The 56,829-nt window shown below is 56.2% G+C and carries 55 protein-coding genes, 1 tRNA gene and 2 pseudogenes (1 of these 58 cut by a window edge); 36 read left to right on the top strand and 22 right to left on the bottom strand.

Translation table 11 applies throughout. The features are described from left to right. From KO492_RS01085 to KO492_RS00995, 19 genes are all read left to right on the top strand, one after another. Nucleotides 1-145: the 3' end of an ETC complex I subunit gene (locus KO492_RS01085; protein ID WP_066602193.1), read on the top strand. Its footprint begins 167 nt before the window's first position; the window shows 145 of its 312 coding nt (coding positions 168-312); its start codon lies off the left edge, out of view; it ends in the stop codon at nucleotides 143-145. A gap of 155 nt (nucleotides 146-300) precedes the next feature. After that, on the top strand, nucleotides 301-777 hold the full coding sequence (gene rplO, locus KO492_RS01080; RefSeq protein ID WP_216043278.1) for a 50S ribosomal protein L15: 477 nt from the start codon (nucleotides 301-303) through the stop codon (nucleotides 775-777). A 103-nt stretch (nucleotides 778-880) separates the two neighbouring features. Continuing rightward, a complete protein-coding gene (gene secY / locus KO492_RS01075) occupies nucleotides 881-2,239 on the top strand; it encodes a preprotein translocase subunit SecY (RefSeq protein ID WP_216043277.1) in 1,359 nt (452 codons plus the stop codon). Next, nucleotides 2,236-2,811 carry an adenylate kinase gene (locus KO492_RS01070; RefSeq protein WP_216043276.1) on the top strand — a complete coding sequence of 192 codons (576 nt, stop codon included), beginning with the start codon at nucleotides 2,236-2,238 and terminating at the stop codon, nucleotides 2,809-2,811. The genes secY and KO492_RS01070 overlap by 4 nt, the downstream gene beginning before the upstream one ends. Then, on the top strand, nucleotides 2,798-3,562 hold the full coding sequence (locus KO492_RS01065) for a sulfotransferase family 2 domain-containing protein (RefSeq protein ID WP_216043275.1): 765 nt from the start codon (nucleotides 2,798-2,800) through the stop codon (nucleotides 3,560-3,562). Before KO492_RS01070 ends, KO492_RS01065 begins: the two co-directional genes overlap by 14 nt. Nucleotides 3,563-3,892: 330 nt before the next feature. Next, nucleotides 3,893-4,261 (top strand): 30S ribosomal protein S13, encoded by a 369-nt coding sequence (gene rpsM / locus KO492_RS01060; RefSeq protein WP_066598954.1) that lies wholly within the window; start codon nucleotides 3,893-3,895, stop codon nucleotides 4,259-4,261. Between the two features lie 15 nt (nucleotides 4,262-4,276). Beyond that, complete coding sequence (rpsK, locus tag KO492_RS01055; RefSeq protein WP_216043274.1) at nucleotides 4,277-4,669, top strand: 30S ribosomal protein S11; 393 nt, start codon at nucleotides 4,277-4,279, stop codon at nucleotides 4,667-4,669. A 122-nt stretch (nucleotides 4,670-4,791) separates the two neighbouring features. After that, entirely contained in the window at nucleotides 4,792-5,808 is a 1,017-nt protein-coding gene (locus tag KO492_RS01050; RefSeq protein WP_066598958.1) for a DNA-directed RNA polymerase subunit alpha, read from the top strand. Between the two features lie 177 nt (nucleotides 5,809-5,985). Further along, on the top strand, nucleotides 5,986-6,414 hold the full coding sequence (gene rplQ, locus KO492_RS01045; RefSeq protein WP_066598961.1) for a 50S ribosomal protein L17: 429 nt from the start codon (nucleotides 5,986-5,988) through the stop codon (nucleotides 6,412-6,414). 274 nt (nucleotides 6,415-6,688) lie between these two features. Continuing rightward, on the top strand, nucleotides 6,689-7,300 hold the full coding sequence (locus KO492_RS01040) for an autoinducer binding domain-containing protein (protein WP_216043273.1): 612 nt from the start codon (nucleotides 6,689-6,691) through the stop codon (nucleotides 7,298-7,300). A gap of 140 nt (nucleotides 7,301-7,440) precedes the next feature. Further along, nucleotides 7,441-8,766 carry a replication-associated recombination protein A gene (locus KO492_RS01035; protein ID WP_216043272.1) on the top strand — a complete coding sequence of 442 codons (1,326 nt, stop codon included), beginning with the start codon at nucleotides 7,441-7,443 and terminating at the stop codon, nucleotides 8,764-8,766. A gap of 49 nt (nucleotides 8,767-8,815) precedes the next feature. Further along, nucleotides 8,816-9,190 (top strand): fluoride efflux transporter CrcB, encoded by a 375-nt coding sequence (gene crcB, locus KO492_RS01030; protein WP_216043271.1) that lies wholly within the window; start codon nucleotides 8,816-8,818, stop codon nucleotides 9,188-9,190. Continuing rightward, nucleotides 9,187-10,233 (top strand): RluA family pseudouridine synthase, encoded by a 1,047-nt coding sequence (locus tag KO492_RS01025; protein ID WP_216043270.1) that lies wholly within the window; start codon nucleotides 9,187-9,189, stop codon nucleotides 10,231-10,233. Before crcB ends, KO492_RS01025 begins: the two co-directional genes overlap by 4 nt. After that, nucleotides 10,230-10,898 (top strand): HAD-IA family hydrolase, encoded by a 669-nt coding sequence (locus KO492_RS01020; protein ID WP_216043269.1) that lies wholly within the window; start codon nucleotides 10,230-10,232, stop codon nucleotides 10,896-10,898. Before KO492_RS01025 ends, KO492_RS01020 begins: the two co-directional genes overlap by 4 nt. Before the next feature lie 3 nt (nucleotides 10,899-10,901). Beyond that, nucleotides 10,902-11,621: an ATP12 family chaperone protein gene (locus KO492_RS01015; protein ID WP_216043268.1), complete on the top strand. Its 720-nt coding sequence runs from the start codon at nucleotides 10,902-10,904 to the stop codon at nucleotides 11,619-11,621. A 229-nt stretch (nucleotides 11,622-11,850) separates the two neighbouring features. Beyond that, complete coding sequence (locus KO492_RS01010) at nucleotides 11,851-12,876, top strand: amino acid ABC transporter substrate-binding protein (RefSeq protein ID WP_216043267.1); 1,026 nt, start codon at nucleotides 11,851-11,853, stop codon at nucleotides 12,874-12,876. Between the two features lie 140 nt (nucleotides 12,877-13,016). Next, nucleotides 13,017-14,237, top strand: coding sequence for an amino acid ABC transporter permease (locus tag KO492_RS01005; protein ID WP_216043266.1), 1,221 nt, complete (start codon nucleotides 13,017-13,019; stop codon nucleotides 14,235-14,237). Nucleotide 14,238: 1 nt separating this feature from the next. Continuing rightward, a complete protein-coding gene (locus KO492_RS01000) occupies nucleotides 14,239-15,549 on the top strand; it encodes an amino acid ABC transporter permease (RefSeq protein ID WP_216043265.1) in 1,311 nt (436 codons plus the stop codon). 15 nt (nucleotides 15,550-15,564) lie between these two features. After that, nucleotides 15,565-16,353 (top strand): amino acid ABC transporter ATP-binding protein, encoded by a 789-nt coding sequence (locus KO492_RS00995; protein ID WP_066598988.1) that lies wholly within the window; start codon nucleotides 15,565-15,567, stop codon nucleotides 16,351-16,353. A 45-nt stretch (nucleotides 16,354-16,398) separates the two neighbouring features. On the opposite strand, the gene KO492_RS00990 is transcribed toward KO492_RS00995, so the two are convergent. From KO492_RS00990 to rpmH, 9 genes and pseudogenes are all read right to left on the bottom strand, one after another. After that, nucleotides 16,399-16,902: a SixA phosphatase family protein gene (locus tag KO492_RS00990; protein ID WP_252735165.1), complete on the bottom strand. Its 504-nt coding sequence runs from the start codon at nucleotides 16,900-16,902 to the stop codon at nucleotides 16,399-16,401. Then, nucleotides 16,902-17,798, bottom strand: a complete 897-nt coding sequence (argB, locus tag KO492_RS00985; protein ID WP_216043264.1) for an acetylglutamate kinase — start codon at nucleotides 17,796-17,798, stop codon at nucleotides 16,902-16,904. Before argB ends, KO492_RS00990 begins: the two co-directional genes overlap by 1 nt. Before the next feature lie 128 nt (nucleotides 17,799-17,926). Next, on the bottom strand, nucleotides 17,927-18,574 hold the full coding sequence (gene yihA, locus KO492_RS00980) for a ribosome biogenesis GTP-binding protein YihA/YsxC (RefSeq protein WP_216043263.1): 648 nt from the start codon (nucleotides 18,572-18,574) through the stop codon (nucleotides 17,927-17,929). Nucleotides 18,575-18,590: 16 nt separating this feature from the next. Continuing rightward, entirely contained in the window at nucleotides 18,591-20,411 is a 1,821-nt protein-coding gene (gene yidC, locus KO492_RS00975; protein WP_216043262.1) for a membrane protein insertase YidC, read from the bottom strand. A 105-nt stretch (nucleotides 20,412-20,516) separates the two neighbouring features. Beyond that, nucleotides 20,517-21,857, bottom strand: a pseudogene (locus KO492_RS00970) (putative bifunctional diguanylate cyclase/phosphodiesterase). A gap of 281 nt (nucleotides 21,858-22,138) precedes the next feature. Continuing rightward, nucleotides 22,139-23,020: a tRNA 2-thiocytidine(32) synthetase TtcA gene (gene ttcA / locus KO492_RS00965; protein WP_216043261.1), complete on the bottom strand. Its 882-nt coding sequence runs from the start codon at nucleotides 23,018-23,020 to the stop codon at nucleotides 22,139-22,141. Then, nucleotides 23,013-23,288 carry a membrane protein insertion efficiency factor YidD gene (gene yidD / locus KO492_RS00960; RefSeq protein ID WP_216043260.1) on the bottom strand — a complete coding sequence of 92 codons (276 nt, stop codon included), beginning with the start codon at nucleotides 23,286-23,288 and terminating at the stop codon, nucleotides 23,013-23,015. Before yidD ends, ttcA begins: the two co-directional genes overlap by 8 nt. After that, nucleotides 23,285-23,734: a ribonuclease P protein component gene (gene rnpA, locus KO492_RS00955; protein ID WP_216043259.1), complete on the bottom strand. Its 450-nt coding sequence runs from the start codon at nucleotides 23,732-23,734 to the stop codon at nucleotides 23,285-23,287. Before rnpA ends, yidD begins: the two co-directional genes overlap by 4 nt. Before the next feature lie 36 nt (nucleotides 23,735-23,770). Next, nucleotides 23,771-23,905, bottom strand: a complete 135-nt coding sequence (gene rpmH / locus KO492_RS00950) for a 50S ribosomal protein L34 (protein WP_043868490.1) — start codon at nucleotides 23,903-23,905, stop codon at nucleotides 23,771-23,773. A 281-nt stretch (nucleotides 23,906-24,186) separates the two neighbouring features. Between rpmH and KO492_RS00945 the strand changes: the two genes are divergently transcribed. From KO492_RS00945 to KO492_RS00930, 4 genes are all read left to right on the top strand, one after another. After that, entirely contained in the window at nucleotides 24,187-24,900 is a 714-nt protein-coding gene (locus KO492_RS00945) for a TVP38/TMEM64 family protein (RefSeq protein WP_066599007.1), read from the top strand. After that, nucleotides 24,897-26,276 (top strand): dihydrolipoyl dehydrogenase family protein, encoded by a 1,380-nt coding sequence (locus KO492_RS00940; RefSeq protein ID WP_216043258.1) that lies wholly within the window; start codon nucleotides 24,897-24,899, stop codon nucleotides 26,274-26,276. Before KO492_RS00945 ends, KO492_RS00940 begins: the two co-directional genes overlap by 4 nt. A 33-nt stretch (nucleotides 26,277-26,309) precedes the next feature. Continuing rightward, nucleotides 26,310-27,758 (top strand): sensor histidine kinase, encoded by a 1,449-nt coding sequence (locus KO492_RS00935; protein WP_216043257.1) that lies wholly within the window; start codon nucleotides 26,310-26,312, stop codon nucleotides 27,756-27,758. A 91-nt stretch (nucleotides 27,759-27,849) separates the two neighbouring features. Further along, nucleotides 27,850-27,926 (top strand) — tRNA-Arg (locus KO492_RS00930). Here KO492_RS00930 and KO492_RS00925 read toward each other — a convergent pair. After that, nucleotides 27,889-29,457, bottom strand: a complete 1,569-nt coding sequence (locus KO492_RS00925) for a recombinase family protein (RefSeq protein WP_216043256.1) — start codon at nucleotides 29,455-29,457, stop codon at nucleotides 27,889-27,891. The genes KO492_RS00930 and KO492_RS00925 overlap by 38 nt on opposite strands. After that, on the bottom strand, nucleotides 29,450-29,758 hold the full coding sequence (locus KO492_RS00920; protein WP_216043255.1) for a hypothetical protein: 309 nt from the start codon (nucleotides 29,756-29,758) through the stop codon (nucleotides 29,450-29,452). Before KO492_RS00920 ends, KO492_RS00925 begins: the two co-directional genes overlap by 8 nt. A 555-nt stretch (nucleotides 29,759-30,313) precedes the next feature. Between KO492_RS00920 and KO492_RS00915 the strand changes: the two genes are divergently transcribed. Then, nucleotides 30,314-33,202, top strand: a complete 2,889-nt coding sequence (locus tag KO492_RS00915; protein WP_216043254.1) for a DEAD/DEAH box helicase — start codon at nucleotides 30,314-30,316, stop codon at nucleotides 33,200-33,202. Between the two features lie 54 nt (nucleotides 33,203-33,256). Here the strand turns inward: KO492_RS00915 and KO492_RS00910 are convergent, their stop codons facing one another. After that, the gene (locus KO492_RS00910) at nucleotides 33,257-33,571 is read right to left on the bottom strand and encodes a hypothetical protein (protein WP_216043253.1); all 315 of its coding nucleotides are present in this window, start codon (nucleotides 33,569-33,571) and stop codon (nucleotides 33,257-33,259) included. A 32-nt stretch (nucleotides 33,572-33,603) separates the two neighbouring features. On the opposite strand from KO492_RS00910, the gene KO492_RS00905 reads away from it, so the two are divergent. From KO492_RS00905 to KO492_RS00885, 5 genes are all read left to right on the top strand, one after another. Further along, a complete protein-coding gene (locus tag KO492_RS00905; protein WP_252735164.1) occupies nucleotides 33,604-35,163 on the top strand; it encodes a TniQ family protein in 1,560 nt (519 codons plus the stop codon). A 318-nt stretch (nucleotides 35,164-35,481) separates the two neighbouring features. Beyond that, nucleotides 35,482-36,720: a nucleotidyltransferase domain-containing protein gene (locus KO492_RS00900; protein ID WP_216043252.1), complete on the top strand. Its 1,239-nt coding sequence runs from the start codon at nucleotides 35,482-35,484 to the stop codon at nucleotides 36,718-36,720. Then, the gene (locus KO492_RS00895) at nucleotides 36,717-38,462 is read left to right on the top strand and encodes a ThiF family adenylyltransferase (RefSeq protein WP_216043251.1); all 1,746 of its coding nucleotides are present in this window, start codon (nucleotides 36,717-36,719) and stop codon (nucleotides 38,460-38,462) included. The genes KO492_RS00900 and KO492_RS00895 overlap by 4 nt, the downstream gene beginning before the upstream one ends. Continuing rightward, nucleotides 38,440-38,901: a Mov34/MPN/PAD-1 family protein gene (locus KO492_RS00890; RefSeq protein WP_216043250.1), complete on the top strand. Its 462-nt coding sequence runs from the start codon at nucleotides 38,440-38,442 to the stop codon at nucleotides 38,899-38,901. Before KO492_RS00895 ends, KO492_RS00890 begins: the two co-directional genes overlap by 23 nt. Before the next feature lie 125 nt (nucleotides 38,902-39,026). Next, nucleotides 39,027-40,190, top strand: a complete 1,164-nt coding sequence (locus KO492_RS00885) for an SAVED domain-containing protein (protein ID WP_216043249.1) — start codon at nucleotides 39,027-39,029, stop codon at nucleotides 40,188-40,190. A 190-nt stretch (nucleotides 40,191-40,380) separates the two neighbouring features. On the opposite strand, the pseudogene KO492_RS00880 reads toward KO492_RS00885, so the two are convergent. From KO492_RS00880 to KO492_RS00845, 8 genes and pseudogenes are all read right to left on the bottom strand, one after another. Continuing rightward, nucleotides 40,381-40,530, bottom strand: a pseudogene (locus tag KO492_RS00880) (type I restriction enzyme endonuclease domain-containing protein); the annotation flags it as partial. Nucleotides 40,531-40,700: 170 nt separating this feature from the next. After that, complete coding sequence (locus KO492_RS00875) at nucleotides 40,701-41,654, bottom strand: ABC transporter substrate-binding protein (protein ID WP_216043247.1); 954 nt, start codon at nucleotides 41,652-41,654, stop codon at nucleotides 40,701-40,703. A 45-nt stretch (nucleotides 41,655-41,699) separates the two neighbouring features. Then, nucleotides 41,700-42,734 (bottom strand): ABC transporter permease, encoded by a 1,035-nt coding sequence (locus KO492_RS00870; protein WP_216043246.1) that lies wholly within the window; start codon nucleotides 42,732-42,734, stop codon nucleotides 41,700-41,702. Further along, entirely contained in the window at nucleotides 42,731-43,495 is a 765-nt protein-coding gene (locus tag KO492_RS00865) for an ATP-binding cassette domain-containing protein (protein ID WP_216043245.1), read from the bottom strand. The genes KO492_RS00870 and KO492_RS00865 overlap by 4 nt, the downstream gene beginning before the upstream one ends. Next, complete coding sequence (locus KO492_RS00860; protein ID WP_216043244.1) at nucleotides 43,488-43,826, bottom strand: hypothetical protein; 339 nt, start codon at nucleotides 43,824-43,826, stop codon at nucleotides 43,488-43,490. The genes KO492_RS00865 and KO492_RS00860 overlap by 8 nt, the downstream gene beginning before the upstream one ends. Beyond that, nucleotides 43,819-44,571, bottom strand: coding sequence for a hypothetical protein (locus tag KO492_RS00855; protein WP_216043243.1), 753 nt, complete (start codon nucleotides 44,569-44,571; stop codon nucleotides 43,819-43,821). The genes KO492_RS00860 and KO492_RS00855 overlap by 8 nt, the downstream gene beginning before the upstream one ends. After that, nucleotides 44,568-45,416 (bottom strand): BtpA/SgcQ family protein, encoded by an 849-nt coding sequence (locus tag KO492_RS00850; RefSeq protein ID WP_216043242.1) that lies wholly within the window; start codon nucleotides 45,414-45,416, stop codon nucleotides 44,568-44,570. Before KO492_RS00850 ends, KO492_RS00855 begins: the two co-directional genes overlap by 4 nt. After that, the gene (locus KO492_RS00845) at nucleotides 45,413-46,306 is read right to left on the bottom strand and encodes a carbohydrate kinase family protein (RefSeq protein WP_216043241.1); all 894 of its coding nucleotides are present in this window, start codon (nucleotides 46,304-46,306) and stop codon (nucleotides 45,413-45,415) included. The genes KO492_RS00850 and KO492_RS00845 overlap by 4 nt, the downstream gene beginning before the upstream one ends. Nucleotides 46,307-46,544: 238 nt before the next feature. Between KO492_RS00845 and KO492_RS00840 the strand changes: the two genes are divergently transcribed. Further along, on the top strand, nucleotides 46,545-47,285 hold the full coding sequence (locus KO492_RS00840; RefSeq protein ID WP_216043240.1) for a GntR family transcriptional regulator: 741 nt from the start codon (nucleotides 46,545-46,547) through the stop codon (nucleotides 47,283-47,285). A 290-nt stretch (nucleotides 47,286-47,575) separates the two neighbouring features. On the opposite strand, the gene KO492_RS00835 is transcribed toward KO492_RS00840, so the two are convergent. Next, nucleotides 47,576-48,181, bottom strand: coding sequence for a helix-turn-helix domain-containing protein (locus tag KO492_RS00835; RefSeq protein ID WP_216043239.1), 606 nt, complete (start codon nucleotides 48,179-48,181; stop codon nucleotides 47,576-47,578). 236 nt (nucleotides 48,182-48,417) lie between these two features. Here KO492_RS00835 and KO492_RS00830 point away from each other — a divergent pair, with 236 nt between their 5' ends. From KO492_RS00830 to KO492_RS00805, 6 genes are all read left to right on the top strand, one after another. Beyond that, on the top strand, nucleotides 48,418-48,660 hold the full coding sequence (locus KO492_RS00830; protein WP_216043238.1) for a helix-turn-helix domain-containing protein: 243 nt from the start codon (nucleotides 48,418-48,420) through the stop codon (nucleotides 48,658-48,660). A gap of 200 nt (nucleotides 48,661-48,860) precedes the next feature. Continuing rightward, nucleotides 48,861-49,553, top strand: coding sequence for a TnsA endonuclease N-terminal domain-containing protein (locus KO492_RS00825; protein ID WP_216043237.1), 693 nt, complete (start codon nucleotides 48,861-48,863; stop codon nucleotides 49,551-49,553). Further along, nucleotides 49,553-51,715 (top strand): DDE-type integrase/transposase/recombinase, encoded by a 2,163-nt coding sequence (locus KO492_RS00820; protein ID WP_216043236.1) that lies wholly within the window; start codon nucleotides 49,553-49,555, stop codon nucleotides 51,713-51,715. The genes KO492_RS00825 and KO492_RS00820 overlap by 1 nt, the downstream gene beginning before the upstream one ends. Continuing rightward, nucleotides 51,696-52,664: an ATP-binding protein gene (locus KO492_RS00815; RefSeq protein WP_216043235.1), complete on the top strand. Its 969-nt coding sequence runs from the start codon at nucleotides 51,696-51,698 to the stop codon at nucleotides 52,662-52,664. The genes KO492_RS00820 and KO492_RS00815 overlap by 20 nt, the downstream gene beginning before the upstream one ends. Beyond that, nucleotides 52,642-54,498 (top strand): TniQ family protein, encoded by a 1,857-nt coding sequence (locus tag KO492_RS00810; protein WP_216043234.1) that lies wholly within the window; start codon nucleotides 52,642-52,644, stop codon nucleotides 54,496-54,498. The genes KO492_RS00815 and KO492_RS00810 overlap by 23 nt, the downstream gene beginning before the upstream one ends. Next, the gene (locus KO492_RS00805; protein WP_216043233.1) at nucleotides 54,491-54,727 is read left to right on the top strand and encodes a hypothetical protein; all 237 of its coding nucleotides are present in this window, start codon (nucleotides 54,491-54,493) and stop codon (nucleotides 54,725-54,727) included. Before KO492_RS00810 ends, KO492_RS00805 begins: the two co-directional genes overlap by 8 nt. 636 nt (nucleotides 54,728-55,363) lie before the next feature. Here KO492_RS00805 and KO492_RS00800 read toward each other — a convergent pair. Beyond that, nucleotides 55,364-56,473: a Hint domain-containing protein gene (locus tag KO492_RS00800; RefSeq protein WP_216043232.1), complete on the bottom strand. Its 1,110-nt coding sequence runs from the start codon at nucleotides 56,471-56,473 to the stop codon at nucleotides 55,364-55,366. Nucleotides 56,474-56,829 lie beyond the last annotated feature (356 nt).

Raw genomic sequence — 56,829 nt, 5'->3', positions numbered from 1 at the left:
CAGCAAGGAACATGCCATCGCCTATGCCGAAGAGCACGGGATCGATTATGTCGTGCAAGAGCCCCACAAACGCAGCCACAACATCCGCCCCGCAGGCTATGGCGAGAATTTCTCCACCAACCGGCGGATGCCCTGGACGCATTGAGGCCACGCCTCTCAATCTGTCGTCTGCCGGCTTGCAATAAAGGCCTGTGAAGTCTATACGCCCTCGGTGGACTCGTCTGTCCATGAGAATCAACATTTATACGCCGCGTTTGCCCGCTCCGTCGCTGGAGGGCATATCCGGCAAGGAGAAGCGACATGAAATTGCATGAACTGCGCGACAACGAAGGCGCAACCAAGAAACGCATGCGCGTTGGCCGTGGCCCGGGTTCGGGTAAAGGTAAAATGGGTGGCCGTGGTATCAAAGGTCAGAAATCCCGTTCCGGTGTAGCGATCAAAGGCTACGAAGGCGGGCAGATGCCCCTCTACCAACGTCTTCCGAAGCGCGGCTTCAACAAGCCGAACGCCAAGAAATACGCGGTTGTGAACCTCGGCCTGATCGAGAAATTCATCGAAGCTGGCAAACTCGACGCGGCCAACGTGACCGAAGACACGCTTGTGGCTTCCGGTCTGGTGCGTCGCAAGCTCGACGGCATCCGTGTTCTGGCGAAAGGCGAGGTCAAATCCAAACTGGCCATCTCCGTCACCGGCGCGTCGAAATCCGCGATTGAAGCTGTTGAAAAAGCCGGCGGCTCGCTCACTGTGGTCGCAAAGGCCGAAGCGGCAGCCGAATAAGACTTGTGACGAGGGGCCCGGCCCCTTACATCAGGTTTGAGTTTTCCAAGCGCCGCCCCCCGGAAAGCCGGACGGGCGGCGCTGACGTGAATAGAGAGACCATATGGCATCCGCAGCAGAACAAATGGCAGCGAACCTCGACTGGGGCACCCTCGGGAAAGCCAAAGAGCTTCGCCAGCGTATCATTTTCACCGTCGGTCTTTTGATCGTATACCGTCTCGGCACCTATATTCCGGTGCCCGGCATTGACGGCAATGCGCTCAAGGACTTCATGGATCAGGCAGCTTCCGGCATCGGGGGCATCTTGTCGATGTTCACCGGCGGCGCATTGGGGCGGATGGGTATCTTTGCCCTCGGCATCATGCCTTACATCTCCGCCTCCATCATCGTGCAGCTTCTGACCTCGATGGTGCCTTCGCTTGAGAATCTCAAGAAAGAGGGTGAAGCGGGGCGTAAGAAGATCAACCAGTATACGCGCTTCGGCACGGTCGCTCTGGCGCTGTTTCAGGCCTATGGTCTCGCGGCTTCTCTGGAGGCGGGCAACCTTGCCCATGATCCGGGCTGGTATTTCCGCGCCGGTGTGGTCATCACGCTGGTGGGCGGCACCATGTTCCTGATGTGGCTCGGTGAGCAGATCACCAACCGCGGCATCGGCAACGGCATCTCGCTGATCATCTTCGTCGGTATCGTCGCCGAGATTCCGGGCGCTCTGGCCCAGTTCTTTGCCTCGGGCCGTTCCGGTGCGATCTCTCCGGCGGTGACGCTGATCGTCCTTGTGATGATCGTGGCGGTGATTGCCTTTGTGGTCTTTATGGAGCGTGCGCTGCGCAAGGTGCATATCCAGTATCCGCGTCGCCAGCAGGGCATGAAGATCTATGATGCGCAATCCTCGCACCTGCCGATCAAGGTGAACCCGGCGGGCGTGATCCCCGCGATCTTCGCCTCGTCGCTTCTGTTGCTGCCGACCACCATCGCGACCTTCTCCGGTCAGGCCGATGTCGGTCCGGTCATGTCCACGATCCTCGCCTATTTCGGGCCGGGTCAACCGCTTTACTTTGTGTTCTTCACGGCGATGATCGTCTTTTTCGCCTATTTTTACACAGCCAACGTCGCCTTCAAAACGGAAGACGTGGCCAAGAACCTGAAGAACCAGAACGGTTTCATTCCCGGCATCCGTCCGGGGAAGAAAACCGAGGAGCACCTCGATTATATCGTGACACGTCTCCTCGTTATCGGGTCCGCCTATCTGGCCGCAGTTTGTCTGTTGCCGGAAATTCTGCGGAGCCAGTTTGCCATTCCCTTCTATTTTGGCGGGACTTCGGTGCTGATTGTGGTATCTGTTACGATGGACACCATTCAGCAAGTTCAGTCTCACCTGCTGGCACACCAGTATGAGGGGCTGATCGAGAAATCTCAGCTGCGTGGGAGGAAGCGCAGCAAAAGAGGGACAGCAAGACGATGAATATTATTCTGCTTGGACCGCCGGGCGCGGGCAAGGGAACTCAAGCGCAACGCCTCGTGGAGGAGCGTGGCATGGTGCAGCTTTCCACCGGTGACATGCTGCGTGCGGCACGGACGTCCGGCACGGACATGGGCAAAAAGGTCGCCGCCGTAATGGACGCGGGCGAACTCGTCACCGACGAGATCGTGATCGGCCTGATTGAAGAGAAACTCAAAGACGGCAATGCCGCCGGTTTCATCTTCGACGGTTTCCCGCGCACTCTGGCGCAGGCTGATGCGCTTAACGAGCTTCTCTCCCGCAACGGGGTGCAGCTCGACGCCGTGATCCAGCTTGAGGTCGATGACGACACTCTGGTCAAACGGATCGTCAACCGCGCTGCCGAGGCTGCTGCCGCCGGCAAACCGGTGCGGGCCGACGACAACGAAGAGAGCGTCAAAATCCGCCTGATGGAATATTACAAAAAGACCTCGCCGCTGATTGGCTATTATTATGCCAAAGGCGACCTGAAGACGGTCGATGGTCTGCAAAGCATGGACGAGGTCGCAGCGGACATCGCCAATGCTCTTTCTTGATAACACAGCTGTCGCCCTGAACCGGCGTAAAAACCGGTATTTCAGGAGGCAGCTGACCAAACTGAAAGAGGGCCAGCTTGATCCGAGGGATTGGCAGGCCCTCTGTCTTGGGCAATCCGACACGCCTAAAGCGGTGTATGTCCCGATCCCTAAAGCCGCCAATACATCTATTCGCACCGCACTCAAGCCGTGTTTCGGTTTGGCCTCTGTTGATGTCGAGAACATTCATCATGATGGGCGAATCGACAAGCGCAGCCTGAAAGAGAGCCTTTCGGTTGCCGCAGATGATGCCTACATTTTCACTGTGGTGCGCCATCCTGCCGAGAGAATTTATTCCACTTACAAGAATAAGTTGGGTTGGTTTGAGCCCAAACACCGCTTCAAGATCAAGAAAAGTTTTAGGCCGTCGCGGAATTTGGGGCTTGCGCGCGGAATTGGTTTTGAGGAGTTTCTCGAAAAGCTGTGTGTCACGCCTGGTTGGGTGAGGGATTGCCATTTTAAACCGCAGGTCTCTTTGCTTGACTACGCGCTTGATGATCCGAGGCTGAAAATCTTCCACATGGAATCTCTTGCAAATGCGTGGCCGCAAATTGTGAATGATGTCGAGGTGCATTGCGGGATCGCACCTGATCGAAATCTGGCGGTTCTCAATCGCTCCGAAAAGCCGACACAACCATTTACTCCCCAAGAGAAGAGACTGATCGAGCTTCTGTTCCGAGAGGACTTTGAAACTTTCGGATACGGTTGGTAATATCCGATACGATCGCGGGATGGGGCAGGGCGCTCTCGCACAAGAGCCCGTCCCTGAAAACGACGGTTCGAGAGGTGTGACGGGTGAAAATCACATCATTTCGACACCGGATATGCCCGCAACGTCCCCTAGGGCTTGACCCTCCGGCGATTCGCCTCTATGGCACACCATCCCTTAGGGACACCAGAATCGCAAACAGGCCGTTCGAAATTATAATGGTCTGATTCGATCATCACCTGAATTCAGCTGCGGCTCGCCGGCTTTGCCATGCGAGCCTCCGTTGTGAAAAAAGGTTCCGGAGTTACGGAACCGCAACGAAAGGAAAATAACGTGGCACGTATCGCCGGCGTAAACATCCCGACTGCGAAGCGCGTTCCCATCGCGCTCACCTACATCACGGGCATTGGCAACACTTCCGCCAAAGCCATCTGCGAAGCTGTTGGCATCGACATGACCCGTCGCGTCAACGAGCTGTCTGACGCCGAAGTTCTCGCCATCCGTGAGCACATCGACGCCAACTACACCGTGGAAGGCGATCTGCGCCGTGAAGTTCAAATGAACATCAAGCGTCTCATGGACCTCGGTTGCTACCGCGGCCTGCGTCACCGTCGTAACCTTCCGGTTCGCGGTCAACGTACCCACACCAACGCTCGCACCCGCAAAGGCCCTGCACGGGCTATTGCTGGCAAGAAGAAGTAAGGGGAGAACCGACCAATGGCACGCGATACCCGTCGTACGACAAAGAAGAAGGTTTCCAAGAACATCGCCGCAGGCGTTGCTCACGTGAACTCCACCTTCAACAACACCAAAATCCTGATCTCCGACGTGCAAGGCAATGCGATCTCCTGGTCGTCTGCTGGCACCATGGGCTTCAAAGGCTCGCGGAAATCCACACCTTACGCGGCCCAGATGGCTGCTGAAGATGCTGGTAAAAAAGCTCAGGACCACGGTGTCAAAACTCTCGAAGTCGAAGTCCAGGGCGCTGGCTCTGGCCGTGAGTCCGCGCTGCGTGCGCTGGCTGCCGTCGGCTTGAATATCACGTCCATCCGTGACGTGACCCCGATTGCCCACAACGGCTGCCGCCCTCCGAAGCGTCGCCGCGTGTAATCGACTGTAAGATTATTGGGTCGCGGGTGTTCTCGCCCGCGATCCGTTTTGCGTTTTAGAGACCCCTCGGGCGTTCTCTCGCTTTAGGACATGGGCGCGAGAACAAGAATGGAGGCACTAGCATGATCCACAAAAATTGGGCCGAGCTCATTAAACCGCAACAGCTGGACGTTAAGCCGGGCAACGAGCCTGCACGTCAAGCAACCATTGTTGCCGAACCGCTCGAGCGCGGCTTCGGTCTGACTTTGGGTAACGCGCTGCGGCGCGTGTTGATGTCGTCGCTTCAGGGCGCGGCCATCACCTCTGTGCAAATCGATAACGTTCTGCACGAGTTCTCTTCTGTTGCTGGTGTCCGCGAAGACGTCACCGACATCATTCTGAACCTCAAAGGCGTGTCCCTGCGCATGGAAGTCGAAGGGCCGAAGCGCCTTTCCATCTCCGCCAAAGGGCCGATGATTGTGACTGCGGGGGATATTTCCGAATCCGCAGGCATCGAGGTTCTGAACAAGGATCACGTGATCTGCCACCTCGACGATGGCGCCGATCTGTTCATGGAACTCACCGTGAACACTGGCAAGGGTTACGTTTCTGCCGACAAGAACAAGCCGGAAGATGCGCCAATTGGCCTGATCCCGGTTGATGCGATCTATTCGCCAGTCAAAAAAGTGTCCTATGACGTGCAGCCGACCCGCGAAGGTCAGGTGCTTGATTATGACAAGCTGACGATGAAAATCGAAACAGACGGTTCCGTGACTCCGGAAGATGCTGTGGCCTTCGCTGCGCGTATTCTTCAGGATCAACTGGGCATCTTCGTCAATTTCGACGAGCCGGAATCGGCTGGTCGTCAGGAAGAAGACGATGGTCTCGAGTTCAACCCGCTGCTTCTCAAGAAAGTGGACGAGCTGGAACTTTCCGTGCGTTCGGCAAACTGCCTCAAGAACGACAACATCGTGTATATCGGCGATCTCATCCAGAAAACCGAAGCCGAGATGCTCCGCACCCCGAACTTCGGTCGCAAGTCGCTCAACGAGATCAAGGAAGTGCTGTCCGGTATGGGCCTGCACCTCGGTATGGATGTCGAAGAGTGGCCGCCTGAGAACATCGAAGATCTGGCGAAGAAATTCGAAGACCAGTTCTGATCTGACTATCTGGGGGTCGGGGAAAAAGTCCGACGGTTGTCCGACAAAAGTCCGACAGGTTTCCGACCCTCAAATCCGGGCCTTGTGCCCGAGACGACCCGGGCATCTTGCCCCAAGGAGAGTGGCTGACACGCATCGGCTGCCAGACAAAGCAAAACACGCTATAGGAGATAGAAAATGCGTCATGCTAAAGGTTACCGCCGCCTGAACCGGACCCACGAACACCGCAAAGCGATGTTCTCCAACATGGCTGGCTCGCTCATTGAGCACGAACAAATCAAAACCACGCTGCCCAAAGCCAAAGAGCTCAAGCGCATCATGGACAAGCTGATCACCCTTGGAAAACGTGGCGATCTTCACGCCCGTCGTCAGGCTGCTGCCCAGCTGAAACAAGACAAAGACGTTGCGAAACTCTTTGAAATCCTTGGCCCGCGTTACGCTGAGCGCAACGGTGGTTACACCCGCGTTCTCAAAGCCGGTTTCCGTTATGGTGACATGGCGCCGATGGCGATCATCGAACTGGTTGACCGCGATCCGGCTGCGAAAGGTGCTGCTGACAAAGCTCGCCTCGAAGCCGAAGACGCTGCAATGGCCGAAGAAGACTAAGAGCTTCCGTCTGATCTATGTGAAAGCCCCGCTCAGCGGGGCTTTTTTCTTTGTAACAGATGGGATTTCCATCTTTTATTTTGAGGTTTTTCCGACGCGACGTGTTGGGGCAACCTTCTGTATTCATTGAGTATAATTCAGATATAGAGATATTTGTGGTATTTTTATCCGGTTGCTCTAATGTGATTTTCCGAAATTGATATTCTGGTGTAATTTTATGGGCTATGATCGCCTGTAGGTTGATGCCTCTTTTGCGGAAGAATGAATTTTCTGGATGTCAGACACTACGGAACTTAATCGTCAGTTTGCTCAGTTGAGAGCGATGTCGCCTGCCGGTTATTCGGTCGGACTGCACATCCGTTTCGCAGGACCACTTGTGGCGGAGTCGACCTATGATCCCAAGTGGCTCGATCATTACGCGACCAATGCCTATGCCTTGCGTGATCCCTTGATTGCTTGGGGCCTGAGTTGCGAAGGGGCTGTGAGGTGGAGCGAGATCGCGTTGCCTGATCCCTTTGATATATGGCGGGAGGCGGCCGATTTCGGCCTGAACTTCGGGGTGGCCGTGTCCTGTGGCGCGATCCAGTCGCGATCTATTGTCGGATGTGCGCGTTCGGATCGTGAGTTTGCCGATCAGGAGATTGATAAAATCGCCACGGTCGTGCGCACGCTGCATCAGATATCGGAGCCGAAAGCCGATTTGACACAGGCGCAAATTCAGGCGCTTCGCTGTATTGCGGGCGGGGACCGCCATGCCGCCGCTGCCGCCAAGCTGGGAATTTCCGAAAGCGCGCTCAAGGCCCGCCTCGTCTCCGCGCGTGAACGTCTCATGGCCCGCACGACTTCGGAGGCCATTCAGAAAGCCATCGAAATCAGGCTGTTATAGGCGCACCTCTCTCCGTGTAGCACCAAATACGTCCGCCTGTCGCCAACGGGTCATACAGAGGCGTGCAGAGGTCTGTAAAACGCGGTTCTTTCGCATCCGACCCCTTCCTTATGGGCGGTGCTCGGCGTAGTCTGCGGCCTATGGCTGACCTGTTTTCAAAAGATGATCCCGTCACGGAACCGAGCATGGCGCACCGTCCTCTGGCGGACCGTTTGCGCCCGAAACATCTTTCCGAGGTGATCGGTCAGACGCAGGTGCTTGGCCCCGATGCGCCTCTGGGTGTGATGCTGGCGTCAGGGTCTTTGTCCTCCATCATTTTCTGGGGGCCGCCCGGTGTGGGAAAGACCACCATTGCGCGGCTTCTGGCGGATGAGACCGATCTGCATTTCGTACAAATCTCCGCAATTTTCTCCGGCGTGCCGGAACTGCGCAAAGTGTTCGAGGCCGCAAAGATACGGCGCGCGAACGGGCAGGGGACGCTCTTGTTTGTGGACGAAATCCATCGTTTCAACAAAGCCCAGCAGGACAGTTTCCTGCCGCATATGGAAGACGGCACCATCCTGTTGGTCGGGGCGACGACGGAGAACCCCTCTTTCGAACTGAACGCCGCTGTCCTGTCGCGCTCGCAGGTCATGGTGCTCACCCGCCTGTCACATGAGGATCTGGACGATCTGGCCCGCCGTGCAGAAGGTGAACTTGGCAAGGACCTGCCACTGACCGAAAGCGCCCGATCCGCGCTGTTCGAGATGGCGGATGGAGACGGGCGCACGCTTTTGAACCTGATCGAACAGATCGCGGCGTGGAAAGTGTCGGCGCCTCTAGAAGCGGAGCAGCTTGGCAAGCGTCTGATGCGACGGGCGGCGAAATACGACAAGTCGGGGGACGAGCATTACAACCTCATATCCGCGCTGCATAAATCCGTGCGCGGATCCGATCCTGATGCGGCACTTTACTGGTTCAACCGGATGCTGGAGGGCGGCGAAGATCCGCGCTATCTGGCCCGCCGCCTGTTGCGCATGGCGGTCGAGGACATCCAGCTTGCGGACCCGCAAGCCCATACAATCGCGCTTCATGCGTGGGAAACCTATGAACGTCTGGGCTCTCCCGAAGGGGAACTGGCCTTGGCGCAGGCGGTGGTCTATCTGGCGCTCGCGCCGAAATCCAACGCGGTCTACACGGCCTTCAAAGCCTCTCGCGAGGCCGCACGCAAAACCGGCTCGGAGCCGCCGCCCAAACACATCCTGAATGCGCCGACCAAGCTCATGTCGGAGCAAGGCTATGGCGCGGGCTATGCCTATGATCATGATGCCGAGGATGCGTTTTCGGGCCAGAACTTCTTCCCAGACACCCTGCCGCGCACGCAGTTTTACAAGCCGGTGGAGCGCGGTTTCGAGCGCGACCTGTCGAAACGTGTCGCCTATTTCGACAAACTGCGTGAAAGCCGCAAGACCTCCGGCAAAACTTGACATTTTGGACCCCGACCCGCATGGCAGGACGCGAAATGGAGAGACGGATATGACCCCCTTGTTACAGGTTGCTCTGGGCGGCGCGCTTGGTGCGACGGCCCGCTATTTGACTGGCAACGCTATGGCGCGGCTGTTGGGCAAGGATTTCCCGTGGGGGACGCTGACGGTGAACTTCCTCGGCTCTTTCCTGATGGGTGTGGTCGTGGTGGTGCTGGCCCATGAGAACGGCAACAAATTCGCGCCTCTTCTGATGACGGGCATGTTGGGCGGGTTCACGACCTATTCGGCGTTTTCCCTCGACGCGATGACAATTTTTGAACGTGGCGAGTATGGTCTCGCGAGCGTCTATGTTATTGGAACACTAATTCTTGCCCTCGGCGGTATCGCCCTCGGCCTTTATTCCGCACGGAGTTTTTACGCATGAGCCGGGTTCAGATGATCACCATTGGCGACGACCAGCCGGAGCAGCGCCTTGATCGCTGGTTCCGCAAAATGTTTCCGCAACTGACGCAGGGCAACATCGAAAAGATGTGCCGCAAGGGCGAGATCCGTGTCGACGGTGCGCGGGCGAAATCCAACACGCGGGTTGGGCCGGGCATGGAAATCCGTGTGCCGCCGCTGCCTGATGAAAACGCGCCCAAGCCCAAGCGGGATATGATTATCACCGCGTCTGATGCGAAGATGATGCGCGATGCGGTGCTGTATCAGGACGACCATATCATCGTGATCAACAAGCCTGCGGGGCTGCCGACCCAAGGCGGCTCGAAACAGACCCGCCATGTGGATGGTCTGTCGGAGGCGCTGCGCGGCGAATATGACGAAAAGCCGCGTCTTGTGCATCGGCTGGACAAGGACACCTCCGGCGTTCTGGCGCTGGCGCGGACCCCTGCGATGGCGTCGAAGCTCACCGAGGCCTTCCGTCACAAGAACACGCGCAAGATCTACTGGGCGCTCGTCGCCGGTGTGCCTGTGCCCTATCTGGGCGAGGTCAAATATGGTCTCGTCAAAGCGCGCGGGCGCGGCAAGAGCGGCGAGGGCGAAAAGATGATTGCCGTCCATCCGCGCGACATCAATGCAACCGAGGGCGCGAAGCGGGCGCATACGCTTTATGCCACGCTCTACCGTGTCGGGTCGCGGGCCTCTTGGGTGGCGATGGAGCCGATCACGGGCCGCACGCACCAGCTGCGCGCGCATATGGCGGAGATCGGGCATCCGATCATCGGTGATGGGAAATACGGCGGCTCGGGGCAGGAAAACCTCGGTGACGGTTGGGGCGCGCAACTGGGGGGCATCATCTCGAAGAAGCTACACCTGCATGCGCGTAGCCTGACCTTTGAGCATCCTGTGACGCGCAAGGTGGTCACGGTGACCGCCCCCCTGCCGGATCACATGGCGCACAGTTGGGACACGTTCGGCTGGACCGAAGACCTTGCGGCGGACGATCCGTTCAAGGAGCTGCGCGGATGAAACTCGTCATTTTTGACGTGGACGGAACGCTGGTGGACAGTCAGGCGCATATCATCGCGTCGATGGCGGCGGCCTTTGCCGAGGCAGATGTGCCGATGCCGGAGCGCGAGACGGTTCTCTCGATTGTTGGCCTGTCCCTGCCGCTGGCGATGCGGGAACTGGCGCCGGAGGTGGATGAGACCACGCTCGGACGCATGATCGACGCTTATAAAGCCACGTTCCAACATCTCCGCATGGCACAGGGGGCGGCGGCCTCGCCGCTTTATGCCGGTGCGGAAGACACCGTGCGCCGGTTGGGCGCGCGTGACGATGTGATGTTGGCGATTGCCACAGGGAAAAGCCGGCGGGGGCTGACCGCTTTGATGGCGGGTTGGGATTTTGCCGACCTCTTCATGTCCACGCAAAGCGCCGATGATCACCCGTCAAAGCCGCACCCGTCGATGGTGATGACCTGTCTGATGGATTGCGGCGTTTCTGCGCAAGATGCAGTGGTGATCGGAGATACGACCTTTGATATGGAAATGGCCCGTGCCGCACAGGTGCCATCGATTGGCGTGCGCTGGGGCTATCACGGGCAGGAGGCGCTGTTGAGTGCCGGAGCGCGGACTGTGCTGGACCGCTTCGACCAACTTGATGCGGCGCTGGACGAGATTTGGAAGGATTGAGACGTGGCGGAGTGGGCAGCAAAGAGATTCTGGAAAGAGACCAAGGTCACTGAGGTGCAGGAGGGGCCGCAGACGGGGTTTGAAGTCCATCTCGACGGTCGGCCCGTGCGGACACCTGCCAAATCGCCGCTGATTCTGCCGACCAAGGCGCTGGCAGAGATGGTTGCCTCGGAATGGGAGGCGCAAGTGGATGTGATCGACCCGAACACCATGCCTGCAACCCGTGGCGCCAATGCCGCGATCGACAAGGTCATGATCCAGCACGGCGAAGTGGCCGATATGCTCGCGGAATACGGCGACAGCGACCTTTTGTGCTACCGCGCCGAGCATCCGCAGGAACTCGTGTTGCGGCAAAACGAGCATTGGGATCCGGTTCTCGACTGGGCGGAAACGGCCTTGGGGGCACGTCTGGAGCCGCGGACGGGTATTCTTCATGCGCCGCAATCCGAGGACGCGCTGTCGGTTCTGCGGCAAAAGACCCATGATTTTACCGCCTTTGAGCTGGCGGCCTTTCACGATCTGGTCACCTTGTCGGGGTCACTGATTCTCGGTTTTGCGGTGACAGAAGAGCATCTGGACCCCGATACGGCATGGATCCTGTCCCGCGTGGATGAAACCTATCAGATCGAGCAATGGGGCGAGGACGAAGAAGCCGCCGAAGCCGCAGAGATCAAGCGTCAGAGCTTTGTTCAGGCAGCCCGATTTTACCGAGTGGTCAATTAAGAGGCGCTGCGCGTTTTCGGCCGAACAAAAGCCGCGCATAAATGCATTCTATTTGATCAAATGATGAGTTCCCATGCGTAATTGTGATCATGGCCTTGACGTTTTGGAATGAATCCTCCCAAACTAAGCTCATTGAAGGGGCAATTGCTCAATTCGATATCGCCCCCGGCTCCTAGGGAAGGGTCGGAAAGAAGCGCCGTCAACGGCGCACTATCAGGAAGAGGTAAATATGAAAAAATCCGTATTTCTTGGCGCGCTGACGCTGGCAGGTCTCGCTGCCGGTACGGCGATGGCTCAGGATTCGTCTACGCTCGCAGCTGTTAAAGAGCGCGGCGTTCTCAAATGTGGCGTCAACCCAGGCACGCCCGGCTTTGCTGCGCCGGATGCAAATGGCAAGTTTGTCGGCTTTGACGTGGATGTCTGCCGCGCTGTTGCCGCTGCTGTGCTCGGGGATTCCGAAGCCGTAGAATACACCCCGCTGACCTCCGCCGTGCGCTTTACCGCGCTTGCTTCCGGCGAAGTGGACATGCTGGCCCGCAACACCACCTGGACGTTCTCGCGTGACGTTGACCTGAAAAACACCTTTGTTGGCGTCAACTACTATGACGGTCAGGGCTTCATGGTGCCGAAAGATCTCGGCGTTTCTTCCGCGAAAGAACTTGGCGGCGCAACCGTGTGTATCGAAACCGGCACCACGACCGAGCTGAACCTTGCCGACTATTTCCGTGTGAACAACATGGATTACGAACCGGTTCCGGTTGAAAGCTTCACCGAAGCACAGACGCAGTTCCTTGCCGGTGCTTGTGACGTTTACACCACCGACGCATCCGCTCTGGCCGCATCGCGTGCCTCTTTCGAGACACCGGACGACTATGTTGTTCTGCCGGAAATCATCTCCAAAGAGCCGCTCGGCCCGCTCGTGCGTCATGGCGACGACAATTGGGGCGACGTTGTGCGCTGGTCTTTGAACGCGATGATCGCGGCTGAAGAATACGGCGTGACCTCTGCCAATGCGGCCGAACTGGCCAGCGGCACAGACAACCCGGAAATCAACCGTCTTCTGGGTGTTGAAGGTGAACTGGGCGCGATGCTCGGCCTCGACAATGACTGGGCTCTGAACATTCTGACCCAAGTCGGCAACTACGGCGAAAGCTTCGAGAAGAACATTGGCGAGAACACTCCGGTGGGTCTGGCTCGTGGTCTGAACGCTCAGTGGACCGAAGGCGGCCTGATCTATTCGCCGCCCTTCCGCTAAGACCAAGTCAAGTGAAGGGCGCGGAACACTCCGCGCCTTTCGCCTTTTAGCCTTATTCACATCAAGACCATCTAACACGCGAACGGGGCCAACCCGGGCGGTGGTAGGGCTTATTCTGGGCAAACAGGGGACCGTCACTCATGACGACAGCGACAGACTCGCCGGAAGACCAAGGTTTTCGGCTTAGCCAGCTGATCTATGATACGCGCTATCGTGCCATTACCATTCAGGTGATCGCCATGATTGCATTCATGTTGATCGCGGCATTTCTCATTCGTAACACGATCATCAACCTCTCGGCGTTGGGCAAGGACATCGATTTCGGTTTCCTGTTCAACCGTGCAGCTTATGACATCAACCAGAAAATCATCCCCTATAGCTCTGACGACCCGCATTGGCGGGCGACTTTGGTGGGGCTGCTCAACACGCTTTTGATCGCGTTTCTCGGCTGTATTCTTGCCACGATCATCGGGGTGATTGCGGGCGTTTTGCGCCTGTCGAAGAACTGGCTGACCGCGAAGATCATGACATTCTATGTCGAGAGCTTCCGCAATATTCCGGTGCTTTTGTGGATTCTCGCCTTCATGGCGGTCTTGTCCGAAGCACTGCCGACCCCGCGTGCATTCCGCGGGGAGACGCCATCGGCGTCCATGTGGCTCTGGGACAGTGTGGCTGTGACCAATCGCGGCACCTATGTGCCCTCTCCGATCTGGGGCGAAGGCTCGGTGTTTGTTGTCATCACCTTCCTGCTGTCGCTGCTCGGCATCTGGGCGTTCGGGAAATATGCCAAGCGCCGTTTTGAAGCGACCGGAGACATCCTTCCGAGTTTCTGGATCAAACTGGCGATTTTCTTTGTGCCGACCGTGTTGGTCTATTTCCTGATGGGCCGGCCTGTGACCCTGTCCTATCCGGAACTCAAGGGGTTCAACTTTTCCGGCGGGCTGCATATGCGCAACTCGATGCTGGCGCTGTGGTTGGCCCTGAGTTTCTATACTGGCTCCTTCATCGCGGAGATCGTGCGGTCCGGTATTCTGGCGATTTCCAAAGGCCAGACCGAAGCCGCCTTCGCGCTCGGGCTGCGTCCGTCACGGACGATGAACCTCGTGATCCTGCCGCAGGCGCTGCGCGTCATCATTCCGCCGCTGATCTCGCAATATCTGAACCTGACCAAGAACTCTTCGCTGGCACTGGCCGTTGGCTATATGGACCTGCGCTCGACCTTGGGGGGGACGACCCTCAACACCACGGGGCGCGAGTTGGAATGTATGCTCCTGATGATGCTGATCTATTTGATCGTAAGCCTTTTCATCTCTTCGGGTATGAACGTGTACAACAAATCCGTGAAGCTGAAGGAGCGCTGAGATGAGCACGACAAAGTCCCTCTCCTATGTGCGCAAAGAGATTCTGGAACAGCAACCTGCGCCGCGCTCTCAAGTCGGGTTTACCCGCTGGGTGCGGGAAAACCTGTTCTCCGGATGGTTCAACTCTATCCTGACACTGGTCTCGATTTTCGTGATCTACAAAGTCGCCGCCGCCACTTTGCCGTGGCTTCTGGGGGGTGTTTGGGACGCAAGCTCTCTGGAAGAATGCCGCGCGGTTCTCAACGAACGCTTTGGCAACACCCATTACGCCTGCTGGGCCGTGATTACGGAGCGCTGGAACCAGTTGCTCTACGGGTTCTACCCCGAAACGGAATATTGGCGCGCGAATCTTGCCTTTTTCCTGATGCTGGCCTCTCTGGCTCCCGTCCTGTTCGACAAAATCCCGCGCAAGATGCTCTACCTGACGATGGCGTTTCCCTTCCTGCTCGTGTGGCTGGTCTGGGGCGGTACGCTCTGGGGTGTGATTTCGGTTGCGGCCGGTTTTGTCCTCGGTGGGATGGCCTTCAAAATTGTGGACCGTTATGGCTCTATGGCGCTCTCTGCCATTGCCGCTGTGGTGGTCGCCGCGATCTGGTGGCTCTTTATCAGCCCCTCTGTGGTTGACGGGCTCAATGCGGTCCTGCCCTTCGGGCATCTCCAAGAGGTCCAGAGCCGCGATCTTGGCGGGTTTATGATCTGTGTGATCATCGGCATCTCCGGCATCGCGCTCTCTCTGCCTATCGGTATCGTTCTGGCTCTGGGGCGTCAGTCGGATCTGTTTGTGGTCAAAACCATTTGCGTCGGGTTCATCGAGTTCATTCGTGGCGTGCCGCTCATTACCCTGCTGTTCACGGCATCGCTTCTGTTGAACTACTTCCTGCCTCCAGGCACGGCGTTTGACCTGACCTTGCGGGTGATCATCATGGTGACGCTCTTCTCCTCCGCCTATATGGCCGAGGTGATCCGTGGCGGCCTCGCGGCGCTCCCGAAAGGGCAATATGAGGCCGCCGACGCCTTGGGCCTCGATTACTGGAAAGCACAACGTCTGGTCATCATGCCGCAGGCGCTCAAGATCTCCATTCCGGGCATCGTGAACACGTTCATCGGCTTGTTCAAAGACACGACACTGGTGATGTTCATCGGCATCTACGACATGCTGGGCCTCTCGAACGCCATCCGGGCCAACTCGGCCTGGAACGGTATCTATTGGGAGCTGTTCATCTTTATCGGCCTCGTCTTCTGGATCTGCTGTTTCGCCATGTCCCGCTATTCTCAGTGGCTGGAGCGCAAGCTCCGCACCGACCATCGTTAAGAAAGGAGACCGGAAATGTCTCTCGCACAAGACCGCGCTATCGACCGTTCGAAACTGACCGTCTCCGACGAGGTGGCGATCCAGATCACGAACATGAACAAATGGTATGGAGAATTCCACGTTCTCCGTGACATCAACCTCACCGTGAACCGGGGCGAGCGGATCGTGATTGCGGGGCCGTCCGGCTCCGGCAAATCCACCATGATCCGCTGTATCAACCGGCTCGAAGAACACCAGAAGGGCAAGATCATTGTCGATGGGACCGAATTGACTTCGGACCTTAAAAACATCGACAAGATCCGCTCGGAAGTGGGCATGTGCTTTCAGCACTTCAACCTGTTCCCGCATTTGACCATTCTGGAGAACTGCACCCTTGCGCCGATGTGGGTGCGCAAGACGCCGAAACGGGAGGCCGAGGAACTGGCGATGCATTTCCTCGAAAAGGTGAAAATCCCCGAGCAGGCGGATAAATACCCCGGCATGCTGTCCGGCGGCCAGCAACAGCGTGTGGCCATCGCGCGTTCGCTCTGTATGCAGCCGCGCATCATGCTCTTCGACGAGCCGACCTCCGCACTTGATCCGGAGATGATCAAGGAGGTGCTCGACACCATGATCGAACTGGCGGAAGAGGGGATGACCATGCTGTGTGTGACCCACGAAATGGGCTTTGCCCGACAGGTCGCCAACCGCGTGATCTTTATGGACCAAGGTCAGATCGTCGAGCAGAACGAGCCGGAAGAGTTCTTCAACAACCCGAAATCCGAGCGGACCAAATTGTTCCTCTCGCAAATTCTCGGGCACTGAACGCCACGCTCTTAAAGACAAAGGCGCCTCTCGGGGCGCCTTTTTTCATGTTTCCGCTTCAAGTTCTCGCGGGGTGGCAAAGTCAATCACCTCGTTTTCCCCGAACCGCGCCTGCGCCCAGTTGTCCGCCTTCAGCTCGAAAACGGCGGTGGCCGCCGTCGGGTAGCGTAGGAAATCAGGATGAGGCGGCGGGTGGGAGGCGAAATCCGCTGCAAATTCCCCAATGCCGGGATTGTGCGCGATCAGCAGCACACAGTCACCTGTGGCCTTTTTCAATGCACTCAGAATGCGATGTTCGGAGGCGAGGTAGAGCGCGTCTAATACGGTCGTGTTCGGACACAGGCCCAGTCCCACGCGTTCCAAAGTCTCTCGGGTGCGCGTTGATGAGGAGAGAAGCACCTGATCGGGGACATACCCCTTGGCTTTCAACCAAGTGCCCATTGTCACCGCATTGCGCAGGCCGGGCGCATTAAGTGGGCGGTCAATATCGTCCAGACGTGGATCGTCCCATCCCGATTTGGCATGGTGCATCAGGATCAGGCGGGGCATCAGACTGCTTTTGCTGCGGGTTTCACACGTGGTTTCGTGTCGCGGATGAGCGAGCCGGCCCCATGTTCGGTGTAAAGTTCCAGAAGGCAGGCATTGGGGGCGCGCCCGTCAAGGATGACCACGGCCCGCACCCCGTCGCGTAGCGCATCCAGCGCGGTCTGGGTTTTGGGGATCATACCGCCCGCGATAACGCCCGCTTCGGTCAAGTCCTTGATCTGCTGCGACGACAGATAGGTGAGCACCTCGCCATTGGCGTCTTTCACGCCGGAGACATCGGTCAAAAGCAAAAGCCGATCCGCGTGGAGCGCTCCTGCAATGGCACCAGCCGCCGTGTCGCCATTCACGTTAAAGGTCTCTCCGTCACGTCCCGCACCCACGGGGGCAATCACCGGAATCAGGTTTTCTTCGCCAAGCTCGTGGACAATCGACGGATCCATCGCCACCGGCGTGCCGACAAAGCCGAGCGCGGGGTCGGCCTGTTCACAGACCATCAGATTGGCATCCTTGCCGGAAATCCCGATGGCGCGGCCACCCTGAGAATTGATGGCCTGCACAATGCGTTTGTTCACAAGACCGGAGAGCACCATCTCGACCACTTCAACGGTGGCCTTGTCGGTCACGCGTTTGCCGTTCACGAAACTGCTCTCGATCCCGAGTTGTTCGAGCATCTTGTTGATCATGGGGCCGCCGCCATGGACGACCACGGGTTTCACGCCGACCTGCTGCATCAGCACCACGTCGCGGGCAAAACTTTCCATGGCTTCATCCGATCCCATGGCGTGCCCGCCGAGCTTGATCACGACGGTCGCCCCCTCATATCGCTGCAAATAGGGCAGCGCTTGGGATAGGGTACGGGCGGTCGCGATCCAGTCTCTGTTCATGTCTTGCTTCTTCATGTTCGGAATTCCAGACGAGGTTTGATCCTCAATACAGGGTTCCGCGCGTGTCGCCAAGCAGACTTGCGACATCATCGCTTTCGCCAGAACCACCCGCAAACGTGAGAGACAGGTTTGCGGGTGCGGTTTCAGACGAGTGTGGCGATCACCGCGCGTAACACATCGACGCCCCAGCCTTTTTCCGATGAGGTGACAATCAGCTCAGGGTAGGCGGCGGGGTGTTTGGAGACCGCTTGGCGAACTTGTGCGATGACTTTTTCGCGTTCCTGTTCCTTGACCTTGTCGGCCTTGGTCAGCACGACCTGAAAAGTCACGGCGGACTTGTCGAGGCGCGTCATGATCTCTTCGTCAACGTCTTTCACGCCGTGCCGGCTGTCGATCAGGACGAAGGCGCGGCGCAAGGTGGCGCGGCCCGACAGGTAGGCTTTGAGCAAGCGCTGCCATTTCTCGACTGTTTTGACAGGGGCTTTGGCAAAGCCGTAGCCGGGAAGGTCGACCAGATAGTGGCTGTCTGCACAGGTGAAAAAGTTGATCTCCTGTGTCCGGCCCGGCGTGTTCGAGGCCCGCGCCAGAGCCTTGCGACCGGTGAGCGCGTTGATCAGGGAGGATTTCCCGACGTTCGAGCGGCCGGCAAAGCAGACTTCCAACCGGTCGGCGGGGGGCATGCCGTCCATAGCGACGACGCCTTTGAGAAATTCGGTTTCGCCAGCAAACAGCAAGCGGCCCTTTTCAAGGGCCGCTTCATCTGGTTCAGCGATGGGGAATGGTAGTTCCATCGGTTACACGCCTTGTTCAGGCGTCCTTTTTCTTGAGCCTGAGCGAGCGCAGGATGTTGCCAAAGACATCGGGTTTGTGTCCGTGGCTGCGCATGATCAGGTACTGTTGTGTGAACGTGATTGTGTTGTTGCAAATCCAGTAAAGCACCAGACCCGAAGCAAAGTTGCCCAGCATGAACATGAACACCCAAGGCATCCATGCCATGATCATGGCTTGCGACGCATCCGTGGGGGCCGGGTTGAGTTTTTGTTGCAACCACATGGAGATACCGAGCAGGATCGGCAGGATGCCAAGGCTCAGGAAGGCGAGCATGGAACCCGGTTCCGGCGGCGCATAGGGCAAGAGGCCGAAGAGGTTCAGGATGGAGCTCGGATCAGGTGCGGAGAGATCGCGAATCCAGCCGATCCAAGGTGCGTGGCGCAGTTCGATGGTGACGAAAATCACCTTGTAGAGCGAGAAGAACACCGGAATTTGCAGCAGGAGCGGCAAACAGCCGGAGGCGGGGTTCACCTTGTTCTTCTTGTAAAGCTCCATCATGCCACGCTGGAGTTTTTCCTTGTCGTCGCCAGCGGCTTCTTTGAGCTTTTCCATTTCCGGCTGAAGCTCTTTCATCCGTGCCATCGAGACATAGGATTTATAGGCCAGCGGGAACATAACGCCTTTGATGATCAGCGTTAGGAGCACGATGGACCAGCCCATGTTGCCGATCAGGCCGTTCAGAGCGTGCAGGATGCGGAAGATTGGTTTGGTGAAGTACCAGAACCAGCCCCAGTCAATCGAATCGACAAAACGGTAGAAGCTCTTGTCGTCTTCGTAGTGCTTGATGGTTTCCCATTCTTTCGCACCGGCGAAGAGGTAGGAGGTGCTTTCGGCGGATGTGCCGGGGGCAACATCAACCGTAGGCATACGCGTTTCGACTTGGTAAATATTCGCGGTTTCCACGAATTTCGCGACGGAGGTGAAGCTCTGACCCGGTGTCGGGATCAGGGTGGTCATCCAGTTCTTGTCGGTAAAGCCGGTCCAGCCGTTGCTTTCCACAGAAATGGTGGAGGTCCGGCCACCTTCGCGCGGGTCGAAGTCGAAATCCGCGATGTTCTTGTATTTTTCTTCGTCGAGTTCTTTGTCCGACAGGCGCACAAGCCCTTCGTGCAGCACGAAATATTTGGAGACTTCGGGCGTGCCGTGACGTGCGACCACGCCGTAGGAGAACAGGCGTGCAGACGTGTCCGTGTTGTTTTCCACCGATTGCGTCACCGTAAACAGATAGTTTTCGTCGATCGCGATTTTGCGGTGGAAGACAAGGCCGTTGCCATTGTCCCAAGTCAGGGTGACCGGCGTGTCGGGGGTCAATGTGGCCCCGTCTTCAACGGACCAGAGCGTATTGGCACCGGGGACATCGTCGATGGTCAGCGAACCGCCCGGAGCCCAGCCATAGGTCGCGTAATAGGGCGCTTCCGCGCCGACGGGTTCAAGCAGGGTGACGATTTCGTCCCCGTCGATTTCAACCTTGTAGTCTTTCAGCGCCAGATCGTCGATTCTCCCGCCGATGAGGGAAATAGACCCTTCTACGCGAGGTGTCTCAATGGACAGGCGCGGGGCATCTGCGGCCTGAGTAGCTGTTTGCAGCTCAGAACCCGTTGCTTCGCTCTGTCCGGTTGCCGCCGGAGGTGCAATGGCTGTTGTTGTGTCCGTATTCTGTGTAGCAGCCGTTTCTGTAGCGACAGAAGCATTCGGATCCGTAACAGGTTCCGGGGCCGGGAAGAATATTGTCCACCCCAGTAATACGATGCCGCTCAGTACAACGGCAAGAATCAAGTTCTTGTTTTGATCGTCCATCTCGGCCGCCCGATTGTTGGAATTCAGTCTCGAAGGGTTCAACCTTCCAGAAGGCCTGAGGTCAAGCGGTTTCGGGGATTTCTTTTGGAAAATGCAGCAAAGTGATCAACCGGCGCGGCGTCCGATCCGCGGTGTTTGGGCCAATTTGCGTTTATGTCGCTCCATCCAGTCCTGTGTTTCCTCCAGAGGCATCGGTGCGGAAACGGAATAGCCCTGCACATGATCACAGCCAAGCTGCGCCAGCATGGCGTGTTCGCCGACTGTTTCCACGCCTTCGGCCAAGGTTTGCAGGTCCAGACGCTCGGCCATACTGAGGATGGCGGCCAACATGCTTTGCTGGCTTTGGTCCAGATCGCAGCGGGATACATAGGAGCGGTCAATTTTGATCCGGTCCACTGCAAATCGCCGGATGTTGGTGATGGAGGCATGGCCTGTCCCGTAGTCGTCCAGATCAATGCCTCACCCCATTTCTTTCAGGGCGCAGATGTTCCGGCTGATCGTATCACAGTCCGAAATCGAAATGACGCATTCCAGAATCTCTACGTTCAGTCGGCAGGGCTCCAACTCGAAACGATCCAGTTCCCAACGGATTTTGTCGGCAAGTTTCGGATTAGCCAAATCGGTCGATGAAAAATTGACAGCAACCGAAGGAACATGAAAGTCTGCGCGATCCCAGATTTTAAGCGCCATGAGCGCATGGTAGAGCATGACTTCGTTCAGGCGCTCTGTCAGGCCGAGGTCCGTAATGTCGGGCATGAATTTGGCGGGTGAGAGAACGCCGTGTTTGGGGTGCGTCCAGCGGGCCAATGCTTCCATGCCGGACACTTCACCCGTGTCTGTCGAGACCTGTGGTTGAAACCACGGAACAATTCCTCCGTTTTCGAGGGCTTGGCCGACGTCTGTGGACGAGGGAGTCTTTTCCGCCGGTTTCTTGCGACGCGCGGGGGAATAGGCGCGAATGGAACCGGGGCCATTGTGTTGCGCGTCACCGAGCGCAGTTTCGGCGGCATCTAGAAAGGCTTGCCCCGAAAGAGACGGGGCGCGGTTCGGTGTGCAAAACCCGATGGAGCAGGTGATGTAAACCTTGGTCGCATTGAGAGGGTAAGGCTCTGACAGGGCCTGTTGAATACGTGACGACAGTTGGATCAGGGTCTCCAGATCGGCGGTGCGCATCGGGGCAAGAGCAATGGCGAAGCGTGGCCCGCGCAGACGCACGATTGTATCGCCTTCGCGCAAGGCGTCTTGCAACCTTTGGGCAACACTGGTCAGAAGGTGATCACCGGCGGCATTGCCGAAGGTCGCCTGAAGGCTGTGAAAATCATCAACTTCAAGGGCCAGACAGGCCGTTGCCTTTCCGGCGGCCTCTTGAGTGTCCAGAACGTGATCGATGGCCGAGACAAGCCTTTCCGGCAGCGGCAGGCCGGTCAGCCCGTCTTTGGCAAGCATCTTGGCGCATTCTGCCTTGGGCGTGGTTGATATGGTCAAATTCAACACAGCGGCCAGTGCCGGAAGCACAAGAGCGCAGAGGATCAGCATGTGTTCTCCGCCGAACCAATAGGCCCCCAGACAAAGGGCGGGCAGAAACGCGATCGTATGTGGACCCGTGAGGATGTCGCGCAGGCGATGAAGCTTGTCTGCGATGAGTTTTTGCATGATCTCTGTCCCGATAGCTTTTGGCCGGATGGCCGTGGTGTCGGGTAGAGTGCAGCAAGAAAGTAGTCTGGCGGTTAACGCAGCTTTGGAATTTCGTTAGAATTGTCCGTATTTTCACTGTTGTCCGCCGGATTGGAGCGGGTGAGACCCAGAAAGTCGAACAGTTTCGGATCCATCATATGCGAGGGCCTGATGTTGGTCAGGGCTTTGAACATCACCTGCCGACGGCCGGGGCTGTTTTTCTCCCATCCGTCAAGGATTTGCTTGACCTGCTGGCGCTGCAATCCGTCCTGAGAGCCACAGAGATCACACGGGATGATCGGGTAGTTCATCGCGCGCGCGAATCTCTCGCAATCCTCTTCGGCGACATGGGCCATAGGACGATAGACAAAGAGGTCTCCTTCTTCGTTCACCAGTTTCGGCGGCATGGTCGCAAGCCGTCCGCCGTGGAAGAGATTCATGAAAAAGGTTTCCAGAATATCATCACGGTGATGCCCGAGCACGACCGCTGTGCAGCCTTCTTCGCGGGCGATTCGGTAGAGATTGCCGCGGCGAAGGCGGGAACAGAGCGCACAGAAGGTCCGTCCCTGCGGCACCTTGTCCATGACGATGGAATAGGTATCTTGGTATTCGATGCGATGGGGAACCTGCATACGCTCCAGAAACTCGGGCAGGACGGTCGCCGGAAAGCCCGGCTGGCCCTGATCGAGATTGCAGGCGACAAGCTCCACCGGCAACAGACCGCGCCACTTGAGTTCGTAGAGCGCGGCAAGCATCGTATAGCTGTCCTTGCCGCCGGACAGGCACACCAGCCATTTCGCGCCGCGTTCGACCATGCCGTATTGCTCGATGGCCTCACGCACGTTGCGGATGATCCGTTTGCGCAGCTTCTTGAACTCCGTCGTGGAGGGTGCGCCGTGAAACAGCGGGTGGATGTCGTCGAGATCATCAAGCATCGGAGTTTTCCTCGCTCGGCTTTTTCGGGGGAAGGGGCGTGGATTTCGGTTCCGGAACAGGATCATATCCCATGCCGCCCAAGGGGTGACAGCGTCCGATCCGGCGCAGCGTCAACCATGTGCCCTTGATCGCGCCATGTTTTTCCAGAGCTTCGAGCGCATAGGCCGAACAGGTCGGTTGATACCGGCAATTATGCCCGACGAAGGGAGAGAAAATCCGGCGATAGGCGCGGACGGGCAGGGATACGACAAAGGCCAGCGGGGTCATGATCGCCCTGCCTTTGCATCTCCGTGAACCTTTTTCAGCGCATATCGGAGGTCTTTGAGGAGCAGGTCGAAGGGGCGCGTGCGGGTGTCGCCCTTCTTGCCGACCAGAACATAGTCCCAGCCGTCTTGTCCCAGTTCGGGAATCAGCAGGCGCGCCGCTTCGCGCAACCGCCGTTTGGCATGGTTGCGGGCGACGGCATTGCCGACTTTTTTGGAGCAGGTGTAGCCGACGCGAATGCCTTTGGCTGGCTCACCGTCCCCGCGTTTGCGGCCCTGTAAAAGAAAGCTCGACGTGCCTTGACGGCGCGCACGGGCAGCCTTGAGGAAATCCGCGCGCTTGGCGAGGGTTTCCATCGAAGGCGCATCATTTGCGCATGACAAAACCGCCGACTGCGACCCGTGGGCTCCGGCCTTGGCCTTTGCTGTGGGTGCGTCCGGCGGTGTCATCGTCTTGAAGCCTATACAGGCGTCCCTAAGCGTGAATTACGCGGAAAGGGACTTACGGCCGCGAGCACGGCGTGCATTCAGAACCTTGCGGCCCGCTTTGGTGGCCATACGGGCACGGAAGCCATGGCGGCGCTTGCGGACGAGGTTGCTCGGTTGATAGGTGCGTTTCATCGCGCTATCTCCATCGGTTGCGTTGGGGCCCAAATCCCCCAAATGCAAACCCTGCGGCATGACAAAGGGATTCGAAGGCGAGTAATCGTTCGAAGCCCTGCCAATAGGAGGCTCTCGGACAGTTGTCAATTCTCATGCGTCGGAAATCTGTAACAAATCTCCCGTTGAGGTCGGTTTCTTATAACAGACCATCACTGAGCCGTGAATATGACCGAAAATGCTGGTTTCGGCAAATGCAACGCACCATGTTGCCGCAAACACCCAGATCAAAGGATAGACGCGTGTCGGAAACTGTAGAAAAACGTCATATATGGCCATTGGTGCTTTTGGCCCTTGTGGCTGCGGGGCTTGCCGTGTTGCTTCGGGAGCATCTCAGTTTTGAGGCGCTCGCGGCCAATCGCGCTATACTTCTCTCTTATACAGAGGCACATACCGGCCTTGCCGTGCTGGTCTTTGTCATCTGTTACGCGGCGATTGTCGGCCTGTCTTTGCCCGGTGCGACCGTGGCCACACTGACGGGCGGCTTTCTGTTTGGCACTTTTCCGGGGGTGCTTTTTAACATCTCGGGTGCGGTTCTGGGCGCGTCCTTGCTGTTTCTCGCGGCGCGCTGGGGATTGGGCGACTGGCTTTCGAGCAAGATTGACGCCACCGAGGGGCGTATCCACAAGATCAAGCGCGGCATTGATGAAAATCAATGGTCCATGCTTTTTCTGATCCGGCTTTTGCCCGTGGTGCCGTTCTTCGTGGCGAATCTGTTGCCTGCACTCTTTGATGTGCGTTTCTCGCGCTTTGTGATTTCGACGGCCTTGGGCATCATTCCCGGAACCCTGGTCTATACATCTGTCGGGGCAGGGCTTGGCGCTGTGTTCGAGGCGGGGGAAGTTCCCGATCTCGGCATTATCTTCGCGCCACAGATCCTTTTGCCGCTTTTAGGGCTTTGCTTGCTCGCACTCTTGCCAGTTCTGTGGAAGACTTGGCGTAAGGAGGTCGTATGACCAATATTAAAACAGACGTTTGCGTGATCGGGGCCGGTTCTGGCGGCTTGTCCGTCGCGGCGGGCGCGGTTCAAATGGGCGCGCGGGTCGTGCTCGTAGAAAAGGGTGAGATGGGTGGCGACTGCCTCAACTCCGGTTGTGTGCCCTCCAAGGCGCTTTTGCACGCGGCGGCCAAAGGCATGAGTTATCCCGATGCCATGGCCCATATGCAGCAGACCATCGCAACCATTGCGCCGCATGACAGTCAGGAACGGTTTGAGGGGCTGGGCTGTAAAGTCATTCGCGCCGAGGGGCGGTTTACATCGCCCACGACCTTGGACGTCGGTGGTGTGACCATCAAGGCACGCCGCTTCGTTATCGCCACAGGGTCCAGCCCGCGCGTGCCGGAGATCGAAGGCCTCGCCTCCGTGCCCTATCTGACGAATGAAACCATCTGGGGGCTGAACAGCTGTCCAGAGCATCTCGTCATTTTGGGCGGCGGAGCCATCGGCATGGAAATGGCGCAGGCGCATCGGCGCTTGGGCGCGCAGGTGACGGTGATCGAGGCCTTCGCGGCACTCGGGCGCGAAGACTCGGAGGCCGCAGCTGTGGTCAAAGCCGCATTGCAAGCCGAAGGTGTGACACTGATCGAAGGCAAGGGCGCGGAACGTGTCTCTGTTGTCGACGGGCAGACCTGCGTGACACTGTCCGACGGGCAGACGGTCACAGGGTCGCATCTATTGGTGGCCACTGGGCGGCGTGCCAATTCCGAAAACCTCGGCCTTGAACATGCGGAGGTGGACCGCACCAAGACTGGCATCAAGGTGGGAGATAATCTGCGCACGTCGAATCGTCGGATCTATGCCATCGGAGATGTGATCGCAGGCGGGCTGCAATTCACCCATGTGGCGGGCTATCAGGCGGGTGTGGTCATTCGTCCGCTTCTGTTCGGCTTGCCAGCCAAGGCCGCGCGTCACCACATTCCTCACGCCACCTACACCAGCCCCGAACTCGCGCAGGTCGGTCTGACCGAGGCGGACGCGCGCGAAACCTATCAGGACAAGCTCGAAGTCGTGCGTGCCGAGATTTCCGGCAATGACAGGGCGATTGCGACCGGACGGGCAGGGGAGGGCAGCGGTTTTATCAAACTGATGGTCGTCAAATCCCGCCCCGTCGGGGTCACGATTGTCGGGCCGGATGCAGGGGAAATGATTGCTTTCTGGTCTCTGGTTCTGTCTTTGAACCTCAAGATGAGCAAAATTGCGGGCATGGTCGCGCCATATCCGACATTGGCCGAGCTTAACAAACGCGCCGTGAGTGCCTATTTTACCCCCAGACTGTTCGAAAGCCGCAAGGTCAAAGCGATCGTCAAAACAATTCAGAGACTTGTGCCCTAGGTCAAAGGTCTTCCCCAGCGGCGAAGAGGAACCATGTCGTTATCGCGTTTCATCAATACCCTGTCTGGGCGTTTCCTGATCCTGACGGTCATCTTCGTGATGGCCGCAGAGATCATGATTTTCATGCCCTCTGTCGCGCGGTTTCGTGAGGATTTTCTGCTGTCGCGGCTGGAGCGTGCGCAGATCGCCTCGCTTGCGCTTCTAGCCAATGACAGTCTCGACATGGACCTTGAAGACGAACTTCTCGAAAACGCGGGCGTCTATAACGTTGTCTTGCGGCGCAACGAGATTCGCCAGCTTGTCTTGTCCTCCCCGATCCCCGACCAGATTCACGCCACCTATGATTTGCGCGAGGCCACGGGGTTCGAATTGATTCGGGACGCGATGGTGACGCTGTTTGATCCTGAAGAGCGGGTGATCCGTGTAATCGGTGATCCGGTCAAACAGGCGGGGCTTTTGATCGAGGTCACGCTGCCAACGGCGCCTTTGCGCGTGGCGATGCTCGATTACGGTTTCCGCATCCTGCTGTTGTCGGCGGTGATCTCTTTTATCACCGCGTTTCTGCTGTTCCTCGCGGTGCGTGCCCTTCTGGTGCGCCCGATCAAGCGGGTGGTCGGCGCGATGACCTCTTATACCCAAGCGCCCGAAGACGCGCGCCGTATTATTGAACCTTCCGCAAAAGTGCCGGAACTGCGCGAGGCCGAGATCGCGCTGAAGGTCATGGAGACCGAACTCACAGCCTCCTTGCGGCAAAAGGAGCGTCTGGCGCAACTGGGCGGTGCGGTGGCCAAGGTCTCGCATGATCTGCGCAACATCCTGACCACGGCGCAACTCTTTACCGACCGTCTGGAAATGTCCGACGACCCCGCCGTGACGCGTTCCGCGCCGAAACTGGTGAACTCGATCCAGCGGGCCGTGAACCTCTGCGAGACGACTTTGGCCTTTGGCAAGGCCGAGGAACCCGCGCCGACACTCACCGGCGTGCGGCTTGCCGAACTGGTGGCTGAGGTGATTGAGGGCGAGCGTCTCTCCATCGGCGATTTCGATCTGTCTTTTTCCGAAGACATCCCCGCCACCATGGTGGTGCGTGCCGATCACGAACAAATGCACCGTGTGCTCTCCAATCTGGTGCGCAATGCCCGTCAGGCGATCATGGCCACGGGCAAGCCCGGCGAGATTTCTGTCGCCGGACGCGAAGATGAGGACGAGTGGGTGATTTCTGTGACCGACACGGGACCGGGCCTGCCACCCAAAGCCCGCGAATACCTGTTCCAGCCGTTTCAGGGCGGCACGCGCAAGGGCGGATTCGGCCTTGGCCTTGCGATTTCTGCCGAGCTGGCGAAGGGACATGGCGGGCGGCTTGTGCTGGAGCGTTCCGACGAACAGGGCACCGCCTTTGCCATCCACCTGCCGAAAGGGTTCTCCCATCAGGGCGCGGGCGAAGCTTCGGAAAAGGAGAGCGACCCGCAGGCCGCAATTTGAGGCATCAGGCAGCCGCGTGACATTTTTTTACTTTTTATGTCAAATGCCTCTTGCGCCCCTCCGAGCTTATATGTATTTCCGCCCACACAGTGCACCCGTAGCTCAGCTGGATAGAGTACCTGACTACGAATCAGGGGGTCAGAGGTTCGAATCCTCTCGGGTGCACCATTTTACTTTCAGATGTAGATAAGAACCGTAACGCCTTGAAGGGTAAGGTAGTTTCTGCAGTTCGAAGTCCCATTTCGCGTGATACACTCAGAGGCGCGGCAAAGGCTAGTCGTAACACCGTTCTCTTGAGTTCGTAGGAACCCTTTTCCCAAATTTTCCAAGGGTTTGATAAAAACGCCATGGAAAGTTCGAACATTTTATCGAAGTTTCCTTCTGGAAGGTCTCGATTGGCTAGCTTTTCTTGCAGTACAGCGGTTTCTGAGCGCAATTCTGCAATTCTAGTTTCGTAGGCACGAGCGGTCTCGTCGTGTTGAGTTCGAGCAGCTCGGTCGATAAGCGAATTGATTTCGGTATCAATCTGCCGTAGTCGGGTTCTGTGCCGTGAAGCTTCTTCTTTTGAGTTGGAACGATAGCGGTCCCACGCTTCTCGGAACATCAGACTGGCAAGTTCGAACGTCTTGGCTGATGGTGTGAGCCCCTTCAAGACGTGGTCGAACTCGGTCTCCAGCTTGTCCCGCGCGATCGACTTGCCACGTTGGCTACAGCCTTGATGGTGACAGAGATAGTAAGGGTATCGCTTTCCTGTTCCGCTTTTTGACCAACAGGAAGTCAGGCTATACCCGCATTCACTGCACGTCAAAAAGCCGCGTAAGACGAAGTCTCGGTCGATATTCTTGCGGGCCGGCGCGACCTTCTTTCCATTCAAGCGATCCTGATTGATCAAATAGGTCTCATAGGAGATCAATGGCTCATGTTGAGCCTTCGTCAGCGGAACACCCCATTCAGGCTTCTCCAAATACCCCGCGTACACTAAACGGGTCAGCAAGCCCGTCACTCGGTCGAACTTGACTTCCTTTGCGCCACGAGGGCGAGGAAACTCGGGATTGTTGTCCAAGAAGCGCTTCACCTCCGCTTGGCTTTGAAACCGTCCGGATGCGAATCCCTCCAACGCTTCCCGAATGATGGAGGCCTCTGGCTCCTTCGGTAGAAGTATCTTTCCTCCTTCTGGAGCCTTGGCATATTGATACCCAACTGGAGCAGAGAACGTCCAATATCCATTTTTTAGTCGCGCAATCGTTCGGGTCTTGGATAGCTCGGCATTCTTCTCGCGGTCTCGAGAAGCTAACAATGCCCAGAGCATCTCTAAGAAACGGCTTTCCGCATCCACTCCGAACTTTGTCTTGGGGCTGTCGATAGCAGCACCGGCAGTCATGATCTTGTTCCGCAACTCTGTATGCGCACCTACATCACGCGCAAATCGAGAAACGTCATCTACGATGACCACATAGTCACGAGCATCAACACGGTTCAGGAAATCCAAGAGCAAGTTCATTCCGGGACGGTCCGAACTCGCGCCAGAGATCACGTCGGTGAAAACGTCTTCGACCCGCATTCCGCATTGCTCAGCATAGTCTCTGCAGCTCCGTTCTTGACTCGACAGTCCTGCGCCATCCATCGTTTGTTTGATAGATGAGACGCGACAGTAGATGACGCACTTGGTCCGCTTCTGCTTCTCTTGCTTATCAAACATGTGCCGTCTCTCCGATTTTTTGGGAGACGTTGCTGCAACGAGACCGAGGCGTAGGAAAATCAATTATATCTGCGCCGCCCGCCTGTACGGGATGAACTCCATAGCCAAGATCTACAAAGGCTACGATCACCGTCCAAAGCGCATTCAAAAATTCTACCTTCTGCTCGTTGGAAAGGTCGCTGCCGTCAAGGTAACTTTGATAGCGTTCAATGTCGATTTTCAACTGTTTCCGGTTCAGATGATGACGGTTTCTAGATTCGACGAAATCGATGACTTCGCTTTCGTTCAATTCGTGGTTCATGTTCGAACTCTCCTTATTTGTTGATGTAAGAACTCTCGTTAAAACTCGAGGGCAACATCAGGATATGTGGAAATCTAAGCAGTTGAAAAGGAAAGAATAAATTACATTGTTCGTTGAAAATAGCACATCTCAAAAAACGGAAATTTGCACATCTTGATCGTGTCGGATCAATGCCCGTTAAACCAGTGCCCGCGCTGTTTGGGAAAAAGCACATAGACGAATTCTGGAAAAAGCACATGTCATCCTGTGTGACATGAAGCTCTACGCGAATCGGCAACAAATATTAGAGAACTTTGCTTAGCTGGCTCAAAGCCACCTAAAATGATTTCAAAAGGGAGGATTTGTTATGTCAGGTGTTCAGTAGCTTTGAAAATCTGGTTGCAAGTGTGTCGATAGGTTTATTTTTGCATCATGACACGCCCATCCTTTGTCGACGTCCAGTTGCAGAGGTTGACCGTTCAATGTGAACCGTCGCCCATTGAATCTCCTCCTAGAATTCACGCTAGCAATGTATAGTATTGTCCTTGTTAAACGAAGATTTTTTGAGGTGCCAAAATGAAGGCGACTTTGCCTACAGGCTGTTCTGTCAGTCAGCATATTTTAGATACTCCCAAATTGATGCCACGCCATGAAGGCACCATTAATATTACTGATGCTCAGTACGCCGCGCTTGATGCAGGACTTATGGAAGGGAAAAGTCTGCTAGTGTCAGCTCCGACCTCCACCGGCAAAACGCTTATAGGTTGGTGGGCGGCAGCATCCGGCCTCGAGCGTGGCAAGCGGTTTGTCTACCTTGTATCCCACCGCGCGCTGGCTTCCCAAAAGTTCGAGGAAATTCAGTCATTGTTTCTGGGGCCATGGCTTGGTGGGGATACATCGACTTTGGTGTGCGCTACCGGGGATGGCGTTATTGATGGAAGTGGTCGGGCGAACAGTGCGCCGCTTGCGGCAACGATTCTGGTCGCGACTTATGAAAAATACCTTGCCCTTATCTCGGCTGGTGGTCCGCCTCAGGACTTGTCTGATGTGGTCTTTGTATGTGACGAAGTTCAGCTTATCGGAGACGGAAATCGCGGAAAACACGTAGAATTATTGCTTTCCGTGCTAAAGCGGACCGGCTGGTATCAGTTCGTCGGATTGTCTGCTGTTATGGACGACGCTGGAGCTCATCAATTCGCTCACTGGCTCAATCTAACTCTTGTTAAGACTGAAACGCGGGAGAAAACTCTGACGATTGAGGGCCGATGGAACAACGGATGTCTTATCGCGACGACTAGTCCTGAGGGCATAGCGCCTCTCCGCCAAGAGCCCAAAGCAAAGGAGATGCGGCTGAACTCGATGATTGATGAACTCGTCGCAGCAGACAAGAAACCCGTCATTGTCTTCTGTATGAAGGTAGACGACACTTACAATCTCGCAGAAAAATGGGCAGCCTCCAAAACTTCTGAGCAATTAGTGGTCCCGCCCCCCGGACTTGATCTGGATGAGACTTTGCTGTCGTTGATTAATAAACGATGTGCGTTTCATAATGCAGAACTCAGCGAAGCTGAGCGCGCTTATATTGAACAGATCATGCAAGACAAGACGATTGACGTTGTATTTGCAACATCCACACTAGCTGCGGGCGTGAACTTTCCTCTTGGAAGTGCTGTCTTTTCAAAATGGAAGAGATGGGACTTTGACAAAAGACAACACGTTCCAATTCGACGAGATGAGTTTCAAAACATGGCTGGGCGCGTCGGACGAATGGGACAAGAGGCTAGCGAAGGAATTGTGTTGGCAACTGCGGGAGGCGCAGTGGAACTCGAAAGCCTCAAATGTTTGATAGATTTCTCTAAAAAGGAAACGCTGGGCAATGGAATTACGCCTGATGACTTCGGATCGTTGGTAATACAGCTTTTCGCTGGAGGTCTATGCTCTACACGACAAGAGGCTTTCGCTCTGATGGCATCGACACTGAGTGCAAGCCGTGAAGCTGAGCGTGGGAATGGTAGTGTGGAGCATTGGAGGCCTCACCTCGATCAACAAATTGATCGACTGATTGAAACACATTGTCTAATCGAGGCCAATCAAAGGCTTGTAGTTACGGAGTACGGCCAAGCTGTAGCCAAGAGCGGCTTAAAGCCAGAAACTGCTGCGCACTTCTTAAATTACCTTAGCCAATTCGGCGAGCGTATTTCCGAACTGCTCCCCACGCCCGAGAGGGAGGGGTGCGATGACGATCTATTATTTATCTTTACCCACGGAAGCTTACTGTCCCCTGAATATAATCTAACTGGCGGCCCTCGTACGAGGCATATCAGTTGGAGATTCGGGAGCGATGGGCCGGTGAGCAATCCGCAAGCGGAAAGCTTAGAGGATATTCTTTTTGAACGTCCATGGGTTGCAAACCCGAGTGCTGCCAATGGCGCGAGAGCGTTGGCTGCGTGGGCATCTGGTGCGGACCGAGAAACGTTGGAACAAATTTTGCCTGGCGTTCGCCTCGGCCTGATAGAGAATACTGCAAGGGACGTGAGTTGGCTTCTGTCCGCTGTCGCTCAAGTTATCGCGACCTCGTCAGCCTCGAGGCTTGCTGACGCAGCTCGGCACCCACTTCTGGCATCCACCAATCCCAACCTTGCACAAATTCGGAAATTTTCACGGGTCTTGCGCAGGTACGCTGTCCGCATCGCCTATGGTTTGCCATCTGAATGCTATTGGCTGAAAGAGTTGGAGCTAAAAGGACCATCGAAAAGGCTCACACGTAAACAAATAATTAAACTCCACGAGCAAGGTCTTTCTAAACCACACCTTCTAATGGATGGGAGCCAAAAGTACGACGAGCTACGTGCTGCTGCGCTTCCCAAAGTTGGTGGCGCTAATTATCCTAACCTTGTTAGAGATGCCGCGAAGAATTGGAAAATCGATCAAAGAAGGCACTTCCGGAATCGACATGAGAAAAAGGCAGTACGTCATGGAAGAGAAGGGCTTGTTTCAAATCTGTATGACGCACGCGGAAAGGACCTTGAAGCGGCAATCATCGCGATCCTTGCAGATATAGGGATAGAATGCACTGTACTCGACGATGGAACTAGGTCGGCTTGGCCGGATTTAAAGATTGAATTCTCCGCGAATGGTATGACCTCAGATGTAGTGGCAGAGGTAAAATCCAAAGAGAAGGAAAGTGCTCTCGTTCCTTTAAATGATGCGATTGAAGTCATCAGTGCCGCTGCAATTGCTGGGCTTGGGGGCTTGCCTGTCTCTACAATTTGTAGCCCGGGAGTAGAACCGAGTGTCCCAACTGCGATTTCTGGATGCAATCAACTCAGTATTGTTGAATTGATTGACTTGGCTGAAGCCTACCTTCGCATTAAGGATGGCAATCTAAGTGTTAGTGATTTGTATAACTGGATGACGACGCCGGGCATCGCGCTTACGGAGGACCTCCCCTTCAACAATGTCTAGCGGGATGAGGGTTGGCGTGAAAACGCCAGCCCTCCTCGTCTATTGATGCATTTCCTAAACTGGGTAAACTCTAATATTACCACAATTGTTTGCTTTCCTTTTCAAGAAAGAGATCACTAGAGGTGACTGCAACGGATACGCAGTTTCAGTTAAACGTCTCCACATATCAAACAGTTCAATCGCATCTCCCACCGAGTTAGCTCCGCAAAAAGTGCGTTCGATGTTTCTCCCTTTAGGTGCACCATTTTTCTTCTTTGTCAGATGCCAAGCAAAACCGACTTTTGTGACAGATAACTGACCCAGTTGGCGGAATTTCCTGAAATCATCGCAGCGTTGCTCAGTTGAGCGGGTGATCGTAAGATCAAGCAAATCTTGCCTTTGTCTGATCTCGGAAGCATCGCTTGGTCAAAAGCCTACCTGCCACTCCCGGAACGAATTTCCCGCAGTTGCCGCTGACGGTGGCACATGCCGCGTGCGAGCCTGCTACTTCCTTACTGTCACGACTTGCAGCCAGGAATGGCGCCATTTCGATGCAGAGGTTCTGCGGCGACATTGCCTTTCCGATCGACCCGCTCTTTCGTGGTGAGAAGGTGGCCATAGAGCAATTGGCGCAGCTTGCAGGGTGTGACGTGGGCGCACTTGTGCGGGTATCTATCCGCCACCTCGGTAAGGGCCACTTCCGTTTGAGAGAAGAATTTGCTTCTCTCCAGAGCTTTCAGCGCACGCGCATCCGCGTCTGCCCGGAGTGTATACGGTCCGAGATGCCGTCAGCCGCGGAGCCGTGGCGTGTGCCGCGCCGCCTTCAGTGGAAATTTTCATCAATCAGGAGCTGCTCGGAACACGGCAGCATGCTCGAATGCCTTCCATCTGAGAGGTTCAATAAGGACGCCAGAGACTTCGCAGCGCAGCTGCAAAAACACTACGGTTGGATCATGGATCAGCCGGAGGTCCAAGCGCCGCCTAGCCCTTTCGAGGCGTACCTCACGAACCGTATCATGAGCGGGCGGGGAGACCGATGGATCGACCGCCTCGAACTCAACGTGGCGTCACGGGCATGTGAAGTGTTGGGGCTGCGTATCGCAAAGGGACCAGATGCCGCGTTAGCGGGGCACAGTGAGCCAGACTGGATGAACTATGGTGCCTTGGGCTATGATATACTGAAAGACGGTCCCGACGCTCTTTCCGACTGCTTATCTGCGATGGCTCGCGTGGACGGAGTGGACGGCAGGTTTTTCGGTCGGCTCTTTGGCCCATGGATGGCTTGGTTGAAGGGCCGGAGTCTCGGCGATGAGTTCGAGCCTCTGCGTGACGTCGTGCGGCGACACGTTTTCGATAATTTTTCCGTCAGGAAAGGAGTCCTGGTGCTTGGCGTGCCTTCGGAGGGAATAGCTTCGTCGAACCCACAGACGTCACTCTCGCTGAAGGGGTTCGCCAAGCGCAATGCGGAGGATCTGCTCTGTCGAGGACTCGCAACGCGTGACGCTGGTGGCGGTATTGTACCGTTGAACTTTGTAACCCAGGAAATGCTTGACGCCTACGAGCGCGAGAAGAAATTTTTTCGGGCCGGGAAGAATTCGCATGAGAAAGCTAAACCTAGCGCGTATGGTGCCGATAACGTCAGGGCGTCGGGACAGAGCGGCCTCTCCGTCGGTGACGCCGCTCGGCAGTTAAAAGTGACAGTCAAAACAGTAGGGTATTTGATCCAGCATGGGATGCTGTGCGGGGTGGATACCTCAGAACTCTACCGCCGAGGGGCGACAGTTGTTACCGCTGATAGTCTGACGCAGTTTCAGAAGAGCTTCATTTCCTTGGGTGAGCTCGCCGAGATCACGCAGCGCCCACAAGGCGCATTTTCGATGAAACTTAGAAATGCCAATGTGACCCTGTTGGCGATGCCCCATGATCTAAGCCGGATCTACTGGCGCGAGGATGTAAATGTCGACCTAACAACCGAAAAATGACCCTTTCGGCCCAAGGCGGCCATTCACTCACCACTTGTATGCTGCGGTGCGGCCCGTAAATTCGGACTTTCGCTGCAGCTGCAAGGTTCAAAATCGACCGAGCCGCGGGATTGCGGGACAGAGCCTTAAGTCGCAGTGACTGCACTAACGTCGGTTTTGGCGAAGTTGGAAGCGTCGTGAATGGTCTTTACTGTTTCGAGTATGGGCAGCTTAGAATTCTTGGCAAACCACAAAAATATTGGTAAATCTTCCATTTTGCGTTGAAATTTTTCGGCCGGGAACCCAACTTCGATAGAGAACGAAACGGAAATAGTGGGCATGACCTTAACAATAACAAAACAGGCTGAAACCTATCTCGAAACACTGGCTAAAGCGCTTGAGATTCCCCCCTCCCGTTACGAGCAGGCGGAAAAAAGCTACAAGTCACTGGGCGATTGGCTTCATCGCGACGGCTCTATTGTGAGCCACCTGGACCCAGACGTATTCGTACAGGGGTCTTTCCGTTTGGGTACAGTCATCAAACCGCTTTCCAACGATGAAGAGTATGACGTCGACTGCGCGTGTTCCCTGAAAGACCTGGGCAAATCTAACGTGTCTCAGGCGCAGCTGAAGGAGCTGCTTGGGGACGAAATCAAACTTTATCGCAAGAGCAAGGGAATTACGAAGAAGGTACACGAAGGGCGGCGCTGCTGGCGCCTCGACTACGCTGACGGCGCACAATTTCATATGGATATCGTGCCTGCTATCCCCAACGGGAATGATCAGCGCCGCCTGCTTGAAGCCAGGAATCTGGACGCAGATTTTGCAGATACGGCGATTGCAATTACAGATAACGAAGTGCTTCCGCAATATTTTGAGATTACAAATGACTGGCCGCGATCCAATCCGCGCGGTTACGCCGAATGGTTCAAGTCTCGGATGGGGGAGGTGTTCGAACGGCGGCGGGCGCAAGTTCTCAACGAGATGCGCGCGAAGGGTGTAACAGCAAGCGTGGAAGATATTCCGACTTATCGTGTCCGCACACCGCTTCAGTCTGCAATCATGATATTGAAGCGTCACCGCGATACGATGTTTGCCGATGATGCGAAAAACAAGCCTATTTCAATCATCATCTCGACCTTGGCGGCTCACGCCTATCAGGGGGAAGAAACAATTGGACATGCTCTGCTCTCGATCTTGAGAAAAATGAGAGATGCGATCGAATATGATGGTCAAAAACACATCATCAGAAATCCGACCGATGCCCTCGAAAACTTTGCTGACAAGTGGGAAACACACCCAGAGCGGGCAGATGCCTTCTTCACATGGCTTGAGCAGGCTCGCGAGGACTTTGCCAGCGCTGGCCGGCTTGTCGAGCACCGGCGTATGTCGAGCGTACTGGCGGACCGTATGGGGCGCGACCTGACGGATCAGGTGAGCGAGGCGGTCCTTAAGCCAACCCGGTCCGGTGGTTCCGGGCTATTGGGAGCAGCCACGGCCGCCTCCGCCACGTCAGCCCCGAATGTGTCCTTTTCGGATGCACCGCGAAATCCGAAAAGGCCGGACGGGTTCGCATGAGCTGGTGGTTCACGCGCAGTACCCGTCTTTCTTCTGAGAAAGCCGCCATTGCTGATCTGGAAGCTGGTGTTGACTGGCTCCAGGTTGGCAGGTGGCAAACCAATTCTGACCTCGCCATGTGTGTTGTTTTTCGGATTGTCACTGGCGATGATGAATTTGCCTTTGAAATGATTTACCCGAGTGTGTTTCCGGACGCCCCCCCGATGATCTACACGCAAGACAGGTCATTGGTCTCTGGACATCAATATGGCGCTGAGGGCGAACTGTGTCTTGAACATCGCCCTGACAACTGGCTCCCCACGATCACGGGCGCTGACATGATTGCCAGTTGCCAACGGCTTCTCTCCGAAGAGCGTCCGGAACAAGGCGCACTCGTTCATGCTCGCTCGGCGCATATCGCGTCATTAGGGCGCGACATGCGTTCGCACTATTGTCGCCTACTTCTGACACCGGGAGATTTGGAAGCTCTGAACACGCTGTCGGAATACACACCGCAGCCCCTGATTCTGAATGATCGCAAAGCGGCCTCAAGCCTGATTTCGTCCATCGTCTCTGTCGGACAGAAGGACACGCCGTTCTGGGTCAGCGACTTGCTCATACCCAAAGGAGGTTTGGAAGAAAACGGGTTTGTCGTACGTGTACCCGGAGCGGGTAAGCAAGGGGACATCAGTGCAGATGACCTGAAAGCGCTTCTGGAGGGCGTGAGACTGGCGGAACTGGGCAATACAGTGCTGGAGAGCGACGGACATGAGCATCTGCTGATCGGCGATGCGGCGGATTGGGAACTCTTTTGGATTTATGGTGAAGCAGGCAAGCGCAAAGTCATCAACTATACGACGCTGCCTATCCCAGAACCTAAACCACGATTGCCGGGCAGCCACGCATCCCTTTTTGGTAAGAAGGTTGGTATCGTCGGTTGTGGTTCAGTTGGGTCGAAAATTGCAACCAGCCTGTGTCGCTCCGGTGTTGGAGAATTCTTCCTCATTGATGAGGACATCTTTTTTCCTGGCAACATTGTCCGCAATGAACTGGATCTCAATGACATAGGATCACACAAGGCTTATGCCCTGCGTGACCGATTGCTGCGGATCAATCCCCGGATTGACGTTAAAGCGTTGCGCATCTCACTGGGCGGCCAGGAAAGCGCCAACTCCATGGCAGGTGCGCTTGAGGCGCTCGGCAAATGTGATCTTCTTGTCGACGCCACAGCAGATCCCTCGGCATTCAATATGATCGCGTCGGTATCCACACGGCAAAGAAAGCCGATGATCTGGACAGAAGTGCTTGCTGGCGGAATTGGCGGCATAGTTGCCAGGTCACGTCCTGACATAGATGCTGTACCGCTGGCGGCTCGTTCACAAATTGAGATTTGGTGCAACGATCAGGGCATGGAATGGGCTCGTACAGCCGGAACTGATCCCTATGGCAATCGCGGCAGCGACGGTACGCCTCTTATTGCCGAAGATGCCGAGGTTGCGATCATGGCAGCCCATGCCGCGCGCTACGCGACCGACATCCTGACGCGACCGGATGCAAGCATCTTTCCCATGTCTGCCTATGTCATAGGGTTTTCTTCGGAATGGCTCTTTAACGAGCCCTTTGACACGCGCCCCATCGATTTACAGCCAATCGGCACATGGGGGGAAACAGCGGACCTGTTGGAACCGGACGCGCTCTTGCAGCTTCTGAAGGACCATCTGCCTGACAAGGAGACTGCGGATGCAACTGTGTCTGCAGGCTGATGTAATCCGCAGGATGCGGCGACATATGCTGCGCGCCGGGAGTCGCGAAATCGGTGGCATGATCATGGGCGAACAGACGGGTGATCAGCAATTCCGTGTCGTTGACTTCACAATTGATGCCACAAGTGGATCGCCCTCAAATTTTACCCGCGACGCCGAACAACACGATCAGGCACTCGCGGAATTCTTCAAAACGACCGGGGCGGATTATCACCGGTTCAACTATCTGGGCGAATGGCACACCCATCCACGTTTCAGTGTGCATCCGAGTTTGCAGGATATGCACGCTATGCAGGATTTGGTTGACGGATCCGGGGGCGTCGACTTTGCGGTGCTTCTGATCGCGCGCCTGAAGTGGTTCGGGCGTTTCGAAAGCAGTGCGCACCTTTTTGTGGATGGGTATGTCCCATCAGCCATAATGCAGATTTATGACAACTGACCGTATGTCCCTGGTGATCACACGTAGTTGGCCCACCCCGGCTCACATTGCGAAGGGGCATGGGCAAGATCTCCTACGATGTTGAATAGAACCGGAGCGATCCCGAATTGAAAGGCCGCCAGAACATGACCGCGAAGCAAGATACCAACAAGAAAGGTCGACATGGCAATGTGACGGGCAAGGCATTGAATCTTGTCTGGGCCCGATCCGCCGGGCGCTGCCAGCTTGATGGCTGTAATGAAGACCTAACCAGGCATCTGGTGATCGGCAGCCGAAGAGCAAACAAAGGCTATGTTGCACATATTATTGGCTCCAGCGCGGATGGCCCTCGGGGAGATCCTGAAAGATCAAAGGAACTCGCCAAGGATCCGGACAATGTGATGCTGTTGTGCGACGGCTGCCATAGGGAAATCGACCGCGAACATCCTGACGATTACCCTGAGGCCCGGCTTCATGACATGAAACGCAGACATGAAGCCTGGGTTTCCAGAGCTGTCGGCCTCAAGCCGGATAGCCAATCCCACATTCTGCGGTTTACCAACCGGATCGAGGCAAACGAAACGGCCATTCCGTTGGACGACTGCGTTCTTGCCATGCAGGCCATCGGGAAAACGCCTGCGAGCATTCATGCGATCGACCTCAAAATCGGAGTGTCAGGGCATAACGAGACTGACGATGTCTACTGGGCCGCTGAGCCGGGCGATCTTCAGACTTTCTTCAACAGGAAGTTCGAGGGCTACTTCAATACGGGAAAAGTCCGCCACTTATCTGTATTTGGCTTTGGACCGATGCCGCTTTTGATGAAGCTGGGACAGTTACTGCCTGACCTTCACGATATTGATGTTTTCACGCGCCACCGGGAGCCCACGCCCTCATGGTGCTGGAAAGATGGTGCGCCGACGTTTCAACCTTACTGCACCGAAGGGGCGGCCAAATCGAACAGAGTGGCAATCAAACTCAGTGTTACAGACAGGATCAGCGACGAGCGCGTGCAATCTGCTATTGGTGAAAACGACCTTTCGATCTGGGAGATCACTTGCGACCGGCCGGGTTATGACGTTCTCTCAACGCGTGAAGACCTGAGCGATTTTCGGACGGTCGTCAGATCTACATTCAACCGGATCAGACAATGTCACGGTGAGGCCGTGGAGATCAGTGTTTTTCCAGCGGCACCAGCTGCCTGCTGCATAGAATTTGCCCGCGTCTGGCAACCCAAAGCACATCTTCCTATGGAAATCTACGATCAGGTTAAAGACCGTGGTTTCATTAAGAGATTAAGGATCGAGTAACAGTAGCTAAAAGATCGACTTCTCTGATGTTAGGGGGAGATCACGCATAAAAGCGCATTCAGGTTCAATGTCTGTTTTTGCAGGATGGCGGTGAGTTATTTGCAGGTGCAGAGAAGGTTGGCTCTCCGCCCTTACTTCGGAAAGCCTCTGGCACTACGGCTGCAGAGGTCATGTCCGCTTCGGGCTGGAATCAGTCATAAGACCACGTCACGAGCCACGCAAATTCCTTGGCCAAAACTTCTGCCTGCTGGAGAACCTTCTTCACAGATTCCGCCTGCAAATCCGGCGGGAACCCGTGTTTCCTCAAAATTCTGCGGATCGTGACCCGCATTTTTGTCCTGACATTCTGTTTGCGTCACCAGTCCACCAATGACGTCGTCTGTACGGCGTTCACTAGTTCCTGGGCAAGCCTTGCGGAGTAGCACTTGTGTGTGGCCACGCGCTGTAAGGTTTTCAGCCCCCCCCGCCGGCTTGGTCGCGCGGCGGGAAGAGGTGATTTTCATCAAAGGATCACATACAGTTAGCTATATATTCGTACTGATCGGCGAGGTCATGTTGGTCTTCGCGAATGACAACGAGCTCAGTCATCGTGGTCTTTTCCAACGTCCCACCATTGATCAACGTTAAGGCGGCGTCCATGGCGACAGCACCTTCCTGTGCGGGGTTCTGGGCAATCAGCGCCTGGATCGCGCCGTTCTTGAGCGCAGCGACTTCAGCCGTGGCCGCATCATAGGCCACCATCTTTACGCGACCGACTGCGCCCGCCTGGCGCAGGCCAGTAATAGCACCGATTGCGCCTTGGTCGTTGGTCGAGAAAATGCCTGCGAGATCTGGGTGTGCGGAGAGTGTGGAGGTCACGATCTCGGCAGCTTTTTGTGGATCGTCGGACTGGTACTGCGCACCAATGTAATCGACGCCTTCATAGGTCGCGATCTGCTCTTCGAAGCCTGTGGTGCGGGCGTCCTGTGCTAGCGAACCCGGCGGTTGGGTGATGACGAGCACCTTGCCTTCGCCGCCAAGGATTTCTGCCATGACGTCCGCCGCCAGCCTGCCGCCAGCTTCGTTGTCGGTCAATACTTCGGTCTCGATGAAGCTGTTGTCGGCGATAGTCTGGTCGATGGTGATGACTTTGGAGCCGCGTTCGGCCAGTTCACGCATTGGCTGGATCAGCGCCTGCATGTCGGTGGGCACAATGGCCGCAACGTCGGGGCCCGCTGCGGTAACGGCATTGACCACGGGAATCTGGCTGTCTGCAGCGAACTGGCTGCCTGCAGAGACGGTCAGTTCGAGGCCAAGCTCTTCGGCGCGGGCCATCGCACCGCATTGCAGCGCCTGATAGAAGGGCGAGCCGGAGACGCCGAGCACGAGGGAGACGCTGCCTGTCTCTTGCGCTTGTGCCGTAAGCGTCATGCCGAAGCTGGCGGCCGTCGCCAGAAGTGAGGCTGTCAGGGACTTGAGTTTCATGGAAGTACCTTTCCTGTTGGGAGGAGTTGGGAGGAAGAGCGCAGTTCAGCCACGCTTTCGAAGCCGTCGTTTGAGTTGATCGATCCAGACGGCAAGGATCAGCACCGCCCCCATGGCAACAGTTTGCCAGAAGGGTGGGATTCCAAGGATGACGAATCCGTTGAGCAAGATGATCGGGATGAAGACCCCCACCACAGTTCCAAAGACGGAACCAAGGCCACCAAAGAGCGAGGTGCCGCCCAAAACGACCGCCGAGATGGTCGTGAGGTTGTCCATGGCGTGCCCGTTGATTGTCGTGGTCGCAAAACGTGCATTGGCCATCACAGCGGCGATGCCTGCCATGGCACCGGAAACGACGAACACCGCGATGGTTTGGCGAACCACGTTGATACCGGAGCGACGCGCGCCTTCCATGTTGGAGCCGGTCGCATAAGTGTGCAGGCCAAAACGCGTCAGGTGCAGGACGAGACCGGCGATTATCACGGTCACTGCGGCAATAAGTACGAGGACGGGGATGCCGAGAATGCGGCCCGAACCGACGTGCGCCACGAGCAGTTCCGGCATGGCGCGCACGTCGGTGCCGCCGGAGAGTATCTGTGCGCCGCCAAGCGCCATGCCCATGGTGCCGAGTGTCACGATCAGTGCCGGGATTTTGGCAACCGCGACAAGGAAGCCGTTCAGCACACCCCAGACGATGCCAGTGAAGATAGCCGCCACCGTTCCAAGTAGGACCACCCCCCACCCGGCAGATGTGGTGCCGAAGGTCGTGCCGGGCTCGCCTGACAATATGAGCATGACCTGTGCAGAGACGACCGAGCAGAACACTAGGACTGAGCCCACAGAGAGGTCGATCCCGTTGGAAATGACCACATATGTCTGCCCGATGGACAGAACAAGAATGATTGCTGCATTGATGGTGAGCTGTTGTAGGTTGTAACTTGAGGCGAATTGCTGCGGGCGCAAGATGGCAAAGATTGCAATCAGGCCGATAAGTAGGAGGAAGATCCAGCCTGAGGCGAGAAAACGCAGCATCTTTTCTTCACGGCTCTCCAGCGGGAGCTTTGCATCTAATGTGCTCATGCGGTGAATCCTTCTTTGGTCCCGCTTGTCATCTCACGGACGAGGTCGTCCACGGAGGATTCTGCGGGGGTGAGGTTGGCCACGGATTCGCCCAGCCGGAGGACATGGACGCGGTCTGCAATTTCGAGGACCTGTGGCATGTTGTGGCTGATGAGGACGACCGAGGTCCCGCTGTCGCGTACTCGCTTAGCCAGCTCCAGAACGCGCTGTGTCTGGACCACGCCGAGCGCCGCTGTAGGTTCGTCGAGGAAGACGATTTTTTCCGCCCACATGGCCGCGCGAGCGATGGCGACCGACTGGCGTTGACCGCCCGAAAGCGTATCAACGGAGACTCGGTGAGACTTGAGGTTTACCCCCAGACTTTCAAAGACCTTGGCGCTTTCATCGCGCATGGCTTGCCGATCCAGAAAGCCGAGTTTGCCTGCCAACCCCAACTTTACGCGCTCCCGACCGAGGAAGAGGTTCTCTGCAGGAGGCAGGTCTGGCGCAAGGGCGAGATCCTGATAGACTGTTGCGATGCCTGCGTCCTGCGCATCCGATGGAGAGCCGAAACTGACAGGCTTGCCGTTCAGAAGGATCTCTCCGCCGTCGGGGCGATCCGCGCCGGAGAGAATTTTTACGAGGGTAGACTTGCCCGCGCCGTTGTCGCCGATCAGGGCGACGATCTCGCTCGGCATGACTTTAAAATCGACGCCACGCAGGGCCTGAACATGGCCAAATGTGCGCGTAATTCCGGAGGCTTCGAGAATGGGCTCAGACATCGTTGCTGCCTTCCAGCTCAAGGCCGATGTTGTTGGTAAATGCGAAGAATTCGGAGTAGCGAGCCTCGACAAGCGCCTGCCAATGCTCATAGGCCGCCAGAGATGTCGGGAAGATCCATACGGATACCGTCTCAAAATCATGCTGACCGCGAATGTGGTAGGTGCCGGTGCAGATGCCACCGTTTACGCGCGCCTTGACTTCGACGGCGGCCCAATCCGCTTTGAGCTTTGCTTGTTCAATGTCGTTGACAAGGTACCAGTGCGGTCGCGGTCGCGCGTAATGGATCCATGCACAGGGCTGGGCGGTGTTTTTTGACATGTTTTCAGACATGGGCGGCCTTTCCGTTGTCATGTTTCGGTGCGATCAGGGTGCTCAGCGGCAGAATGCGCCCGACAATGTGTCGTGATGTGGTGAACTTAAAATCGGCGACCGTCTCATGACCTCGGATCGCGCAGTCGGCAACGTCCGGTCCGGCGATTTCCCAGTAGCCAAGGTGGTGCCAGCCATGCGCTATATCGAGACGCATTCGGCCAGAGATATTTACCTCGTGGTCGAGGTCGCCCTTGAAGGCGATGTCACATTCGAGGTCGTATTCGTCGCGCTCCAAAGGTGTCGCTTCGCACCATTGATCATTCCACTCCCAAAGAGCCATGAACGCCCAACCGTGATCCGAATGCGCCCTCTTGCCAACGACAGGAGCGAATTCACGCAGGCCAATCATCCACTCGGTCTTGAACGCACGCGCCCAACCCGCCTTTTCGAGGCGGACCGTGCCTGCGAGGGCTGCGTCAAGGCTTGGAGCCTCGAAAACGCCCGCGATGTCATGGGCATGGGTGAAACCCGTGTCGAGCCCCATAGCCGTTGTGGGCTCCTTCGGGTCGAATACACGGCGTTGGTTCAGCACCCAGCCCTCGGCCTCCAGATCGACCAGCACCGCGAGAATGGCCACGCGATGCTCCTCGGTATAAATGCCAGGAAGCACGTCCTGACGTGTGCCCGTGAAGACGATGCAGGCCCGTGGCGCGCCCTCTGTTTCAGCGGTAAAAACGTCAGTATCTCCGGTGAGCGCGCTCATTGCCTGCGTGCCTCCCGCATTGCCGTCATAAGACGCTCTACGCGGCCCGCATCGACTGGGTTCCACCATAAGCTGTCTTTTTTGAGCCATTGGCCGACGATGGCACCATCTGCTACGTCCATAAGTTTCGGGATTTGTTCGGGATTAAGGCCAGAGCCCACGATCACCGGAAGGTGGGTGCCCGCGCGGACCTGATCGACTTCTTCGGGCTGGGTCGGTGAGCCGGTGCGCTGGCCGGTGGCGATCAACACATCCGCGTCGAACCATTCGGCATCGGTGGCCTGTTCGGTGATCGTGCGGTCTGCGGTGATGGCATGCGCTCCGAACTTGACGTGTACATCGGCGAGGATCTTCACGTCAGCCGCGCCAATCGTCGCGCGGTAGCGCAACGCCTTCGCCGCAGCCCCGTTCAGGATGCCTTCATTCGCCACATAGGCGTTGGCCCACTGGTTCACCCGTACCCATTTTGCGCCGACTGCCTTGGCGACCGCGAGACCGGGAATTGCGCCGTTTGCGACACAGCAGATGCCGATCGGCGTCTCCACGGCAGTGCGGATTTCCTCGCAGGCGGATGTCAGACAGGCCACGGTCTCCATGCCTATATCTTCGGGACGCGAGAACGGCATGTCGCCCGCGTTCTCGATCATGATGCCGTCGACGCCACCTTGGGTCAGCGTCTTGGCGTCTGCGACCCCCTTGGCATAGATTTCGCGCACGGGAGTCCCATCGTAGCGTGGCGCTCCGGGAAGCGCCGCGAGGTGGACAACTCCGATGATCGGCTTGCGCACGTCGAAGAGCTGACCGAGTGTATCGCCCTTGGAAGGCATCACTATAGGTGCGTTCATGATTGAAAAGTTCCTTTCTTTTCTTCTAAGTCTTGTTGCGTAGGGCAGCCCGCCTGGGCGCCGAAGGCAGAGCAGGAAAGTGTTGCGGCGAGCACGGCATCCTGAAGCGCGAGCTCAGGGTCGCCGTGTCGCGTAATGCCGGCCAGAAACCACCCCGCGAGGCAGTCGCCGGCGCCAGTGGTGTCCAAGATAGTGCTCCCATCGGGGCAGGCAGCGCTGAAGGTATTCTGCCCGTCGGTCCAGATGGCCCCCGCCGCGCCGCATGTCCGAACGACACTGCGGGCCCCCATACCGAGCAAAGTGTTCACGGGGTCGTTGCCGAGGGCCGCTGCGGCACGTTCGTTGACGAATAGCGTCATTGCTCCATTAATGGCGTAGTCGAGCACTGCAAGACCGTTACTGAAGGTCGATGGCTCGAGATCGAGTGACCAAGACGCGCCACGCTGCCGGGCCTGCGTAATGAGGTCCCAGCCCGCCAAACCATATATAGCTGTATGCACATGACCGACCTCGGTCCAGTCGATGAGTTCTAGGTCTTCTTCTGCAGGGTAGAGCGATACACCGGGATAGAGCAGGAGACGTTTTTCGCCGTGCGCTTCAATCATGGTGACCACACGGCAAATCGATCCAGCACGCGAGGCGAGACTGGTTTTCGCGCCACTGGCCTCTAGCGCTTCGGTTGCAGCGCGAGATAAGATGTCCGTACCGCAGACGCCAAAGAACGTTACATCTGCACCAGCCTTGGCAGCTGCCATAGCTGTGTTGCAAGCGACGCCGCCGAGGCCCTCGATATAGTTTTTGACGTGAACCTTTTCGTCAGGCTCAGGCACATGCGGGGTCATGAATGACATATCCCAGCTGATGTCACCTACAAATAGTATCCTGTTCATAGCCCCTCCATTTGTTATTACATTTGATTATTTGTAATGACTTTTAAGTCAAGCAGATACAGCCGCGGGGAGGCCTTCAGTCGAATTTATCGAATAAAATATACCCAAACGCGAACACATTAAGCGGAAATGGTTGTCTCTCCCAACGCCGACGCCCCAATACATGCCTGACTTGTGCGATAGACATGAACCTGCGAAATGATTAAATGTAGCTACATTTATTTCTTTGGAGACTGGTATGTGGTCGGAGCACACTCTTGACACGCGCGAGGGGCCGCTTTGGGCCCGGATTGCTGGAATTTTCCGTGATGCTATTGATAGCGGCGAATTTCCATCCGGCGCCTCGCTTCCCACGGAGGCGGAAATCAACGCACATTTCGGCGTAAGTCGAACGACGTCCCGAGCTGCTATGCAGCAACTCGTGTCGGAAGGGCTTATCTCGCGGGTCGCCGGACACGGCACGACCGTCATTGACCGAAAGATAGACACCGAGCGGCGGAAAATTCGCGGATTTTCCGAGGACATGCAGGCGCGCGGTCTGACAGCTAGCTACGATGTGATCTCCGCCGGGTTTTCAAGCGCGCCACCAGAGGCCAGTCAGGCCCTTGGCATTCCTGCCGGAGATGCGCCATTTCATCTAAAACGGCTTCTGAGAGCCAATGGACGGGTTATCGGAATGAGTGATTCATATCTGCGGCCCGACATCTTCAGTGGCGTCGCGCCACCTTCCGACGAACTGCTTGGATCAGGCTCCCTCTATGACTGGATCGCGGAAAATGCCGGCATCCGCATTACCGGTGGTGTCGAGTATATCGAGGCTAGTCTTGCAGCGAACGAACTCAGCCGAATTCTCGAAATTGATCCCGGAGAGCCAGTTCTTATCGCTCGGCGGACTGCGTTTTCGGCCAGTCGTCTTGCGATCGAATTTGCTGAGATTTCCTATCGCGCGGACAGATATAGATTCAGAATAGCGCTTTGAGATGTTTAGCTTAAACTTAGAAAGCAGTGAGCCCAACCTGTTGACTAATTTTTAATACGATGCAGGCGATGAGCAAATAAATCTTAGTAGGGAATTGTTGAAAGCAGTCATGTTTTGCGCCAGTAATCAATGCTGGGTATCTGCGCATAGCTGACCTTGATGGCTGGCGCAGCATGGTTGGTTAGGCTTTCAGGGGCTCGATTGACCGCTTTTACCGATCTGCAAAAAGATGTTTGCAGATGCAACAAAGGTCCGGTTTCCGCCCCTTCTGCGTTATGCATGCTGTTGCGTCACGGCGACATGCGCGCCTTAGAATTCCTGAGAATGTACTGTGACGCCTTTAGTATGGGCAACTCTGCGACGACGGATGGGAGCAGGAGCAAGATCACCCCGAAGGAGCCTAAAAACATCCAGTCGACGCCATTAATTTCGAAACCGAAGGGGAGGTTGAAGGCCAAGGCGATGTTCTGCATCATGAAATAAATCGTCGCGCAGAAATAAACTTCGTCACGGATCTTTAGAAAAAGCTGTCCGAGCGGTGAATAGTTTCGCTTTCTGAAGTCCTGGCTTTCTCTTCTCAACGATTTCCAGAAATTTCCATCCTTCGTTTTTTGGCCTATCGGACGGGATGAGAGGTCTGTGGCTGCAAATCCAAGCTCTGCGGCTAACTGATCGCTCGCCAACGGATCGATCTTGAACGCTTGGATGATCGCAAGCCGTGTCCTTTGAGGAAGCTCACGCTCTCCACGCTCGTAGCGACGTAGTGCGCGGTCTGACAAACCGATGACCGCCGCGAAATGTGGCTGGCTCATGCCGGTAGATGTACGAAGTGCCAATAGATTGGCCGCACCTATCTGTCTAGCAATCGATTCGTAATGTTTGTCCGAGTTGGCCAAAGCCCTTGATCCAAAGATTGAGCCTTAAAAGGCGACTCAGGAACCTTAACTGAGAAAGTGTCTCAGTGGTCAATAATTTAAGGTAGGTGGACCGATTGGTCCGTGCGGGCCAATCGGTCCGGATAATTTTTTGTTTTAATCCAGTGTCTTGAGAGGTTGACTGCTTCGGGTGGAGTTCCTTAGCTGGGGTGTGAATTCGTCTCATTTTACACTCATATAATCTGGAGATCGCCCCATTGCGCACCCCGACAAAGGCAGATCTGGACGCCCATGAGCGTCTGAAAGCGGAACTCAGGATTCGTGGAACCTCACTGGCGCAGATCTCGCGCGATCTTGGGGTCAGCGACTCCGCGCTGACATTGGTCGGCAAGCGGATGTGCCGATCTCAGCGCATTGAAAAAGCACTGGCTTTGGCCGTGGGCGCATCGCCGGAGGATTTGTTTCCCGACTTCCAAGAAGAAGGAGCAATCATGGCCTAGAAAAAGCAAAAGGCCTCGGAGTTACAGCTCCAGAGGCCCTTTAGGTGTATCAAGTTGAAGCCAGATACACCTCATTCATGACTCAACTTTCGGCCCCGGTCAAGCGTGCAGTGGATTCTGTGGGCCGGGGCCTCTTGTCTCAATGAAAGAGGAACCCGTTGCACCGAGAGGCATGCCTTCGGTGCAGGGTAAATAAGCCAATGTATGATGATGATTTCGAGGGGTCTTATGTCCCGCCGGAGCGAACCCGCGCGACGCGGATGTTTCCGGCACGATCGCGGGCGAGCGGACGTGGGTTCGTGATCGCACAACTACGTGCCAGTGCGGCCTGGCGGCAGCTCATCTTTGAAAGCGACCTTGAGCGGAAGTGCCTCTTGGTGCTGCTGTCGCAGAGAACTGTCGTCAATATCTGGGATCAGCCGCCGCAGATCACCTATCGAAACCAGGTGGGCAAGGCCACATCTCACACCTTCGATTATCTTGTCACGTTAGAAGACGGGAAAAAGATCGCGATTGCCGTCAAGCCGGGTGCGTTGGCCGAACGAAATGGGTTTGACCGAGAGTTTGCGCTGATCAAGGCACAGACTGCGAAGCAGTTCGCCGACGACGCGCTACTCGTCATGGACAGTAGCTTCTCCGCGGCGGAAGTGCGCAATGCAGAGTTGCTTCATATGTTCCGGCAAACTGAGGATGTCGAAGCTGACGTGGTGGTTCAGCAGATACTCCGAGGCATGAACTGTGAAACGTCTCTGGGGCAGGTCGTCGCTGCGGCCGGCCTACAGGGGAGGGCATTCCGTGCAGGCTTCAAGGCGGTTTTCGACGGGATCGCCATGACGAACCTGTCCCTTCCCGTGACCGAGGCCAGCATACTCTCAATGCCGGAGGTGGGCTAATGGCAGTCAGGCTACGCATCAACAAATCAGATGCGCTGGTCGCTGGTAGCACCGTGCATGTGGTCTGTGCCGTCTCGGATAGCACGCTGGAACTGCGTCCTTTGGACGGCAGCTCGGAACTCCTTTGTTTCAGCCACGCTGATGTCAAACGCATGATTGATGAGTGCAAGGCATCCATTGAGTACGGGTATTTTTCTGGTGCGCAAGCTGCCCGCCGAGCCTTGGCGGGCAGCGCGCTTATCAGCCGGATGGGCGCAGCCGAAAAGGCTCAGATTTTCCGCAAGCAGGTTTACGTTAAGTGCTTTCTCGATGCGGAAGCAGATGGTGAAGTAAGCCGCTCCAATGACCGCTGCGTCGCATTCCTCCCCGAATTGGGTAAGCGCGTCGAGGCCAAGATTCTGGAGCAGATACGCCTTGGTCAGGATGGGGCAGAGCTTGGAAAGCTCCTCGCCATGAAGCATCCGGGCCGGACAGCTCTTATGGCCTGGGTACGGGAGTGGCAGAAAACACATGATCCCATGTGTTTCGTCAAGAAAAGCCGGTTCAACGGCGCTAATGCCAAGCGGGTCTCGCCTCAGGTCGAGAGTGCCATGCAAACGGCGATCAAGACATATTTGCATCCAGGCCGCGTCCATATTCCGCACATCGCGGATGAGGCAAATCGAGTTATTCGAGAATTGAACAAGTCGCTTGCGTTCAGCGGCCAACTGCCGGAGCGGGAGGTTTCCGAAAACACGGTACGACGACGCATTTCAGATCTCGATCAGTTCGAGGTCTGCGCGGCCCGAGAAGGGGTAGCTGTGGCTAAGAACAAGTTGGGACCTTACGGTCAGGGCCTCGAGATCGAAGCGCCTTTGCAGCGCATCGAAATGGACGAGTGGCTGATCGACCTCATCGCCCTGTTGGAGGAATCTGGAGTCGACGTAAGCGAGCCGAAGTTCGATGAACTTCGGAAAGGGCGCTTCTGGGTCTGCGTCGCCATCGACGCGGCGACGAGAGTAATCTTGGCCATAAAGATGAGCAGAACAGAGTCTCACGTCGAGACAGCATTGGCAACCTTATGGTTGGCTATGCGGAACAAGAGCGAGATATCGAAACAGCTTGGGTGCAAGAAGGAGTGGAGCGAGCACGGCCACATTTTCAACGTGGCCGTGGATAACGGAAGTTCGTTTGTCAACGCGGACTTCAAGGCCGCGCTCACGGACCTTGGGATCGGGTATGAAGTGCTGCCAGCCGGCGTGCCCAAGCTGCGTGGCCGCATTGAACGCGTCTTTCGTACATTCGGCACCGAGCTAATGCAGTTTCTGACCGGCAGAACATTTAGCAATCCGCAGGAACGCGGCGACTATCCTTCTGACAAATATGTGGTTCATACTGCGGACAGCATCGTAGAGGTACTGGTCCGTTTCGTCGTCGATATCTACCACCATCGAGAGCATCGTGGCTTGGAGTATGCTACGCCCGCCGATACCTGGGGCCGGTTAATGGGGTTCTACGGACATAGCCCTGCCAAGTCAGCCCATGTCTTGCGCCATTTCCTTGGTATTCCTCTGAAACGTCAGCTTGGTCGGCACGGCGTACTGGTCTGCGGCATTGCCTACACCAGTCGCAATCTTGCAACTTTTTTCCAGCGTCGCGGTGCGCAACAGATCGATCTACGCATAGACCCTGAGGACATGGGATACGTCTCTGCATGGTTCGACGATGCATGGCATACAATCCCGGCTGGCTTGCCGAATGCGCGTGGTAGTTCGCTAGCCGTTTGGGAGGCGATGATCCGGGAGCTGCGACGGTCGAACAAGGCTGCCGCACGCCTCCATATTGAAATCGTCGACGCGGCACTCGAACGCATCAAGCAAATCGATGATCACCAACGCGCATGGCGCCAGATTGGTCCACTTACCGTTTCCGCGAAAGATATTCGCAGAGCAGAGCACGAAAGCTTCTACGGCCTGAGTTTCGGAGTCGTCCCCGGCGAGGTCAGAGAGAAACCTTCTGTTGTAGGGACGGCAAGCCTAACCGGCAGGCTCTCCGAAATTGCTACATCAGAGGGGACAAGCATCGAGGGCTCATCCCCGGTTGACGATGCCCCAGGCCAGCCCGAGCTGCCCGAAGATCCCCAACCCGAATGGAGGTTCAGCGATGAAGGTGAACAAGAGTAACCCTGAAGTCCGCCAGGTCATTCAAGACATTCGGGCCGCTTATGTCCCGACCATGGCCTATGATCGCCTCGACGAATATTTCGACCAACTTCTCGAACAGCGGCGTGCAGATCTCGACGAGGGCATCGTATCCGATCTCAGAGGCATCGTCCTTGTCGGTCGCTCAGGGGCGGGGAAGACGACGGCGATCCGAGAGTTGAGGCGGCGTTACCAGAACCGATTGGTCTGTGATGGCCCGGACGGCATCAACGAGATGGTCGGCCTCAAGGTGCCATCTCCAGCCACGATGAAGTTCGTGGCGACGGCGGCGCTCCATGCTGCTGGTTACCCGCTTGTCCGCGATCGGTCGGCGGCAGTTATCTGGGGGCTCGTGAAACAGCAGTTTAAGTTGCGGAAAACCCTCTTCATGCACATGGACGAGGCACAGGATCTGGCTCAGCACCAGACCGACAAGGAGCGGCAGGCCATCGTCAATACGCTTAAGTCCCTGATGGAAAATAGTCAGTGGCCGGTTGGCTTGCTTTTGACTGGAATGCCGGGCCTCAAATCAATCATCAATCAGGATGCACAGTTAGCACGTCGGATGTACCCGATAGAAATCGAACGCCTGTCGCAATTCGCGGGGCAGGATCAGGTCCTTGGCCTCGTGGCGCGCTACTGTGACAGGGCGAAGGTGCAGTGCGATGATGATGTGAGAACGACGGAGTTCGCTTCGAGGCTGATGCACGCGGCAGATTACGAGTTTGGCCTCTTGGCGCAGTTCATCGTCGAAGCGCTGACACGCGCGCTTCGCTCCGATGGCTTGGAAGCAAGCCTTTGCAAACGCCACTTTTCGGAGGTCTACTTCATGCGAACCGCGGCCATGCCGGGGCTCAACCCGTTTCTTGCTGAGGACTTCACTCGGATCAATCCGCGGCAGTGCTTTGATGACGGGGGTGATGATGCGTGACGCTGAGATACATGAACGACAACTCGGGTTGACTGTTGCGCCCTTTGCCGGTGAAACCCCGGCAAGCATCGTTTCGCGGATCGCGGCGAGAAACGCGATCTCTCCTCGGAACCTATGCTCGGATTTGGGGCTGAGGTGGCCGTTCCTCTGCTCTGGATATCCAGACCAGTTGTCCGGACTCGCCGATGTAGCAGGGCTCAAGCTCGCGAACCTGAAGCAATGGAATCCGGAAAAGATCGGGATCGGACGCTACCGGGTCGGGCTGACCCGAAGCAGCACTGGTGTCTTTCGACGCACGGCGACGCGGGTCTGTCCAGTCTGTATCGAACAGGCGCTAGAAAAAGACGGACGCCATGGTGCACATCAGCTTCTGGAATGGAACGTCATGTGTTTGCACGGCTGTGAACACCACAAGGTGCCTCTTGTTGAGCTCCCACGTGCTGGAACCTCACACGAAACCTACGACGTCGTCGCTCAGATTGCCCGGTACAGCGACGCTGTGAAAAAGGCTGCAGATGCGGGCCCGAAAATTGCTCCTACCGCATTCGAGGTGTACGTGAGGCAGAGGATCACCCATGGTCCGCGGCGCGATTGGCTAGGCGAGCTAGAGCTTAGTCAATTGCATGGCGCTTGCTTGAGTCTTGGAGCCGCGATCTGTGGATCGCCCCTTTCAAGTCCTGAAACTACCAATTCCGATCTAGAACGTGAGTTCTGCGCGGAGGGGCTTAGCGTTCTATCCGCTGGTCCAGACAGTTTGATGGTGTGCATGGAGGGGCTGAAATCTCGACCCGGCGCTCGGCGTTCTTATTTCTCGACAGACCTTGGGCCATTTTATTCCTGGATACGAGCCGCGCATGGTGACGCGGAGGTCAAGTCCATCGTTGATAGCGTCCATGCGTTTGCAGTCCGAAACTACACGATGAAACCCAAGAAACGCGTGTTGGGTAGGCCGGTGCCAGCCGTTCAACGCATGTCATTTGAAACGGCCCGTGAACAGTCAGGGCTTAGTGTGGGGTTCCTTAAGCGGCTGATCAGTCACGTTGATAATCTCTCTGAGGCACCGTCCGCAGCGCTGACGGAAACAACGCCTGATCAGTTGTCCAGGGCGATTAACTTCTGGGGTGGGCTGCGAAATCTCAAATCCACGGCAGTAGCATTGAATGTGCTTCCGACGCAGGTGAAGGGGCTGATCGAAAGGGGGATATTGCGCTCGATCCGGTTTGGAACCGCGCTGCGCTATGTCCTCGCTGAGGATGTGGACCGGCTTTTAGCAGAAGTGGCTGCCTTGCCTGAGCTGCCCGATGTCGGGGCCTTCCTTCCGCTTCGTGATCATTGCCAAAATCAGCGCATTGGACTGGTTCGTCTGATCACTCTCTGGCGGGAGGGCAGGGTCGGCGGTTTTGTCCGGGGGGCAGACGCGATAGGACTTCAGGCGATCTATGTGCCGCAAGATGTGGACGTTGGTGTGTGCGACACCCCGACCGCCACGCGAGACCTTACGCCGCTGGAAACCGCAGCCTACCTGAAAATAGGGGTCGGAGCCATTCGGGCGCTGCGGGATGCGGGTTACCTTGGTCACGCGAAACGCCTCAACGCAGATACCAATCATCGTCATTCCCTGATAACCCAATCCAGTATTCGGGAATTTGAGACGCGTTTTCTCACGCTTGGACAGCTTGCCACGTCGGCGCGGGTTGCCCCAATACATTTGGCGCGGCGGCTGGATAGGGAAGGGGTCCCGACAGTCACCTGCCGTGGCCGACACGTTCGCGTCTACGAGCGATCGCAAGTTGCAGAGCATGAGGTTGTCGCAAGGAGCATCAGCAATGGATGATGAAGTCGAACGCTTGAAGTCTCTGCTGTTGCGGATGGCCGAGGTGAACGTGTCGTCTGATGTGTACAATGACCACCTAAGGGCGGTGTTGCTTCGCGAACTCTACCGCTTGAAGGTCAAAGAAGACCTGCGCAAGCGTCTGCGGTCACTTCAGGAGCAGGTTGGACGCATGAGGCCACCAGATCCAGACTTTGACATGAAACGCTTCATGGATGAAAGTTGGGAGTAGTGGCGGGAGGTCATTTTGTTGCAAACTAGCTACGTCCGTCTGGCGAGGAAAATGGATCTCTCGGCCGGGCACAATGATAGATATGTAAATTTCGGCCCCAAAATGCCGTTCAGGAAGCGCGCAGCAGTTGACCGCTCCCAGCCGGTCCACGAACTTCGAGCCTCGGATCAGGCGCAGGCCAAACGGCGGTTTGCAGACATCCTCTGAAGGTGCGCGATCATTGGTTCGTACTGTGAAAACCCGACACTGGCATCCCCGCTTGCACGTTAGCTCTTGCCGCGCCATGCCCTAAGGGCAGCAACGTGCAGATAGAGACATTTGCAAAGTCGTGGTCAGCGGGTCACCTTGATGGGGCGAACGGCCCAGAGCCGACCTTGGCGGGGCTCGGCCACGCCGCAGCGCAGATTCACCGAACCGGCCATTCGTCCATCGCGCAGAATACCTGTGAACTCAGCGGACCCATTTTACGCCGCGATCTGGTCCCTTTTTACTCTGCGATTGACAGCTTGCCATTGATCTGACCGAGTTCAGGCATTTTTGCGAGTAGCATCGTGCTGGCAACCGATCCGATCCTGAGGACGGAACGTAGGATATCGGCGGTAGTGGCAAGGCACTCATCGGTTACGATGATAACTTCTATGCAACAAGCATTCTAAAATTATGCCGCTTTCTGGGCTCGAATAGTGGCCGCTGGTTTTTGACAATACGCGACACAAGTTGCTTTGCTCTTTTTTTATCGACAATCAGGCGAGCTGGCACGTCAATCTTTCTGTCACCTAAATCTACACCATGGATCTTCGAATTGACGTGATCCGTTACCATCAGGCTTTCGACTAACGCACCTTCTGCGGCGATCAATTCGTGCCGTTCAAAAAGGATATGTACAAGCGTGACGCCGTCGCTGGGAACACTCAACTCGATACCCACTACATCTAGCAATTTCACGGCTGGGACTAAGACTTCAAATTTGCCTGTCATACGTTGGGCAACAGGCGATGAGATCAATACACGATGTTGTCTTGAAACAGTTAGATCCGACTGCGGAACGCCGGGGGCCAAGCTGTCTTTCGTCAGTGTGATCGGTTGCTGCTTTGGATTTGTTTTCAGATATTCTGCTGAAAGCACAGTCTTCCCAAGCCACTGAATCGGCTGAAAACCATGGTCGGCGGTCCAAACCATGTCACCTACGTTCAGGTCTTGTGCCTGCAATGCGCCGCTTTCTGTGTGGACGCGCGTATCACCAGCTAGGCATAAAGCGGAGTCATTAGAACTGATTGTTTCATAGGTGAGGTTGCCGAATATGTCCCAATGATAGCTTTCCCCATCCACAACATCCGTATGTTCCAAAATAGATTCAGAGGTTGCGCCTTCCGCCGCACCTTCGCTCGCGGTGAAGGCAGAAATATTATCAGCACTATAGAAGCTGATTACCGTATCAGTATCGACATTTGTTAACGCAATTCCGCTACCTTCATTGGCATCACTTACAGCGTTACGCAGCCCTATCTTGATGGTGTAGATGGTGTAGTCATCATTGTCTGGGTGCGTCGTTATACCGGTGGTTAGGTCACCAAGATTAACTTCCCCCTCAGCTAACCCGGCACCAGTATGCAAGGTTCCGTCATCATCATAAACCGAAACAACAAAGTCGGCGGGATCATCGCCGGGGCCAAGCGTGATCTCAACAAACTCTCCTGAATTTGCAGCGCCGGAGCCACGAAAGTTCACTTCTGATATGAACGCCATAATCACTCCCTCGTCAGATGTAGACCATGCTGCATCAATTTTTATATGTAGAAACCCACAAAGAAGGGAGCAACGTTTCTCAAAGCTAACACTGAAGTATGTCGATTTTTGGGCGACACACGTCAAGAGTTGCGGTTGCACATCGGGAACATTGAATCGAAGGCCAGAGTGTCCGCCTTCTTAAGTTGTTCAACTCAGGTCGCACCTGCCGCAAAGGTCCGCAATCCGCCCTCCCAGTGTATGCCCTTCGTCATGCTGCGCCCGGCACGAATGTCTTGGAAGGGCTGGGACCGGTCATCCGGTTGGTCGCGCCGAAGCCCGCAAGGTCAAGATTTACGTGTCGCACCGCCGCAAGT

The organism is Celeribacter halophilus, assembly GCF_018860305.1.
In the GTDB taxonomy this organism is placed as follows: Bacteria; Pseudomonadota; Alphaproteobacteria; order Rhodobacterales; family Rhodobacteraceae; genus Celeribacter; species Celeribacter halophilus_A.
The sequence above is the reverse complement of the archived record's forward strand: the minus strand, read 5'-3'. Positions and strand labels throughout refer to the sequence as shown.

Bases quoted from the DNA above. Each gene is read 5' to 3' on its own strand.
- KO492_RS01070 (WP_216043276.1), top strand. From the start codon at position 2,236: ATGAATATTATTCTGCTTGGACCGCCGGGCGCGGGCAAGGGAACTCAA.
- KO492_RS01035 (WP_216043272.1), top strand. From the start codon at position 7,441: ATGGCTGACCTGTTTTCAAAAGATGATCCCGTCACGGAACCGAGCATG.
- KO492_RS00900 (WP_216043252.1), top strand. From the start codon at position 35,482: ATGACCTTAACAATAACAAAACAGGCTGAAACCTATCTCGAAACACTG.
- KO492_RS00815 (WP_216043235.1), top strand. From the start codon at position 51,696: ATGAAGGTGAACAAGAGTAACCCTGAAGTCCGCCAGGTCATTCAAGAC.
- KO492_RS00820 (WP_216043236.1), top strand. From the start codon at position 49,553: ATGGCAGTCAGGCTACGCATCAACAAATCAGATGCGCTGGTCGCTGGT.
- KO492_RS00800 (WP_216043232.1), bottom strand. From the start codon at position 56,473: ATGGCGTTCATATCAGAAGTGAACTTTCGTGGCTCCGGCGCTGCAAAT.
- yidD (WP_216043260.1), bottom strand. From the start codon at position 23,288: ATGACCCCGCTGGCCTTTGTCGTATCCCTGCCCGTCCGCGCCTATCGC.
- KO492_RS00870 (WP_216043246.1), bottom strand. From the start codon at position 42,734: ATGAGCACATTAGATGCAAAGCTCCCGCTGGAGAGCCGTGAAGAAAAG.
- KO492_RS00935 (WP_216043257.1), top strand. From the start codon at position 26,310: ATGTCGTTATCGCGTTTCATCAATACCCTGTCTGGGCGTTTCCTGATC.
- KO492_RS01010 (WP_216043267.1), top strand. From the start codon at position 11,851: ATGAAAAAATCCGTATTTCTTGGCGCGCTGACGCTGGCAGGTCTCGCT.
- KO492_RS00875 (WP_216043247.1), bottom strand. From the start codon at position 41,654: ATGAAACTCAAGTCCCTGACAGCCTCACTTCTGGCGACGGCCGCCAGC.
- KO492_RS00915 (WP_216043254.1), top strand. From the start codon at position 30,314: ATGAAGGCGACTTTGCCTACAGGCTGTTCTGTCAGTCAGCATATTTTA.
- KO492_RS00890 (WP_216043250.1), top strand. From the start codon at position 38,440: ATGCAACTGTGTCTGCAGGCTGATGTAATCCGCAGGATGCGGCGACAT.
- KO492_RS01040 (WP_216043273.1), top strand. From the start codon at position 6,689: ATGTCAGACACTACGGAACTTAATCGTCAGTTTGCTCAGTTGAGAGCG.
- KO492_RS00940 (WP_216043258.1), top strand. From the start codon at position 24,897: ATGACCAATATTAAAACAGACGTTTGCGTGATCGGGGCCGGTTCTGGC.
- KO492_RS01025 (WP_216043270.1), top strand. From the start codon at position 9,187: ATGAGCCGGGTTCAGATGATCACCATTGGCGACGACCAGCCGGAGCAG.
- KO492_RS00895 (WP_216043251.1), top strand. From the start codon at position 36,717: ATGAGCTGGTGGTTCACGCGCAGTACCCGTCTTTCTTCTGAGAAAGCC.
- KO492_RS00840 (WP_216043240.1), top strand. From the start codon at position 46,545: ATGTGGTCGGAGCACACTCTTGACACGCGCGAGGGGCCGCTTTGGGCC.
- KO492_RS01005 (WP_216043266.1), top strand. From the start codon at position 13,017: ATGACGACAGCGACAGACTCGCCGGAAGACCAAGGTTTTCGGCTTAGC.
- KO492_RS00990 (WP_252735165.1), bottom strand. From the start codon at position 16,902: ATGCCCCGCCTGATCCTGATGCACCATGCCAAATCGGGATGGGACGAT.
- rpmH (WP_043868490.1), bottom strand. From the start codon at position 23,905: ATGAAACGCACCTATCAACCGAGCAACCTCGTCCGCAAGCGCCGCCAT.
- yidC (WP_216043262.1), bottom strand. From the start codon at position 20,411: ATGGACGATCAAAACAAGAACTTGATTCTTGCCGTTGTACTGAGCGGC.
- rplQ (WP_066598961.1), top strand. From the start codon at position 5,986: ATGCGTCATGCTAAAGGTTACCGCCGCCTGAACCGGACCCACGAACAC.
- ttcA (WP_216043261.1), bottom strand. From the start codon at position 23,020: ATGCTTGATGATCTCGACGACATCCACCCGCTGTTTCACGGCGCACCC.
- rplO (WP_216043278.1), top strand. From the start codon at position 301: ATGAAATTGCATGAACTGCGCGACAACGAAGGCGCAACCAAGAAACGC.
- argB (WP_216043264.1), bottom strand. From the start codon at position 17,798: ATGAAGAAGCAAGACATGAACAGAGACTGGATCGCGACCGCCCGTACC.
- KO492_RS00855 (WP_216043243.1), bottom strand. From the start codon at position 44,571: ATGAGCGCGCTCACCGGAGATACTGACGTTTTTACCGCTGAAACAGAG.
- KO492_RS00885 (WP_216043249.1), top strand. From the start codon at position 39,027: ATGACCGCGAAGCAAGATACCAACAAGAAAGGTCGACATGGCAATGTG.
- KO492_RS00850 (WP_216043242.1), bottom strand. From the start codon at position 45,416: ATGAACGCACCTATAGTGATGCCTTCCAAGGGCGATACACTCGGTCAG.
- yihA (WP_216043263.1), bottom strand. From the start codon at position 18,574: ATGGAACTACCATTCCCCATCGCTGAACCAGATGAAGCGGCCCTTGAA.
- KO492_RS01050 (WP_066598958.1), top strand. From the start codon at position 4,792: ATGATCCACAAAAATTGGGCCGAGCTCATTAAACCGCAACAGCTGGAC.
- KO492_RS00860 (WP_216043244.1), bottom strand. From the start codon at position 43,826: ATGTCTGAAAACATGTCAAAAAACACCGCCCAGCCCTGTGCATGGATC.
- KO492_RS00865 (WP_216043245.1), bottom strand. From the start codon at position 43,495: ATGTCTGAGCCCATTCTCGAAGCCTCCGGAATTACGCGCACATTTGGC.
- KO492_RS01065 (WP_216043275.1), top strand. From the start codon at position 2,798: ATGCTCTTTCTTGATAACACAGCTGTCGCCCTGAACCGGCGTAAAAAC.
- KO492_RS00995 (WP_066598988.1), top strand. From the start codon at position 15,565: ATGTCTCTCGCACAAGACCGCGCTATCGACCGTTCGAAACTGACCGTC.
- KO492_RS00810 (WP_216043234.1), top strand. From the start codon at position 52,642: ATGACGGGGGTGATGATGCGTGACGCTGAGATACATGAACGACAACTC.
- rnpA (WP_216043259.1), bottom strand. From the start codon at position 23,734: ATGACACCGCCGGACGCACCCACAGCAAAGGCCAAGGCCGGAGCCCAC.
- KO492_RS00805 (WP_216043233.1), top strand. From the start codon at position 54,491: ATGGATGATGAAGTCGAACGCTTGAAGTCTCTGCTGTTGCGGATGGCC.
- KO492_RS00825 (WP_216043237.1), top strand. From the start codon at position 48,861: ATGTATGATGATGATTTCGAGGGGTCTTATGTCCCGCCGGAGCGAACC.
- KO492_RS01000 (WP_216043265.1), top strand. From the start codon at position 14,239: ATGAGCACGACAAAGTCCCTCTCCTATGTGCGCAAAGAGATTCTGGAA.
- secY (WP_216043277.1), top strand. From the start codon at position 881: ATGGCATCCGCAGCAGAACAAATGGCAGCGAACCTCGACTGGGGCACC.
- KO492_RS00845 (WP_216043241.1), bottom strand. From the start codon at position 46,306: ATGAACAGGATACTATTTGTAGGTGACATCAGCTGGGATATGTCATTC.
- KO492_RS00920 (WP_216043255.1), bottom strand. From the start codon at position 29,758: ATGAACCACGAATTGAACGAAAGCGAAGTCATCGATTTCGTCGAATCT.
- crcB (WP_216043271.1), top strand. From the start codon at position 8,816: ATGACCCCCTTGTTACAGGTTGCTCTGGGCGGCGCGCTTGGTGCGACG.
- rpsK (WP_216043274.1), top strand. From the start codon at position 4,277: ATGGCACGCGATACCCGTCGTACGACAAAGAAGAAGGTTTCCAAGAAC.
- KO492_RS00925 (WP_216043256.1), bottom strand. From the start codon at position 29,457: ATGTTTGATAAGCAAGAGAAGCAGAAGCGGACCAAGTGCGTCATCTAC.
- KO492_RS01020 (WP_216043269.1), top strand. From the start codon at position 10,230: ATGAAACTCGTCATTTTTGACGTGGACGGAACGCTGGTGGACAGTCAG.